At 72.8% G+C, this 56032-nt stretch carries 55 protein-coding genes; 39 read left to right on the top strand and 16 right to left on the bottom strand.

The window, feature by feature from the left end:
• Window positions 1–82: 82 nt before the first annotated feature.
• The gene (gene rpsT / locus ABTY20_RS15775) at window positions 83–349 is read right to left on the bottom strand and encodes a 30S ribosomal protein S20 (RefSeq protein WP_073931938.1); all 267 of its coding nucleotides are present in this window, start codon (window positions 347–349) and stop codon (window positions 83–85) included.
• Window positions 350–602: 253 nt separating this feature from the next.
• Here rpsT and lepA point away from each other — a divergent pair, with 253 nt between their 5' ends.
• From lepA to hemW, 4 genes are all read left to right on the top strand, one after another.
• Window positions 603–2471, top strand: coding sequence for a translation elongation factor 4 (lepA, locus tag ABTY20_RS15770; RefSeq protein ID WP_351997572.1), 1869 nt, complete (start codon window positions 603–605; stop codon window positions 2469–2471).
• A 245-nt stretch (window positions 2472–2716) separates the two neighbouring features.
• Window positions 2717–4591 carry an AMP-dependent synthetase/ligase gene (locus ABTY20_RS15765; RefSeq protein WP_351997571.1) on the top strand — a complete coding sequence of 625 codons (1875 nt, stop codon included), beginning with the start codon at window positions 2717–2719 and terminating at the stop codon, window positions 4589–4591.
• A gap of 492 nt (window positions 4592–5083) precedes the next feature.
• The gene (locus ABTY20_RS15760) at window positions 5084–7162 is read left to right on the top strand and encodes a SpoIIE family protein phosphatase (RefSeq protein WP_351997570.1); all 2079 of its coding nucleotides are present in this window, start codon (window positions 5084–5086) and stop codon (window positions 7160–7162) included.
• A 27-nt stretch (window positions 7163–7189) separates the two neighbouring features.
• Window positions 7190–8422, top strand: a complete 1233-nt coding sequence (gene hemW, locus ABTY20_RS15755; RefSeq protein WP_351997569.1) for a radical SAM family heme chaperone HemW — start codon at window positions 7190–7192, stop codon at window positions 8420–8422.
• A 134-nt stretch (window positions 8423–8556) separates the two neighbouring features.
• On the opposite strand, the gene ABTY20_RS15750 is transcribed toward hemW, so the two are convergent.
• The gene (locus ABTY20_RS15750; RefSeq protein WP_351997568.1) at window positions 8557–9357 is read right to left on the bottom strand and encodes a DUF3097 domain-containing protein; all 801 of its coding nucleotides are present in this window, start codon (window positions 9355–9357) and stop codon (window positions 8557–8559) included.
• 34 nt (window positions 9358–9391) lie between these two features.
• Window positions 9392–10120: an MBL fold metallo-hydrolase gene (locus ABTY20_RS15745; RefSeq protein ID WP_351997567.1), complete on the bottom strand. Its 729-nt coding sequence runs from the start codon at window positions 10118–10120 to the stop codon at window positions 9392–9394.
• Between the two features lie 159 nt (window positions 10121–10279).
• Between ABTY20_RS15745 and hrcA the strand changes: the two genes are divergently transcribed.
• The 9 genes from hrcA to ABTY20_RS15700 all read left to right on the top strand — a co-directional run bounded on the left by hrcA (window position 10280) and on the right by ABTY20_RS15700 (window position 20973).
• Window positions 10280–11296 carry a heat-inducible transcriptional repressor HrcA gene (hrcA, locus tag ABTY20_RS15740; RefSeq protein WP_351997566.1) on the top strand — a complete coding sequence of 339 codons (1017 nt, stop codon included), beginning with the start codon at window positions 10280–10282 and terminating at the stop codon, window positions 11294–11296.
• The gene (gene dnaJ, locus ABTY20_RS15735) at window positions 11296–12432 is read left to right on the top strand and encodes a molecular chaperone DnaJ (RefSeq protein WP_351997565.1); all 1137 of its coding nucleotides are present in this window, start codon (window positions 11296–11298) and stop codon (window positions 12430–12432) included. Before hrcA ends, dnaJ begins: the two co-directional genes overlap by 1 nt.
• Before the next feature lie 353 nt (window positions 12433–12785).
• Window positions 12786–13859, top strand: coding sequence for a nitronate monooxygenase (locus ABTY20_RS15730; RefSeq protein ID WP_351997564.1), 1074 nt, complete (start codon window positions 12786–12788; stop codon window positions 13857–13859).
• Window positions 13856–14596 (top strand): 16S rRNA (uracil(1498)-N(3))-methyltransferase, encoded by a 741-nt coding sequence (locus ABTY20_RS15725; RefSeq protein ID WP_351997563.1) that lies wholly within the window; start codon window positions 13856–13858, stop codon window positions 14594–14596. Before ABTY20_RS15730 ends, ABTY20_RS15725 begins: the two co-directional genes overlap by 4 nt.
• A 145-nt stretch (window positions 14597–14741) precedes the next feature.
• Window positions 14742–15296, top strand: a complete 555-nt coding sequence (locus tag ABTY20_RS15720) for a hypothetical protein (protein ID WP_351997562.1) — start codon at window positions 14742–14744, stop codon at window positions 15294–15296.
• Between the two features lie 46 nt (window positions 15297–15342).
• Window positions 15343–18549: a S41 family peptidase gene (locus ABTY20_RS15715; RefSeq protein WP_351997561.1), complete on the top strand. Its 3207-nt coding sequence runs from the start codon at window positions 15343–15345 to the stop codon at window positions 18547–18549.
• 145 nt (window positions 18550–18694) lie between these two features.
• Window positions 18695–19048, top strand: a complete 354-nt coding sequence (locus ABTY20_RS15710) for a histidine triad nucleotide-binding protein (RefSeq protein WP_351997560.1) — start codon at window positions 18695–18697, stop codon at window positions 19046–19048.
• Window positions 19049–19054: 6 nt separating this feature from the next.
• Window positions 19055–19960: a ribonuclease Z gene (locus ABTY20_RS15705; RefSeq protein ID WP_351997559.1), complete on the top strand. Its 906-nt coding sequence runs from the start codon at window positions 19055–19057 to the stop codon at window positions 19958–19960.
• Between the two features lie 20 nt (window positions 19961–19980).
• A complete protein-coding gene (locus tag ABTY20_RS15700) occupies window positions 19981–20973 on the top strand; it encodes an adenosine deaminase (RefSeq protein ID WP_351997558.1) in 993 nt (330 codons plus the stop codon).
• 18 nt (window positions 20974–20991) lie between these two features.
• Here ABTY20_RS15700 and ABTY20_RS15695 read toward each other — a convergent pair whose 3' ends face one another.
• Window positions 20992–22320 carry an MFS transporter gene (locus tag ABTY20_RS15695; RefSeq protein ID WP_351997557.1) on the bottom strand — a complete coding sequence of 443 codons (1329 nt, stop codon included), beginning with the start codon at window positions 22318–22320 and terminating at the stop codon, window positions 20992–20994.
• A gap of 186 nt (window positions 22321–22506) precedes the next feature.
• On the bottom strand, window positions 22507–23289 hold the full coding sequence (locus ABTY20_RS15690) for an IclR family transcriptional regulator (RefSeq protein ID WP_351997556.1): 783 nt from the start codon (window positions 23287–23289) through the stop codon (window positions 22507–22509).
• 110 nt (window positions 23290–23399) lie between these two features.
• Between ABTY20_RS15690 and ABTY20_RS15685 the strand changes: the two genes are divergently transcribed.
• The 9 genes from ABTY20_RS15685 (at window position 23400) to era (ending at window position 31902) form a co-directional block, all read left to right on the top strand.
• Window positions 23400–24362 (top strand): 5-dehydro-4-deoxyglucarate dehydratase, encoded by a 963-nt coding sequence (locus ABTY20_RS15685; protein ID WP_502991819.1) that lies wholly within the window; start codon window positions 23400–23402, stop codon window positions 24360–24362.
• Window positions 24359–25717, top strand: a complete 1359-nt coding sequence (locus tag ABTY20_RS15680) for a glucarate dehydratase family protein (RefSeq protein ID WP_351997555.1) — start codon at window positions 24359–24361, stop codon at window positions 25715–25717. Before ABTY20_RS15685 ends, ABTY20_RS15680 begins: the two co-directional genes overlap by 4 nt.
• A 92-nt stretch (window positions 25718–25809) precedes the next feature.
• On the top strand, window positions 25810–27000 hold the full coding sequence (locus tag ABTY20_RS15675; RefSeq protein WP_502991818.1) for a carbohydrate kinase family protein: 1191 nt from the start codon (window positions 25810–25812) through the stop codon (window positions 26998–27000).
• 155 nt (window positions 27001–27155) lie between these two features.
• Entirely contained in the window at window positions 27156–28226 is a 1071-nt protein-coding gene (locus ABTY20_RS15670; RefSeq protein ID WP_351997554.1) for a PhoH family protein, read from the top strand.
• Window positions 28227–28238: 12 nt separating this feature from the next.
• Entirely contained in the window at window positions 28239–28736 is a 498-nt protein-coding gene (ybeY, locus tag ABTY20_RS15665; protein WP_351997553.1) for an rRNA maturation RNase YbeY, read from the top strand.
• Window positions 28733–30043 (top strand): hemolysin family protein, encoded by a 1311-nt coding sequence (locus ABTY20_RS15660; RefSeq protein WP_351997552.1) that lies wholly within the window; start codon window positions 28733–28735, stop codon window positions 30041–30043. The genes ybeY and ABTY20_RS15660 overlap by 4 nt, the downstream gene beginning before the upstream one ends.
• Window positions 30040–30399, top strand: a complete 360-nt coding sequence (locus ABTY20_RS15655; protein WP_351997551.1) for an MmcQ/YjbR family DNA-binding protein — start codon at window positions 30040–30042, stop codon at window positions 30397–30399. Before ABTY20_RS15660 ends, ABTY20_RS15655 begins: the two co-directional genes overlap by 4 nt.
• 32 nt (window positions 30400–30431) lie before the next feature.
• A complete protein-coding gene (locus ABTY20_RS15650) occupies window positions 30432–30785 on the top strand; it encodes a cytidine deaminase-like protein (RefSeq protein ID WP_351997550.1) in 354 nt (117 codons plus the stop codon).
• Window positions 30786–30948: 163 nt separating this feature from the next.
• A complete protein-coding gene (gene era, locus ABTY20_RS15645) occupies window positions 30949–31902 on the top strand; it encodes a GTPase Era (protein WP_351997549.1) in 954 nt (317 codons plus the stop codon).
• A 150-nt stretch (window positions 31903–32052) separates the two neighbouring features.
• Here the strand turns inward: era and ABTY20_RS15640 are convergent, their stop codons facing one another.
• The 3 genes from ABTY20_RS15640 to ABTY20_RS15630 are packed head-to-tail and all read right to left on the bottom strand — an operon-like array spanning window position 32053 to window position 34780.
• Complete coding sequence (locus ABTY20_RS15640) at window positions 32053–33375, bottom strand: GH1 family beta-glucosidase (RefSeq protein WP_502991817.1); 1323 nt, start codon at window positions 33373–33375, stop codon at window positions 32053–32055.
• 46 nt (window positions 33376–33421) lie between these two features.
• Complete coding sequence (locus tag ABTY20_RS15635; protein WP_351997547.1) at window positions 33422–33688, bottom strand: protealysin inhibitor emfourin; 267 nt, start codon at window positions 33686–33688, stop codon at window positions 33422–33424.
• Window positions 33689–33709: 21 nt separating this feature from the next.
• A complete protein-coding gene (locus ABTY20_RS15630; protein ID WP_351997546.1) occupies window positions 33710–34780 on the bottom strand; it encodes a M4 family metallopeptidase in 1071 nt (356 codons plus the stop codon).
• Between the two features lie 348 nt (window positions 34781–35128).
• Here ABTY20_RS15630 and leuA point away from each other — a divergent pair, with 348 nt between their 5' ends.
• Together leuA and ABTY20_RS15620 are read left to right on the top strand one after the other, a co-directional pair.
• Window positions 35129–36850, top strand: a complete 1722-nt coding sequence (leuA, locus tag ABTY20_RS15625) for a 2-isopropylmalate synthase (RefSeq protein ID WP_351997545.1) — start codon at window positions 35129–35131, stop codon at window positions 36848–36850.
• Between the two features lie 186 nt (window positions 36851–37036).
• Complete coding sequence (locus ABTY20_RS15620) at window positions 37037–37741, top strand: TerB family tellurite resistance protein (protein ID WP_351997544.1); 705 nt, start codon at window positions 37037–37039, stop codon at window positions 37739–37741.
• 41 nt (window positions 37742–37782) lie between these two features.
• On the opposite strand, the gene ABTY20_RS15615 is transcribed toward ABTY20_RS15620, so the two are convergent.
• Window positions 37783–38328, bottom strand: a complete 546-nt coding sequence (locus tag ABTY20_RS15615; RefSeq protein WP_351997543.1) for a GNAT family N-acetyltransferase — start codon at window positions 38326–38328, stop codon at window positions 37783–37785.
• Window positions 38329–38651: 323 nt separating this feature from the next.
• On the opposite strand from ABTY20_RS15615, the gene ABTY20_RS15610 reads away from it, so the two are divergent.
• The 6 genes from ABTY20_RS15610 (at window position 38652) to ABTY20_RS15585 (ending at window position 45489) form a co-directional block, all read left to right on the top strand.
• The gene (locus tag ABTY20_RS15610; protein ID WP_351997542.1) at window positions 38652–39404 is read left to right on the top strand and encodes an SCO2525 family SAM-dependent methyltransferase; all 753 of its coding nucleotides are present in this window, start codon (window positions 38652–38654) and stop codon (window positions 39402–39404) included.
• Window positions 39405–39477: 73 nt separating this feature from the next.
• Window positions 39478–41319, top strand: coding sequence for an SCO2524 family protein (locus ABTY20_RS15605; RefSeq protein ID WP_351997541.1), 1842 nt, complete (start codon window positions 39478–39480; stop codon window positions 41317–41319).
• A gap of 3 nt (window positions 41320–41322) precedes the next feature.
• Window positions 41323–42240 (top strand): SCO2523 family variant P-loop protein, encoded by a 918-nt coding sequence (locus tag ABTY20_RS15600; RefSeq protein ID WP_351997540.1) that lies wholly within the window; start codon window positions 41323–41325, stop codon window positions 42238–42240.
• Complete coding sequence (locus tag ABTY20_RS15595; protein ID WP_351997539.1) at window positions 42237–43202, top strand: SCO2522 family protein; 966 nt, start codon at window positions 42237–42239, stop codon at window positions 43200–43202. The genes ABTY20_RS15600 and ABTY20_RS15595 overlap by 4 nt, the downstream gene beginning before the upstream one ends.
• 1 nt (window position 43203) lies before the next feature.
• Window positions 43204–44223, top strand: a complete 1020-nt coding sequence (locus ABTY20_RS15590; RefSeq protein ID WP_351997538.1) for an SCO2521 family protein — start codon at window positions 43204–43206, stop codon at window positions 44221–44223.
• A gap of 81 nt (window positions 44224–44304) precedes the next feature.
• A complete protein-coding gene (locus ABTY20_RS15585; RefSeq protein WP_351997537.1) occupies window positions 44305–45489 on the top strand; it encodes a hypothetical protein in 1185 nt (394 codons plus the stop codon).
• Window positions 45490–45639: 150 nt separating this feature from the next.
• Here ABTY20_RS15585 and ABTY20_RS15580 read toward each other — a convergent pair whose 3' ends face one another.
• Window positions 45640–45876, bottom strand: a complete 237-nt coding sequence (locus ABTY20_RS15580; RefSeq protein ID WP_351997536.1) for a hypothetical protein — start codon at window positions 45874–45876, stop codon at window positions 45640–45642.
• Window positions 45877–46055: 179 nt separating this feature from the next.
• On the opposite strand from ABTY20_RS15580, the gene ABTY20_RS15575 reads away from it, so the two are divergent.
• Window positions 46056–46649: an ArsR/SmtB family transcription factor gene (locus ABTY20_RS15575; RefSeq protein WP_351997535.1), complete on the top strand. Its 594-nt coding sequence runs from the start codon at window positions 46056–46058 to the stop codon at window positions 46647–46649.
• 11 nt (window positions 46650–46660) lie between these two features.
• Window positions 46661–46846, top strand: a complete 186-nt coding sequence (locus tag ABTY20_RS15570; protein WP_351997534.1) for a hypothetical protein — start codon at window positions 46661–46663, stop codon at window positions 46844–46846.
• Here ABTY20_RS15570 and ABTY20_RS15565 read toward each other — a convergent pair.
• Window positions 46843–47103 carry a DUF397 domain-containing protein gene (locus ABTY20_RS15565; RefSeq protein WP_351997533.1) on the bottom strand — a complete coding sequence of 87 codons (261 nt, stop codon included), beginning with the start codon at window positions 47101–47103 and terminating at the stop codon, window positions 46843–46845. The genes ABTY20_RS15570 and ABTY20_RS15565 overlap by 4 nt on opposite strands.
• Window positions 47085–47918 carry a helix-turn-helix domain-containing protein gene (locus tag ABTY20_RS15560; RefSeq protein WP_351997579.1) on the bottom strand — a complete coding sequence of 278 codons (834 nt, stop codon included), beginning with the start codon at window positions 47916–47918 and terminating at the stop codon, window positions 47085–47087. The genes ABTY20_RS15565 and ABTY20_RS15560 overlap by 19 nt, the downstream gene beginning before the upstream one ends.
• A gap of 115 nt (window positions 47919–48033) precedes the next feature.
• On the opposite strand from ABTY20_RS15560, the gene ABTY20_RS15555 reads away from it, so the two are divergent.
• The 6 genes from ABTY20_RS15555 to ABTY20_RS15530 are packed head-to-tail and all read left to right on the top strand — an operon-like array spanning window position 48034 to window position 51100.
• Window positions 48034–48243 carry a hypothetical protein gene (locus ABTY20_RS15555; RefSeq protein ID WP_351997532.1) on the top strand — a complete coding sequence of 70 codons (210 nt, stop codon included), beginning with the start codon at window positions 48034–48036 and terminating at the stop codon, window positions 48241–48243.
• Complete coding sequence (locus tag ABTY20_RS15550; protein ID WP_351997531.1) at window positions 48240–48455, top strand: hypothetical protein; 216 nt, start codon at window positions 48240–48242, stop codon at window positions 48453–48455. The genes ABTY20_RS15555 and ABTY20_RS15550 overlap by 4 nt, the downstream gene beginning before the upstream one ends.
• An 18-nt stretch (window positions 48456–48473) precedes the next feature.
• Window positions 48474–48962 carry an SDR family oxidoreductase gene (locus ABTY20_RS15545; protein WP_502991816.1) on the top strand — a complete coding sequence of 163 codons (489 nt, stop codon included), beginning with the start codon at window positions 48474–48476 and terminating at the stop codon, window positions 48960–48962.
• On the top strand, window positions 48910–49656 hold the full coding sequence (gene recO, locus ABTY20_RS15540; protein ID WP_351997530.1) for a DNA repair protein RecO: 747 nt from the start codon (window positions 48910–48912) through the stop codon (window positions 49654–49656). The genes ABTY20_RS15545 and recO overlap by 53 nt, the downstream gene beginning before the upstream one ends.
• Before the next feature lie 21 nt (window positions 49657–49677).
• Window positions 49678–50511, top strand: coding sequence for an isoprenyl transferase (locus tag ABTY20_RS15535; RefSeq protein WP_351997529.1), 834 nt, complete (start codon window positions 49678–49680; stop codon window positions 50509–50511).
• Between the two features lie 46 nt (window positions 50512–50557).
• Entirely contained in the window at window positions 50558–51100 is a 543-nt protein-coding gene (locus ABTY20_RS15530) for a hypothetical protein (RefSeq protein WP_351997528.1), read from the top strand.
• A gap of 106 nt (window positions 51101–51206) precedes the next feature.
• On the opposite strand, the gene ABTY20_RS15525 is transcribed toward ABTY20_RS15530, so the two are convergent.
• The 4 genes from ABTY20_RS15525 to ABTY20_RS15510 all read right to left on the bottom strand — a co-directional run bounded on the left by ABTY20_RS15525 (window position 51207) and on the right by ABTY20_RS15510 (window position 54379).
• Window positions 51207–51617: a Fur family transcriptional regulator gene (locus tag ABTY20_RS15525; protein WP_351997527.1), complete on the bottom strand. Its 411-nt coding sequence runs from the start codon at window positions 51615–51617 to the stop codon at window positions 51207–51209.
• Between the two features lie 64 nt (window positions 51618–51681).
• Window positions 51682–52584 carry a metal ABC transporter permease gene (locus ABTY20_RS15520; protein WP_351997526.1) on the bottom strand — a complete coding sequence of 301 codons (903 nt, stop codon included), beginning with the start codon at window positions 52582–52584 and terminating at the stop codon, window positions 51682–51684.
• Window positions 52584–53354: a metal ABC transporter ATP-binding protein gene (locus ABTY20_RS15515; protein ID WP_351997525.1), complete on the bottom strand. Its 771-nt coding sequence runs from the start codon at window positions 53352–53354 to the stop codon at window positions 52584–52586. Before ABTY20_RS15515 ends, ABTY20_RS15520 begins: the two co-directional genes overlap by 1 nt.
• Window positions 53355–53377: 23 nt before the next feature.
• The gene (locus tag ABTY20_RS15510; RefSeq protein ID WP_351997524.1) at window positions 53378–54379 is read right to left on the bottom strand and encodes a metal ABC transporter substrate-binding protein; all 1002 of its coding nucleotides are present in this window, start codon (window positions 54377–54379) and stop codon (window positions 53378–53380) included.
• A gap of 161 nt (window positions 54380–54540) precedes the next feature.
• Here ABTY20_RS15510 and ABTY20_RS15505 point away from each other — a divergent pair, with 161 nt between their 5' ends.
• Window positions 54541–55923: a glycine--tRNA ligase gene (locus ABTY20_RS15505; protein WP_351997523.1), complete on the top strand. Its 1383-nt coding sequence runs from the start codon at window positions 54541–54543 to the stop codon at window positions 55921–55923.
• Window positions 55924–56032 lie beyond the last annotated feature (109 nt).

Genomic DNA, 56032 nt, shown 5'->3' with positions numbered 1-56032 from the left:
CGTACGGGCTCGGGGTGCCGGCCGGGGGCGGATGAGAGAGGGCCCGCCCGGGGTCCCGCCGGCGGTCAGATCACCGGGTGGTTCAGCCCTTGACGGCCGCGACCTTCTGCGCCAGCGCCGACTTCTTGTTGGCGGCCTGGTTCTTGTGGATGACGCCCTTGGAGACGGCCTTGTCGAGCTGACGCGCGGCGACGCGCTGGTACTCGGTGGCCTTCTCGACGTCACCCGCGGCGGCGGCCTCGCGGGCCTTGCGGATCGCGGTCTTCAGAGAGGACTTGACGGCCTTGTTGCGCAGCCGGGCCTTCTCGTTGGTCTTGTTCCGCTTGATCTGGGACTTGATGTTCGCCACGAATGAGCCTCTACAGGTTCTGGCCCGGGGCCGTACGATGCCGCACGGATCCCGCGCCGGGTGATTTCTTGGGGTGTGCCTCGCGCTGAGAGGGCATGAGACACAGCCCCCCACACTACCAGCGGCCCATTCGGTGGCCCAAACCCGTCCCCGGTCGCCGCCCGTGGGACCATGGAGGCTACGTATCGATCCGACCCGAGACCGCAGACGCACAAGCACACGTATGCGGACGCCTCAAGAATCAGGACCCTGCGTGCCCGCGATCCCCAGCCATGTGCCCGAGCCGAGCCGTACCGACCCGGCGCTGATCCGCAATTTCTGCATCATCGCGCACATCGACCACGGCAAGTCCACGCTCGCCGACCGGATGCTCCAGCTGACCGGAGTGGTCGAGCAGCGGCAGATGCGCGCTCAGTACCTCGACCGCATGGACATCGAGCGCGAGCGCGGCATCACGATCAAGTCCCAGGCGGTGCGGTTGCCGTGGGCCCCGACCCACGACAAGGGCAACACGCACATCCTCAACATGATCGACACGCCGGGGCACGTCGACTTCACGTACGAGGTCTCCCGCTCCCTCGCCGCCTGCGAGGGCACGATCCTGCTGGTCGACGCCGCCCAGGGCATCGAGGCCCAGACCCTCGCCAACCTGTACCTGGCGATGGAGAACGACCTCACGATCATCCCGGTGCTCAACAAGATCGACCTGCCGGCCGCGCAGCCGGAGAAGTTCGCCGAGGAGCTGGCGAACCTGGTCGGCTGCGACCCCGACGACGTGCTGAAGGTCTCCGCGAAGACCGGCCTGGGCGTCGAGGCGCTGCTGGACAAGGTGGTCGCCGAGATCCCCGCCCCGGTCGGCGTCGAGGACGCCCCCGCCCGGGCGATGATCTTCGACTCGGTCTACGACTCCTACCGCGGCGTGGTGACGTACGTCCGTGTCATCGACGGCCAGCTCAACAAGCGCGAGCGGATCCGGATGATGTCCACCGGCGCCACCCACGAGCTGCTGGAGATCGGCACCAACTCCCCGGAGATGCTGCCCGCCGACGGCCTCGGCGTCGGCGAGGTGGGCTACCTCATCACCGGTGTGAAGGACGTCCGCCAGTCCAAGGTCGGTGACACCGTCACCAGCCAGCACAAGGGCGCCGAGGAGGCGCTCGGCGGCTACAAGGACCCCAAGCCGATGGTGTTCTCGGGCCTCTACCCCCTGGACGGCTCCGACTACCCGGAGCTGCGCGAGGCCCTGGACAAGCTCCAGCTCAACGACGCCGCCCTGGTCTACGAGCCGGAGACCTCCGCCGCCCTCGGCTTCGGCTTCCGCGTCGGCTTCCTCGGCCTGCTGCACCTCGACGTGATCCGCGAGCGCCTCGAGCGCGAGTTCGGGCTCGACCTGATCGCCACCGCGCCGAACGTGGTCTACCGGGTGGTCATGGAGGACGGCAGCGAGCACATCGTCACCAACCCGAGCGAGTTCCCCGAGGGGAAGATCGGCGAGGTGTACGAGCCGGTCGTGCGGGCCACCATCCTGGCGCCCAGCGAGTTCATCGGCTCGATCATGGAGCTGTGCCAGACCCGGCGCGGCGTCCTGCTCGGCATGGACTACCTCTCCGAGGACCGGGTGGAGATCCGCTACACCCTGCCGCTCGCGGAGATCGTCTTCGACTTCTTCGACCAGCTGAAGTCCAAGACCCGCGGCTACGCCTCCCTCGACTACGAGCCCACCGGCGAGCAGACCTCCAGCCTGGTGAAGGTCGACATCCTGCTGCACGGCGACAAGGTGGACGCGTTCTCCGCGATCACCCACAAGGACCAGGCGTACGCGTACGGCGTGCGGCTCGTCGCCAAGCTCAAGGAGCTGATCCCGCGGCAGGCCTTCGAGGTGCCGGTGCAGGCCGCCATCGGCTCGCGGGTCATCGCCCGCGAGACCATCCGCGCCATCCGCAAGGACGTCCTCGCCAAGTGCTACGGCGGTGACATCTCCCGCAAGCGGAAGCTGCTGGAGAAGCAGAAGGAAGGCAAGAAGCGGATGAAGATGGTGGGTTCCGTGGAGGTTCCGCAGGAGGCCTTCATCGCCGTCCTCTCCAGCGACGACAGCGCGGGATCGGGCAAGGGCAAGAAGTAACCGGGGTTACCGCGGGTCACTCCGCGAACCGGGCGTAACGGGGGCCCGTCGCACGCGAGTGCGGCGGGCCCCGCGCGTCAGCGGGGTAGCTGTCTGTGTGAAGTCGCAGGCCGTGACCCCTTACGCCGTGGCCGGTCGCGCCTTACTCTGTCCGTGCTCGATAGTTACTCGCGAGTTAAACAACGGCGCGAGGAAGTCCCAGCCGCACTGAGCCAGCCGCACCGTCGCGGGCCCCGGAGGATGTCGTGAGCGACACACAGACACTGATCGAGAACCGTCCGCCGAGCGTGGCGACCCTCTTCCTGGAGCGTGTGGCGGCCACACCGGACGCCGAGGCCTACCGCTACCCCGTCCCGCCGGCCTCCGGCGAGGGCCCGGACGACTGGAAGTCCCTCACCTGGGCGGGCACCGCCGAGCGGGTCCACGCCATCGCGGCCGGTCTGATCGAGCTGGGCGTCGAGCCGGAGCAGCGGGTCGCGCTGGCCTCCTCGACCCGTGTCGAGTGGATCCTCGCCGACCTCGGCATCCTCTGCGCGGGCGCCGCCACCACCACGGTCTACCCGCAGACCAACGCCGACGAGTCCGCCTACATCCTGTCCGACTCCCAGAGCCGGGTGCTCATCGCGGAGAACGCCGAGCAGGCGGCCAAGGCGGTCGAGAAGCGCGCCGAGCTGCCCGAGCTCACCCGCGTCGTGGTCGTCGACCCGGCCGGCGCCGACACCGACGACTTCGTGATCACCCTCGCCGACCTGGAGAAGCGCGGCGCCGCCCGGCTCCAGCAGGAGCCGGAGCTGATCAAGGAGCGGGTCGCGGCGATCACCAGGGACCAGCTCGCCACCCTCATCTACACCTCCGGCACCACCGGCCGCCCCAAGGGCGTGCGCCTGCCGCACGACTGCTGGTCGTACATGGCCAAGGCCATCCCCGCCACCGGCCTGATCGGCGCCGACGACGTGCAGTACCTGTGGCTGCCCCTCGCCCACGTCTTCGGCAAGGTGCTCACCTCCGGCCAGATCGAGGCCGGCCACGTCACCGCCGTCGACGGCCGCGTCGACAAGATCATCGAGAACCTGCCGGTGGTCCGGCCGACCTACATGGCGGCCGTGCCCCGCATCTTCGAGAAGGTCTACAACGGCGTCGCCGCCAAGGCGAAGGCCGGCGGCGGCGCCAAGTACAAGATCTTCCAGTGGGCCGCCGGGGTCGCCCGCGAGTACGCCAAGGTCACCCAGGACAACTTCCGCCGCACCGGCACCGCGAGCGCCCCCGCCGGCCTGCGCACCAGGCACGCCGTCGCCGACAAGCTCGTCTACGCCAAGATCCGTGAGGCCTTCGGCGGCAACCTGCGCGCCTGCGTCTCCGGTTCCGCGGCCCTCGCCCCCGAGATCGGCTACTTCTTCTCCGGCGCCGGCATCCACATCCTGGAGGGTTACGGCCTCACCGAGTCCTCCGCCGCCTCCTTCGTCAACCCCGGCGAGGCCTACCGCACCGGAACCGTCGGCAAGCCGCTCCCCGGCACCGAGGTCCGCATCGCCGAGGACGGCGAGATCCTGCTGCGCGGCCCCGGCATCATGCAGGGCTACCACAACCTGCCCGAGAAGACCGCCGAGGTCCTGGAGGAGGACGGCTGGTTCCACACCGGCGACATCGGCGAACTCTCCGCCGACGGCTACCTCCGCATCACCGACCGCAAGAAGGACCTGATCAAGACCTCCGGCGGCAAGTACATCGCGCCGGCCGAGGTCGAGGGCCGGTTCAAGGCGGTCTGCCCCTACGTCTCCAACATCCTGGTGCACGGCGCCGACCGCAACTACTGCACCGCCCTCATCGCCCTCGACGAGATCGCCCTCACCGCCTGGGCGGCCGAGAACGGCATGGCGGGCAAGCCGTACGCGGAGATCGTCGCCGCGCCCGCCACGGTCGAGATGGTCGACGGCTACGTCAAGCAGCTCAACGAGGGCCTGCAGCGCTGGCAGACCATCAAGAAGTTCCGCCTCCTCCCGCGCGACCTCGACGTCGAGCACGGCGAGATCACCCCGAGCCTGAAGCTGAAGCGCCCGGTGGTGGAGCGCGCGTACAAGCACCTCATCGAGGAGATGTACGAGGGCGCCCGCGAGGCGTGACGGTCACGGCCGCTCCGTGACGGGCGGGCGGGACGGGGTGGCCCCGCCCCGCCCGCCCGGTGCGCGTCCGCGGAGGCGGGGACGCGGGCGCCTTCCGCGGCGAGGGCCACGGGGGACGGGGACCGGAAGGGGGCGTCGGCGACCGTGCCGGCCCCCGGCCCCGCCGGGCCCGGTGCCCGGCGCCGGCGAGCCCGGTGTTCCGGTCCGGCCCCGCGTCCCCGGCAAGCGGGGATGCGGCCCCGCTTGCCGGGAACCCCGGAGCGCAGGACGATGCCACGGGCGGCGTCCGGGCCCGACGAGGCGCGGCCCCCGGCCCCCATTCCGCCGCTGTCCGGAAGGGGCCGGGTTTCTGTTCGTTCCTGAACACGCACGGAGCACTGTTTTCACCCTTGACGGTCTACTTCGGTGACTCGGCGCTTATGAGCGGGGCCGTTCTGTCACCCTGTCGGCAGCGATCGAGTTTTCTTCGTACGAACTGCCCGGGAGCTGCCCATGAGGGCCATTCCGACCCAACGGGAGACCGCCTCGTGCGCCTCCGGCGCGCGGGAGTGCGTGTGGGTGGGCGCGACCCTGCCCGGGAGCCCCCTCGCGCCGGGCGCCGCACGCGCCGTGCTGCGCAAGGCGCTCACCGAGTGGGCGGAGCTCGCCCTGCCCGGCACCGACCACCTCACCGGCCGCGTCGGCGACGACGCCACGCTCGTCGCCAGCGAACTCGTCACCAACGCCGTCGTGCACGCCGGTACCGAGGTCCGCCTGAAGTGCAGGCTGGAGGAGGCGACCGGGGCGCTCGTCGTCGAGGTCGCCGACCGGCACCCCTCCCGCGCGCCGCGCGGCGACGAACCGGAGGCGCCGGCGTACGAGACCCCGGATTACGGCCGCGGCCTGCGTCTCGTCGCCTCGCTCTCCGAGGCCTGGGGGATCACCTACCGTCCGGGCACCAAGACGGTGTGGGCGCGACTGGCCGCCGGGGGCGGTGCGGAGGGCGACCGGATCGAGGCGTACGCGGAGGAGCGCACGCCGACGCGCGACCTGAGGGTGGCGGAGATCCTCGCGGCGGAGCCGCCCCGCCAGGGAGAGGACGCCCTCGACCCGCTGGACGCCCCCGGCCCGCTGGACGCCCTCGACCCGCTGGACGCCCTCGACCCGCTGGTCCCCCGGCGTCCGCGAAGCCCCCGGGAAGCACCCGGTCCCGCCCGTGGCACCTGGCGCGGCGGCTCGTACGGCGACGACTGGCTGGCCCGCCGGACGGGGCGGGACGGGACCTGGCTGGGACGCGGCGCCCTCTCCTTCCTCGCGGAGGCCTCCGACCTGCTCGCCGGGCAGCTCGACGAGGACCTGGTCACCTCCCTCACCGGACAGCTGATCGTGCCGCGGCTGGCCGACTGGTGCGCGGTGTGGCTGGAGGACGAGACCGCCGGCCGCGGCGGCTGGAGCGGGGAGAGCCGGGCCGTCGGCCCCCGCCTCGCCCGCGTCTGGCACGCGAGTGAGAACCGCATCGAGGAGCTGAGCCGTTCCCTGGAGCGGAACCCGCCGCCCGGATACGACCCGCCGCAGGCCGGTCCCGCCCGCTACCCGTGGCCGGACGGGGCGCCCGACACCCCGGGCGCCCCCGGCGCCGCCCTCGCCTACCGGCTCGTCGCCGGCGGGCGTCCGCTCGGCACGCTGGCGATCGGCCGGGGCGGCATCGACCGGTTCCCCGACGAGATCACCGGCCTGGTCGAGGACCTCGGCCGGCGCGTCGCGCTCGCCATCGGGGCCGCCCGGCAGTACGCCCGCCAGGCCACCATCAGCGCCGTCCTGCAGCGCGGGCTGCTGCCCGGCGCCGTCGCCGAGATCCCCGGCGTGCGCAGCGCCCTCGTCTACGAACCCTGCGACAAGGGCGGCCCGAGCGGCGACTTCTACGACCTCTTCCCGGCCGGCCGGGGCCGCTGGTGCTTCGCCGTCGGCGACGTCCAGGGCAAGGGTCCCGAGGCCGCCGTCGTCATCGGCCTGGTCCGGCCCTGGCTGCGGCTGCTCGCCCGCGAGGGCTACCGCGTCGCCGACGTCCTGGACCGCCTCAACCAGCTCCTCCTCGACGACGCCACCGAGGCCGCCGACGCCGCCGCCCGCGCGCTGGTGGCCGCGGGCGCCCGCCCCACCGCCCCCGGCGACGGCCCCCAGACCCGCTTCCTCTCCCTCCTCCACGGCGAACTCGTCCCCTTCGACGGCGGCGTCCGCTGCACCCTCGCCTCCGCCGGACACCCACTGCCCCTGCTGCTCGCCCCCGACGGCTCGGTCCGCGCCGTCGCCCAGCCGCAGACCCTGCTCGGGGTCGTCGAGGACGCCGCCTACACCAGCGAGACCTTCGAGATGTACTCCGGCGACACCCTGCTCTGCGTCACCGACGGGGTCACCGAGCGGCGCTCCGGCTCCCGCCAGTTCGACGACGGCGACGGACTCGCCACGGCCCTGTCGGGGTGCGCGGGGATGGGCGCGGAGCTGATAGCGGAACGGATCACCCAGCTCGTGCACGCGTTCGGGGCCCGTCCGCCGGCCGACGATCTCGCCCTGCTGGTGCTCCAGGCGGAATGACACGGCCGGTGCGGGACAATGGAGCACATGCCTTCCGCACTCCCCGACGGCGAGCCCGTCCCCGCCGACGGCGCGCTGCCCGCGTCCGCGCTCGCCGGGGCCGCCGACCGCCCCCTCGGGTTCTACCTGCACGTCCCGTACTGCGCGACCCGCTGCGGCTACTGCGACTTCAACACCTACACCGCGACCGAGCTGCGCGGCAGCGGCGGCGTGCTGGCCTCCCGCGACAACTACGCCGGGACCCTCGTCGACGAGGTCCGCCTGGCGCGGAAGGTGCTGGGGGACGACCCGCGCGAGGTCCGCACGGTGTTCGTCGGCGGCGGTACGCCGACGCTGCTGGCCGCCGACGACCTCGTACGGATGCTGGGGGCGATCCGCGAGGAGTTCGGTCTGGCCCCGGACGCCGAGGTCACCACGGAGGCGAACCCGGAGTCGGTCGACCCGGCCTACCTGGCGGCCCTCCGCGCGGGCGGCTTCAACCGGATCTCCTTCGGCATGCAGAGCGCCCGGCGGCACGTGCTGAAGGTCCTGGACCGCACCCACACCCCCGGCCGCCCCGAGGCGTGCGTCGCCGAGGCCCGCGCGGCCGGCTTCGAGCACGTCAACCTCGACCTGATCTACGGCACGCCGGGGGAGTCCGACGACGACTGGCGGGCGTCCCTGGACGCGGCGATCGGCGCCGGCCCCGACCACGTCTCGGCGTACGCGCTGATCGTCGAGGAGGGCACGCAGCTCGCCCGCCGCATCCGGCGCGGCGAGGTCCCCATGACCGACGACGACGTCCACGCCGACCGGTACCTGATCGCCGAGGAGAGGCTGTCGGCGGCGGGCTTCGACTGGTACGAGGTCTCCAACTGGGCCACCTCCGAGGCGGGCCGCTGCCTGCACAACGAGCTGTACTGGCGGGGCGCCGACTGGTGGGGCGCGGGACCCGGCGCCCACTCGCACGTGGGCGGGGTGCGCTGGTGGAACGTCAAGCACCCGGGCGCGTACGCGGCGGCGCTGGCGGAGGGGCGGTCGCCGGGGGCGGGCCGTGAGCTGCTGTCGGACGAGGACCGGCGGGTGGAGCGGATCCTGCTGGAGCTGCGGCTCGAGGAGGGGGTTCCTCTCTCGCTCCTCCGTGAGGAGGGGCTTGCGGCCGCTCGCCGGGCCCTGACGGACGGGCTGCTCCGGCGCGGCCCGTACGAGGATGGCCGCGCGGCCCTCACCCTGCGGGGGCGGCTGTTGGCGGACGCCGTAGTGCGGGACCTGGTGGACTGAGGGGCACCCCCGCTTCGGCGGGGAGGATCAACTGCTCGGCCGCGTGGACGAGCTGATCGACGGAACACCTCCGCAGCGGCGGAGAGCGGCCCACCAGGCCCACCAGGCCCACCCCTTCAACGACCGGCCGGTGCTCAGGGCACGGTCACGTGATCGATGAGCCGTTCCACGCTGCCCAGGAGCTGGGGCTCGAGGTCCTTGTAGGACCGCACCCGGGACAGGATGTGCTGCCAGGCCGCTCCCGTGTTCTCGGGCCACCCCAGCGCCCGGCACACCCCCGTCTTCCAGTCCTGCCCGCGCGGCACCCGGGGCCACGCCTCGATGCCCACCGACGCCGGCTTCACCGCCTCCCAGACGTCGATGTACGGGTGACCCACCACCAGCGCGTGCTCGCTCGTCACCGCCTCCGCGATCCGCCACTCCTTCGAGCCGGGCACCAGGTGGTCCACCAGGACCCCCAGCCGCGCGTCCGGACCCGGCGCGAAGGACTCGACGATCGACGGCAGGTCGTCCACGCCCTCCAGGTACTCCACCACCACGCCCTCGATGCGCAGGTCGTCCCCCCACACCTTCTCCACCAGCTCCGCGTCGTGCCGCCCCTCCACGTAGATGCGCCCGGCGCGGGCCACCCGCGCGCGTGCGCCGGGGACGGCGACGGACCCGGACGCCGTACGGGCGGGACGCGCCGGGCCGGCGGCCGGCCGCACCAGCGTCACCACACGGCCCTCCAGCAGGAAGCCCCGCGGCTCCAGCGGGAACACCCGGTGCTTGCCGAAGCGGTCCTCCAGCGTCACCGTGCCCGCCTCGCAGCGGATCACCGCGCCGCAGAAGCCGGTGCCGGGCTCCTCCACCACCAGGCCGGGCTCGGCCGCGACCTCGGGGACGGGCTGCGGTTTCTTCCACGGAGGGGTCAGGTCGGCGGAGTACTGGCGCATTCCGATGACGATACGAGGATCCCGCCCGGCGCGATCAGTCCGACACGCCGAAACGCGCCGCCAGGGCGTCCCGTTGGGCCCGGACGAACGCCGCGTCGACCACCGCGCCGTGACCGGGGACGTACCGCGCGTCGTCGCCGCCCAGCTCCAGCAGCCGGTCCAGCGCGGCCGGCCAGCGGGACGGCACGGCGTCGGGGCCGGCCTGCGGTTCGCCCGACTCCTCGACCAGGTCGCCGCAGAAGACCACCCCGGGGTCGCCGGGGACCAGCACCGCGAGGTCGTGGGCGGTGTGCCCGGGGCCCACGTTCGCCAGCAGCGCCCGACGGCCGCCGCCCAGCTCCAGCGTCCACTCGCCGGACACCGCGTGCCGGGGCGGGACCAGCGCGTCCACGGCCTCCTCCGCCACCCGCGCGTCCAGCCCGTGGCGCACCGCGTCCGCGCGCAGCTCCGCGCGCCCCCGCGCCGTCAGCGCCGTCTCCATGCCCGCCGCCCCGAACACCTCCGCGCCCGCGAACGCCGACGCCCCGAGGAGGTGGTCGAAGTGGGGGTGGGTGAGCGCGAGATGCGTCACACGGCGGCCGGTGAGCGCCCGCGCCCGGTCCCGCAACCGCGCGCCCTCCCGCGGCCCGGAACCCGCGTCGACGAGCAGCACGCCGTCCGCGCCCACCACGAGCCCCGCCGTGCAGTCCCACACCGGAAGCCGGCACCGCCCCACCCCGGCGGCGACCCGCTCCCATCCCGACTCTTCCCAAGTCACGGTCATACCGGGACGCTATCGGGGGAGGGCGCCCGGCACGACGGCGCGGGACCGGCCTTGCCCGGGGTGTACCCCCCGGCCGTACACTGGGCCGGGGAAGTCTGGCACTCGCGTGCGAAGAGTGCCAGGGACGTTACCGCGCGGAGGCTACTGGAGGTGTGCGCGATGCTCAGTGAACGCAGGCTCCAGGTGCTGCGCGCCATCGTCCAGGACTACGTGGGCACCGAGGAGCCCGTCGGTTCCAAGGCCCTCACCGAGCGGCACAAGCTCGGCGTCTCCCCGGCCACCGTGCGCAACGACATGGCGGCCCTGGAGGACGAGGGCTTCATCGCCCAGCCGCACACCAGCGCCGGGCGCATCCCCACCGACAAGGGCTACCGGCTCTTCGTCGACAAGCTCGCCGGTGTGAAGCCGATGACCGCGCCCGAGCGGCGCGCCATCCAGAACTTCCTCGAGGGCGCCGTCGACCTCGACGACGTGGTCGCCCGGACCGTACGGCTGCTCGCGCAGCTCACCCGGCAGGTCGCCGTCGTGCAGTACCCGTCGCTGACCCGCTCGACGGTGCGGCACGTGGAGCTGCTGTCGCTGGCCCCCGCGCGGCTGATGCTGGTGCTGATCACGGACACCGGCCGGGTCGAGCAGCGCATGGTCGACTGCCCGGCGCCGTTCGGCGAGTCCTCCCTGGCGGACCTGCGGGCCCGTCTGAACAGCCGGGTCGCCGGCCGCCGGTTCGCCGATGTGCCGAGCCTGGTGGAGGACCTCCCCGAGGCCTTCGAGGCCGACGACCGCGGTACGGTCTCCACGGTGCTCTCCACCCTCCTGGAGACACTCGTCGAGGAGAACGAGGAGCGGCTGATGATCGGCGGCACCGCCAATCTCACCCGCTTCGGACATGACTTCCCCCTCACGATCCGGCCCGTCCTGGAGGCTCTCGAGGAGCAGGTCGTGCTCCTCAAGCTGCTCGGCGAGGCGAAGGATCCGGGCGTGACCGTCCGTATCGGTCATGAGAACGCCCACGAGGGACTCAACTCCACGTCCGTCGTGTCGGTCGGCTACGGTTCGGGCGGCGAGGCGGTTGCCAAGCTCGGCGTGGTCGGACCGACCCGCATGGACTACCCCGGAACGATGGGAGCGGTACGCGCAGTGGCACGGTACGTCGGACAGATCCTGGCGGAGTCGTAGTGGCCACGGACTACTACGCCGTACTCGGCGTGCGCCGCGACGCGTCGCAGGAGGAGATCAAGAAGGCCTTCCGGCGGCTCGCCCGCGAGCTGCATCCGGACGTCAACCCCGATCCGAAGACGCAGGAGCGGTTCAAGGAGATCAACGCCGCCTACGAGGTGCTGTCGGACCCGCAGAAGAAGCAGGTCTACGACCTCGGCGGCGACCCGCTCTCGCAGGCCGGCGGCGGTGGTGCGGGCGGCTTCGGGGCCGGCGGCTTCGGGAACTTCTCCGACATCATGGACGCGTTCTTCGGCACGGCGTCGCAGCGCGGGCCGCGCTCGCGCACCCGCCGGGGCCAGGACGCGATGATCCGCATCGACGTCGAGCTGGACGAGGCCGCGTTCGGCACGACCAAGGACATCCAGGTCGACACGGCCGTCGTCTGCACCACGTGCAGCGGTGAGGGCGCCGCTCCGGGCACCAGCGCGCAGACCTGTGACATGTGCCGGGGCCGCGGTGAGGTCTCGCAGGTCACGCGGTCCTTCCTGGGCCAGGTCATGACGTCCCGCCCCTGCCCGCAGTGCCAGGGCTTCGGCACCGTCGTCCCCACTCCGTGCCCGGAGTGCGCGGGCGACGGCCGGATCCGCTCCCGGCGCACCCTCACGGTCAAGATCCCGGCCGGTGTCGACAACGGCACCCGGATCCAGCTGGCCGGCGAGGGCGAGGTCGGGCCCGGTGGCGGTCCCGCCGGTGACCTGTACGTGGAGATCCACGAGCTCCCGCACACGCAGTTCCAGCGGCGCGGCGACGACCTGCACTGCACGGTCACCCTCCCGATGACCGCGGCGGCCCTCGGCACCAAGGTGCCGCTGGAGACGCTGGACGGCATGGAGGAGGTCGACATCCGGCCCGGCACCCAGTCCGGCCAGTCGATCCCGCTGCACGGCCGGGGCGTCACCCACCTGCGCGGCGGCGGCCGGGGCGACCTCATCGTCCACGTCGAGGTCCAGACCCCGACCAAGCTCGACCCCGAGCAGGAACGCCTCCTGCGGGAACTGGCCAAGCTCCGCGGCGAGGAACGCCCCACGGGACAGTTCCAGCCGGGGCAGCAGGGGTTGTTCTCGCGGCTGAAGGACGCCTTCAACGGGCGGTGACCGGTCGGTGCCGGGTGGGTGGTGTTCTGCTGCCGGGGGTCCGGGGGTCGTCCCCCGGGTGGGCCCGGTCGGCCGGGGTTGTTCTCGCGGCTGAGGGACGCCTTCGACGGGCGGTGACCGGTCGGTGCCGGGTGGGTGGTGTTCTGCTGCCGGGGGTCCGGGGGTCGTCCCCCGGGTGGGCGCGGTCGGCCGGGGCGGCAGGGGTTGTTCTCGCGGCTGAGGGACGCCCTCGACGGGCGGTGACGGGCGTGTTCGGCGGGCGCCGGGACCCGTCCGCCGACCCGCCGGAAACGGCTCGTGCCAAGGGGAAGGGCGGATTCGGAGTTGTCCGGAGGACGTGACAACATGCCGTCATGTCCTCCGTGCTGACCGATGTCTGCCCGCACCCGATCGTGCAGGCCCCGATGGCGGGCGGTGTCGCCGTGCCGCAGCTCGCCGCCGCCGTGTCCGAGGCGGGCGGACTCGGTTTCCTCGCCGCCGGTTACAAGACCGCGGACGGGATGTACCAGGAGATCAAGCGACTGCGGGGACTGACCTCCCGGCCCTTCGGCGTCAACCTCTTCCTGCCGCAGCCGGAGACGGCCGACCCCGCCGCCGTCGACGTCTACGCCCACCAGCTGGCCGGCGAGGCCTCCTGGTACGAGACCGCGCTCGGCGACCCGGACAGCGGCCGCGACGACGGCTACGACGCCAAGCTCGCCGTCCTGCTGGACGACCCGGTGCCGGTGGTGTCGTTCCACTTCGGCGTGCCGTCCCGCGAGGTGCTGGACTCCCTGCGCCGTGTCGGCACGTTCACGCTGGTCACCGCCACGACCGCGGAGGAGGCCCGGGCGGTGGAGCGGGCCGGCGCGGACGCGGTGATCGCGCAGGGCGTGGAGGCCGGCGGTCACCGGGGCACCCACCGCGACGACCCGGAGACGGACGGCTCCGGCGTCGGACTGCTCTCCCTCGTCGCCCAGGTGCGGGAGGCCGTCGGCATCCCGGTCGTCGCCGCCGGCGGACTCATGCGCGGCGGCCAGATCGCCGCCGTCCTCGCGGCCGGCGCCGCCGCGGCCCAGCTCGGCACGGCCTTCGTCGCCACCCACGAGTCCGGTGCGCACGCCCTGCACAAGCGGGCCCTCACCGACCCCCTGTACGTCCGCACCGAGCTGACCCGCGCCTTCTCCGGCCGCCCGGCCCGGGCCCTGGCCAACCGCTTCCTGCGCGAGCACGGCCCGTACGCGCCCGCCGCCTACCCGGACGTGCACCACCTCACCGCGCCCCTGCGCAAGGCCGCCGCCGGGGCCGGGGACCCGCAGGGAATGGCGCTGTGGGCGGGGCAGGGCCACCGGATGGCCCGCGAGCTGCCCGCCGGGCAGCTGGTGGAGGTGCTGGTCGCGGAACTGGCGGCCGCCCGGACGGCGCTGTCGACGGGAGGTGCCCGATGACCGCGCCGGTGTTCGTCGTCGACCGCTTCGACGCGGGCGGCGGAGGCCGTTACGTGCTCGACGGCCCCGAGGGACGGCACGCCGTCTCCGTGAAGCGGCTGCGGGCCGGTGAGGACGTCGTCCTCACCGACGGCGCGGGCCGCTGGGCGGACGGCGTGGTGCTCGGCGCCGAGGGCAAGGACCGCCTGATCGTCCAGCTGGACCCGGTGACCGAGGAGCCCCCGCAGGAGCCCCGGATCACCGTCGTCCAGGCGCTGCCCAAGGGCGACCGGGGCGAGGTGGCCGTGGAGACGATGACCGAGGTCGGTGTCGACGCGATCGTGCCGTGGGCGGCGTCCCGCTGCGTCACGCAGTGGAAGGGCGAACGCGGGCTGAAGTCCCTCGGCAAGTGGCGGGCGACGGCCCGCGAGGCCGGCAAGCAGTCCCGTCGGGTGCGCTTCCCGGAGGTCGCGGACGCGGCGACGACCCGGCAGGTTGCCTCACTTCTGGCCGACGCCGACTTCGCCGCCGTCCTCCACGAGAGCGGCACCGAACCCCTCGCGACCACCGAACTCCCCGCCTCCGGCGACATCGTGCTGGTGGTCGGGCCCGAAGGGGGCGTCTCCCCCGAGGAGTTGGAGATCTTCGCGCAGGCCGGCGCCAGGCCCTACCGCCTGGGCCGCAGCGTCCTGCGCACCTCCACCGCCGGCACCGCGGCGACGGCCGTGCTCCTGGCCCGCACGGGCCGCTGGTCCTGACGGTCCCGGCCGGCCGGTGAGGGCCCCGGCCGGCCGTCCACCGCGAGCCTTCCGAACCGGCGTCCGCTGCGCGTCGGGCCGGGGTGGTGCGGAGTGGCCGTATGCGCCCTACCGCACCGGCGGCGGCGGTGGCAGGCTGCCGTCCATGGGGGTGCGGGTGAAGAGGGTTCTGCGCGGGACGCGGTGGCGGCGGTCGGTGGCGGCCGCCGGACTCACCGTGATCGCCGTGGGCGGGGTCGTGGCGTGCGAGGGCGGCGGACTCGGCTCCGCGGCCGTCGCGTTCACGACCGACGAGGCCGTGACCGAGGAGCTCAACCGGCGGAAGGCCGAGGTGCGCTGGCTCAGCTGCACCGCGTCCTTCGGGGACGAGAAGAGGAAGAGCGGCTCCCCGCGCACCGCGGGCGAGGACACCGTCGCCTCCGTCGACTGCCAGGGCGAGACCCAGGACGGCAAGGAGATCACCGTCACCGGACGGATCACCCACGCCGTCAACGGCGCCTGCGTGCGCGGGCACATCACCGCGAAGGTCGGCGGGAAGCAGGTGTTCCGGGTCGACGGCCTGGGCGACTGCGACTCCAAGAGCCCGCCGCGCGTGGGCGAACCCACGCGGCGCGGCCCGGACCCCACGGTCACGGTGACCGTCACGACGACCGTGTGGTGCGAGCAGTACCCCTCCTGTCGCCCCGTCGAGGGCAAGTGATCCAAACCCCTGTCCAGGCCGCCCCCCACGTGCGTAGGGTGATCGGGTGACACAGCCCGCATCGGTTGCATCCGCCGCTTATCTCCGGTTCCCGCATCTGCACGGCGAGTTGGTCGCCTTCACCGCCGAGGACGACGTGTGGCTCGCCCCGCTCGACGGCGGCCGGGCCTGGCGGGTCAGCGCCGACAACGTGCCCGTGACCAGTCCCCGCATCTCGCCCGACGGCGCCACCGTCGCCTGGACCTCCACCCGCGACGGCGCCCCCGAGGTGCACGTCGCGCCCGTCGACGGCGGCCCCGCCAGACGCCTGACCCACTGGGGCAGCGCCACCACCCGGACGCGGGGGTGGACGGCGGACGGGCGGGTCCTGGTCACCAGCTCCCAGGGCCAGGCCAGTTTCCGCCGCACCTGGGCCCGCGCCGTCCCCCTGGACGGCGGCCCCGCCACCACCCTGCCCTACGGCCCCGTCGGCGACGTCGTCCAGGGACCCCACACCGTGCTGCTGTCCGCGCCGATGAGCCGCGAGGCCGCCTGGTGGAAGCGGTACCGGGGCGGCACGGCGGGCAAGCTGTGGATCGACCGCGAGGGCGACGGCGGGTTCGTGCGGCTGCACGAGGACCTCGACGGGAACATCGAGTGCCCGCTGTGGGTGGGGGAGAGGATCGCGTTCCTCTCCGACCACGAGGGCACCGGAGCCCTCTACTCCTCCCTCGCCGACGGCTCCGACCTGCGCCGGCACACCCCGCTCGACGGTTTCTACGCCCGGCACGCCGCCGGCGACGGCACGCGCGTCGTCTACTCCAGCGCGGGTGAGCTGTGGGTCCTCGACGACCTCGACGGGGACGGGCCGCGCCGCCTCGACGTCCGGCTCGGCGGACAGCGCGTCGACCTCCAGCCGTTCCCGGTGAACGCCGCCCGCTGGTTCGGCTCCGCCTCCCCCGACCACACCGCGCGCGGCAGCGCCGTCTGCGTGCGCGGCGCCGTCCACTGGGTGACCCACCGGGCCGGCCCCGCCCGCGCGCTCGCCGCCACCCCGGGGGTACGGGCCCGGCGGCCCCGCACCTTCCGCGCGGACGGCGAGGAGTGGGTGGTGTGGGTGACGGACGCCGAGGGCGACGACGCCCTGGAGTTCGCCCCCGCCACCGGACTCGCCCCCGGCGCCACCCCGCGCCGGATCGCCGCCGGGCGGCTGGGCCGGGTCGTGGGGCTCGCCATGGCCCCCGACGGCAGCCGGGCCGCGGTCGCCTCCCACGACGGCCGGGTCCTGCTCGTCGAGCGGGAGACCGGCGAGGTCCGCGAGGTCGACCGCAGCGAGGACGGCGACGTCTCCGGACTGGTCTTCTCGCCCGACTCCACCTGGCTCGCCTGGTCCCACCCCGGCCCGCGCCCGCTCAGCCAGCTCAAGCTCGCCCACACCACCGACCTGTCGGTCACCGAGGCGACCCCGCTGCGCTTCCGGGACTACGCGCCCGCCTTCACCCTCGACGGCAGGCACCTCGCGTTCCTGTCGACCCGCTCCTTCGACCCGGTCTACGACGAGCACGTCTTCGACCTGGCCTTCGTCGAGGGCGTACGCCCGTACCTGATCACCCTCGCGGCGACCACACCGTCCCCGTTCGGCCCGCAGCGGCACGGCCGTCCCTTCGAGACGCCGGACCGTGACGAGACCCCCGACAGCGAGGGCACCCCCGCCACCCGCGTCGACCTCGACGGGCTCGCCGACCGCATCGTGCCGTTCCCGGTGGAGGCGGCCCGCTACACCAACCTGCGGGCCGCCAAGGACGGCGTGCTGTGGCTGCGGCACCCGGTGCGCGGTGTGCTCGGCGCGTCCAGGGCCAGGCCCGACGACCCGGACCCCAAGACCGAGCTGGAGCGCTACGACCTCGACCGGCAGCGCGTCGAGCACCTCGCCGTGGACGCCGACCACTTCGAGGTCAGCGGCGACGGCAAGCGGGTGCTGCTGTGGACCGACGGGCGGCTGAAGGTCGTGCCCAGCGACCGGCGCGCCTCCGGCGACGACGACAGCGACACCAACATCACCGTCGACCTGGACCGGGTCCGCCAGTTCGTCGACCCGGCCGTCGAGTGGCGGCAGATGTTCGACGAGAACGGCCGCATCATGCGGGACAACTTCTGGCGCCCCGACATGAGCGGCGTCGACTGGGACGGGATCCTGGACCGGTACCGGCCCGTGCTCGACCGGCTCGCCACCCACGACGACCTGGTGGACCTGCTGTGGGAGGTGCACGGCGAGCTCGGCACCTCGCACGCCTACGTCGTCCCGCGCGGCGGCTACGGCGACGGTGCGCGGCAGGGGCTGCTCGGGGCGGACGTCTCCCGTCACGAGGACGGCAGCTGGCGGGTGGACCGGATCCTGCCCGCGGAGACCTCCGACCCGGACGCGCGCTCCCCGCTCGCCGCGCCGGGGGTCGCCGTCCGGCCCGGGGACGCGATCGTCGCCGTCGCCGGGCAGGCGGTCGATCCCGTGACCGGGCCCGCGCCGCTGCTGGTGGGGACGGCGGGGAAGCCGGTGGAGCTGACCGTGTCGCCCGCGGGGGGCGGCGAGCCGCGGCACGCGGTGGTCGTGCCGCTCGCCGACGAGGAGCCGCTGCGGTACCACGCGTGGGTCGCGGACCGGCGGGCGTACGTGCTGGAGAAGTCCGGCGGGCGGCTGGGGTACCTCCACGTCCCCGACATGCAGGCGCCCGGGTGGGCGCAGATCCACCGCGACCTGAGGGTGGAGGTGCTGCGGGAGGGACTGATCGTGGACGTGCGGGAGAACCGGGGCGGGCACACCTCGCAGCTCGTGGTGGAGAAGCTGGCCCGGCGGGTCGTGGGCTGGGACCTGCCCCGGGGGATGCGGGCGGAGAGCTATCCGCGGGACGCGCCCCGGGGGCCCGTGGTGGCGGTCGCCAACGAGTTCTCCGGCTCCGACGGGGACATCGTGAACGCGGCGATCCGCGCGCTCGGGATCGGGCCGGTGGTCGGTACCCGCACGTGGGGCGGCGTGATCGGCATCGACAGCCGGTACCGCCTGGTCGACGGGACCCTGGTGACCCAGCCCAAGTACGCCTTCTGGCTGGAGGGCTACGGGTGGGACGTGGAGAACCACGGGGTCGACCCGGACGTGGAGGTCGTGCAGCGGCCGCAGGACCACGCGGCGGGACGGGACGTGCAGCTGGACGAGGCGGTGCGGCTGGCGTTGGAGGCGCTGGAGTCGACGCCGGCGAAGGTGCCGCCGCCGTTGCCGTAGCCGGGGACCCGCGGGCGGGAGGCGCCCCGTCGTCGGCACCTGTGCCGTCCCGGGGGGCGCCTCCCGGGTCTTCGGAGCACCGGGGAGGCGCGACCGCCCGCGGGTACGATGACCCGTACGTGATCAGCTGGCTCGAGGAGGGTTCATGGCTGGGGAGCCTCAGGACGACTGTCTGTTCTGCAGGATCGTCGCGGGGAGCATTCCGGCGACGGTGGTGCGGGAGACGGAGACCACCCTCGCGTTCAGGGACATAAACCCCCAGGCGCCCACCCACGTCCTGGTGATCCCGAAGGCGCACCACCGGGACGCCGCCGCCCTCGCCGCCGCCGCGCCCGAGCTCGCCGCGGACGTGCTGCGGGAGACGCAGGCCGTCGCCGACGAGGAAAAGCTGGAGAGCTACCGGATCATCTTCAACACCGGCAGCGGCGCCGGACAGACCGTCTGGCACGCGCACGCCCACGTCCTGGGCGGCCGCGGCCTCGAGTGGCCCCCCGGATAAGCCGCCTTGTCCGTACGTGAACTGGTGGTCCTCGGCACCGCCAGCCAGGTCCCCACCCGGCACCGCAACCACAACGGCTACCTGCTGCGCTGGGACGGCGAGGGCATCCTGTTCGACCCCGGCGAGGGCACCCAGCGCCAGATGCTGCGCGCCGGGGTCGCCGCCCACGACCTGAACCGGATCTGCGTCACCCACTTCCACGGTGACCACTCCCTCGGCCTCGCCGGGGTGATCCAGCGCGTCAACCTCGACAAGGTGCCGCACGAGATCACCGCCCACTACCCGCGCTCCGGACAGCGCTTCTTCGACCGCCTGCGCTACGCCACCGCCTACCGCGAGACCGTCGCCCTCACCGAGGCCCCGGTCGACACGGACGGCCCCCTCGTCCGCGCCCCCGGCTACACGCTGGAGGCGCGGAAGCTGTCCCACCCCGTCGAGGCGTACGGCTACCGGCTGGTCGAACCCGACGGCCGGCGCATGCTGCCCGACCGGCTCGCCGCGCACGGCATCAAGGGTCCGGACGTCGGCCGCATCCAGCGCGAGGGCGTCCTGGACGGGGTCCCGCTGGAGGAGGTCAGCACGGTGCGGCGCGGGCAGCGGTTCGCGTTCGTCATGGACACCCGGCTGTGCGACGGGGTGTACGCGCTCGCCGAGGACTGCGACCTGCTGGTCATCGAGTCCACGTTCCTCGACGAGGACGAGGGACTCGCCGTCGACTTCGGCCACCTGACCGCCGGACAGGCGGCCCGGGTGGCGCGCGAGGCGGGCGTACGGCACCTCGTCCTCACCCACTTCAGCCAGCGCTACCCCGACCCGGAGGAGTTCGAGCGGCAGGCGCGGGCGGCCGGGTACCAGGGCGAGCTGACCGTGGCGCGCGATCTGCAACGGGTGGCGCTTCCGAAGCGTCGGTGAAACCGCCGTACGATATTTCGATGCCCGTACCAAAAGCCGAACTGCACCTTCACATCGAAGGCACCCTGGAGCCCGAGCTGGCCTTCGCGCTCGCCGCGCGCAACGGCGTCGAGCTGCCCTACGCCGACACCGACGCGCTCCGTGCGGCGTACCGCTTCGAGGACCTGCAGTCCTTCCTGGACCTGTACTACGCACTCATGGCCGTCCTGCGCACCGAGCGGGACTTCGAGGACCTCGCCGACGCCTACCTCGCCCGTGCCGCCGCGCAGGGCGTGCGGCACGCGGAGATCTTCTTCGATCCGCAGGCGCACCTCGCGCGGGGCGTCGGCATGGGCACCGTCGTCGAGGGGCTGTGGCGGGCGCTGGGCCGCAGCGTGGAGACGCACGGGGTCTCCACCCGGCTGATCCTGTGCTTCCTGCGGGACGAGTCCGCCGAGTCGGCCCTGGCCACCCTGGACGCCGCGAAGCCGTACCTGGACCGGATCACCGGCGTCGGACTGGACTCGGCGGAGGCCGGGCACCCGCCGGTGAAGTTCCGCGAGGTGTACGAGGCCGCCGCCGCGCTGGGGCTGCGACGGGTCGCTCACGCGGGGGAGGAGGGGCCGCCGGAGTACATCACCGAGGCGCTGGACGTCCTCGGCGTGGAGCGGGTCGACCACGGGCTGCGCTGCGTGGAGGACCCGGCGCTGGTGGAGCGGCTGGTGCGGGAGCGCGTGCCGCTGACGCTGTGCCCGCTGTCCAACGTGCGGCTGCGGACGGTCGACGTCCTCGCCGACCATCCGCTGCCGGCGATGCTCGAGGCGGGGCTGGTGTGCACGGTCAACTCCGACGACCCGGCGTACTTCGGCGGCTACGCCGGGGACAACTTCGACGCGGTGCGCGAGGCGCTGGGCCTCGGCCCGGAGCGGCTGCGCGAGCTGGCGCGGAACTCCTTCCTCGCCGCCTTCCTGGACGACGACGAGGAGCGGCGGGCGCGGTACCTCGCCGAGGTGGAGGCGTACGACTTCGGCTGACCGCGGCGGCGCTGGGCCTCAGCGGGCGCCCGGCGCCCGGGTCGCGGCTGCCGTGTCGTAGGTGTGCCGGGCCGGGGCCGGGGTGCCGTCGAGGGGGATCTCCACCACCGGCTGCTCCGGGGCGCCGACCTCGGGGACCGGGCCCGCCGGGGTGCCGGTGGCCGCGGCGACCACGGCCGCCGGGTGGCCGCCGCGGCGGCGGACCGCGCCCGGCAGCAGCGGGCGTCCGCCGGTGTGCAGGGCGACCGCGGTCATCGGCAGCGCGACCAGCAGCAGACCGGTGCCGAGGACCGCGCCCATCACCGGGAACCCGGCCTGCGCGGAGAGCACGCTGCCGGTCAGCGGCCCCGCGGCGGTCCCCAGGGACGACGCCGAGCCGACCAGCACGGCCCAGCGCCCCCGCGGGTCCAGCGAGGCCGCCAGGCCGATCAGGTACGACAGCACGACCGGGTAGATCGTGTTCCAGGCGATCTCACCGGCGGCGAAGCTGCCCAGACCGGTCGCGGAGGCGCTGAGCGCGATGCAGCCGGCGATGACGACCGTGCCGCCGCCGATGGGCAGCGCCCGCCCCAGCCGCGACCCCAGCGCGCCCGCGCCCAGGACGCCCAGCAGCCCGGCGCCCAGCGCCACCGCGAAGACGACGCCCACGGTCGGCTCGGACAGGTGTGCCTGGTCGACCCCGATGCGCCCGCTCACGCCCCACAGCGCGTTCTGGGCGAGCGACCACAGCAGCATCGCGCCGGCGAGGACCGCGCCCGACCGCCGGTGCGGCAGACGGGCGGTGCCGTCCGGACCGGTGCGGCGCGGACCGGGCGTGCCGGCCGGCAGCCGGGACGTCAGCGGCCACACGGCCAGCGCGGTGAGGGCGACGGCGGCCAGGGTGAGTCCGTGTCCCGGCAGGCGCGGCACCGTCAGGTACACCACCCCCGCGAGCGCGGACACGCTGAGCAGCCCGAGGGCGGAGGCCCGGTGCGGGTCCCGTTCCGCGGCGATCCGGGTGGCGGCCACCGTGGTGGCCGTGCCCGAGCCGAACCCGCCGATCATCGCGCCGGCGACGACGGCCGGGACGGCGGTGGTGAGGGCGGCCCCGCCGTAGCCGACGGCGGCCAGCAGCAGGCCCAGCCGGGCCAGGGTCCGGGCCCCGACCCGCTCCACGCGCGAGGCCAGCAGGAACCCCGCGGTCGCGGAACTCAGCAGCAGCGCGCTGCCGGCGGCTCCGGCCTGGGTGGCGGAGAGGTCGAGTCCGCGTTCCAGCCGGCCGACGGTGGTCGGCAGCAGGTACGGGGCGAGGTACCCGGCCGTGAAGAGGGCGACGAGGGGCCAGGGGGCGGTGCGGGGGGCGAACACGGGCGTTCCCGGGGCGTGCGAAAGGGACGGTGCGAGGACCGTGGGGAAGGAGGGGGCGCCGACCGTCGACGGACAGGGGCGCGCGGGCAATTTGTATCAAGCGGGGGGAGAGCAACGGGAGCGCGCGAGGTGTGATCTGGAACACTCTTGTGTTTGAGGTTCCGGAAAGGCGGGCAGAAGCCTCCGCTATCGCCAGTGAACGCTGCCGCCACCTGCGGGAATCGCCGTCTCCACCTTCGTCCGGATCTCCCGCATCACGGCGATGATCCGCTCCTCCCGCTCCGGCGTCAGCCGGGCCACCGGCACCGAGCAGCTGATCGCGTCCCGGGCGGGGGAGTCGTACCGCAGGGCGAACCCGAAGCCGACGATCCCGGGCACGCCCTCCTCGCGGTCCACGGAGTGGCCGCGTTCCCGCACCCCGGCCAGGTCGGCGGCCAGCGACTCCCGCGTGGTGTGCGTGTTCGGCGTGGCCGCCTCGTACGGCCCCTCGGGCAGTTCCCCGTCCGGCCGCTCCGCCAGCAGCGCCTTGCCGAGCGCGCCCACGTGCGCCGGCAGCCGCCGCCCCACCCTGCTGATGGTCCGCAGGTACTCGTGCGACTCGCGCGTCGCCAGGTACGCCACGTCGCGGCCGTCCAGCCGCCCCATGTGGATCGTCTCGCCCAGCGCGTCCGACGCCTCGTCCAGGTACGGGCGCACGGCCTGCACGCGCGGGTCGGAGTCGAGGTAGCCGGTGCCGGTGAGCAGGGCCCGGATGCCGATGCCGTAGAGCGAGCCGGTGACGTCGGTGCGGACCCAGCCGCGCGCGATCAGCGTCTGCAGCAGCGCGTACATCGAGCTGCGCGGCACCTCCAGGGTCTCCGCCAGCTCCTGCAGGCGCGCCGGACGGTCGCCGCGCGCGGCGAGCAGTTCCAGCACCTCCGTCGTGCGCGCGGCGGACTTCACCTCGCGCACGCCCCCTGTCTCCGGCATGCGCCGATCGTAGTCCGGCGGGAGGAGGCCCGGACCGGGCCATTGACGGCTCTCGTTCGCCTACTTAACCTTCATTTTCATACATGGATGACGTCTACATGGGGAGATGAGTGCGGGTGAGTCCCGACACGGACCCGAGCGGTACGGCCGCGGTGGCGCGGCGCCTGGCGGACGGGATGGCGCACGGGGTGCTGTCCTTCCCGCTCACCGCCTTCCACGAGGACGGCTCCCTCGACCCGGACGGCTTCCGCGCCTACGTCGCCGAGCGGATCGCCACCGCCCCCGGCGCCGTCTTCCCCGCCTGCGGCACCGGGGAGTTCTTCTCCCTGGACGAGGACGAGTACCGGCAGGTCGTCACGATCACCGTCGAGGAGAGCGCCGGCCGGACGCCGGTCGTCGCCGGCACCGGCTACGGCTGGGCGCAGGCCGCCCGCTTCGCGCGCATCGCCGAGGAGGCCGGCGCCGACGCCCTCCTCGTCCTGCCGCACTACCTCGTCGCCGCCCCGCAGGACGGCCTCGTCGCCCAGCTCGAAGCCGTGGCCGCCCGCACCCGGCTGCCGCTGATCACCTACCAGCGCGGCCAGGTCGCCTACACCGCCGACTCGCTCAGGCGGATCGCCGCCCTGCCGAACGTCATCGGCCTCAAGGACGGCCACGGCGACCTCGACCGGCTGCAGCGCCTCACCCTCGCCGCCCCCGAGGGCTTCCTCTTCTTCAACGGCGCCGCCACCGCCGAGGTCCAGGCCCGCGCCTACGCCGCCGTCGGCGTCCGCGCCTACTCCTCCGCCGTCCACGCCTTCGCCCCCGAGATCGCCGGCGCCTGCTTCACCGCCCTGCGCGACGGCGACCACGGCACCGTCGACAAGCTGCTGCGCGACTTCTACGTGCCGTTCGTCGAACTGCGCGACCGCGTCCCCGGGTACGCGGTGTCGCTGGTGAAGGCGGCGGCCCGGCTGCGCGGACGCCCCGTGGGCCCCGTGCGCGCCCCCCTCACCGACCCCACGCCCGGCGACCTCGCCGACCTGCGGGCCCTGCTCGCCACCGGACTCGACCTCGTAGGAGCCGCCCTGTGACCTCGCCGACCTCCCGCGACCTGACCGTGACCGAGGTCCGCCTCACGCCGATCCTGGTCGCCGACCCGCCCCTGCTCAACACCCAGGGCGTGCACCAGCCGTACACCCCCCGCCTGATCGTCGAGGTGGTCACCGCCGACGGCACCACCGGCCTCGGCGAGACCTACGGCGACACCGCGTACCTGGACCTGGCGCGGCCCCTCGCGGACCGGCTCGTCGGCCGTCAGGCGGGCGACCTGAACCGGCTGTTCACCGAGGCCGACGAGGTGGCCGTCGACGCCGCCCGGGTCTCCGGGCAGGTCGACGTCGGCGGACTGCGCGGCGTGCAGACCGCCGACAAACTGCGCCTGTCCGTGCTCTCCGCCTTCGAGGTCGCCTGTCTCGACGCCCTCGGCAGGAGCCTCGGCCTGCCCGTGCACGCCCTGCTCGGCGGCAAGGTGCGCGACACCGTCGCGTACAGCGCGTACCTCTTCTACAAGTGGGCCGGGCACCCCGAGGGCGTGGCGGCCGAGAAGGACGACTGGGGCGCCGCCGTCGACCCGGCCGGCATCGTCGAACAGGCCAGGACCTTCAAGGAGCGCCACGGCTTCACCTCCTTCAAGCTCAAGGGCGGCGTCTTCCCGCCCGACGAGGAGATCGCGGCCGTCCGCGCCCTCGCCGCCGCATTCCCCGGACACCCCCTGCGCCTGGACCCCAACGGCGCCTGGTCCGTGGAGACCTCGCTCAGGGTGGCCGCCGAACTCGGGGACGTCCTCGAGTACCTGGAGGACCCGACCCTCGGCACCCCCGCCATGGCCGAGGTGGCCGCCCGCATGCAGGGGGCGGCGCGAAGCGCCTCGGACAAGGGCGGCGGCGGGCGGCGGGTGGGCGTGCCGCTCGCCACCAACATGTGCGTGACGACGTTCGCCGAGATCAAGGAGGCCTTCGTCCGGAACGCCGTCCAGGTCGTCCTCTCCGACCACCACTACTGGGGCGGACTGCGCAACACCCAGCGGCTCGCCGCGGTCTGCCGCGCCTTCGGCGTCGGCGTCTCCATGCACTCCAACACCCACCTGGGCATCAGCCTCGCCGCGATGACCCACGTGGCGGCCACCGTGCCCGACCTGCACCACGCCTGCGACTCCCACTACCCCTGGCAGTCGGAGGACGTCCTCACCGAACGCCTCGTCTTCGAGGACGGCGCCGTGCGGGTCCCCGACGCGCCCGGCCTCGGCGTCGAACTCGACCGCGACCGGCTGGCGGCCCTCCACCGGCGGTGGCTCGACGACGACGGCTCGCTGCGGGACCGCGACGACGCGGCCGCCATGCGCGTCGCCGACCCGGACTGGACCACGCCCGCCGTACCGCGCTGGTGATCCCCCCGCGGACCCGCCCGGAGCGACGGTCGTCGCACCGTCGGTGGCGTGGTGCACACTGGCTGGAACCGCACCACGTCAGGGAGCGCACCGTGAAGGCGACCACCGGGAAGGCGACCACCGGGAAGGCACACACCGGGGAACCGCCCCGCCCGCCCCGGGCCGATCCCCTCGCCGCCCTGCGCACACCGGACGACCCGCCCTGGGACGTCTACCTCACCGGCACCGTCTTCCTCGACATCGTCTTCACCGGGCTCGACTCCGCCCCGGTGCGCGGGACCGAGTCCTGGGCGCGCGGGATGGGGTCGAGCCCCGGCGGCGTCGCCAACATGGCCACCGCCCTGGCCCGGCTCGGCCTGCGCACCTGCCTCGCGGCGGCCTTCGGCGACGACCACTACGGCGAGTACTGCTGGGACACGCTGGAGCAGGGCGAGGGCATCGACCTCTCCCCGTCGCGCACGGTGCCCGGCTGGCACTCACCGGTCACCGTCTCCATGGCCTACGACGGCGAGCGCACGATGGTCTCCCACGGCCACGAGCCTCCCCCCGAGGAACCCGCCCACCCGTCGCCCGCCACCGCCCTCAAACGACGCCCCCCGGGCGCGGACCTGCCGCCGTGCCCTCCCCGTGCGCGCGCCGCCGTCGCCTCCCTCACCCCCGGCCGCGGCGCCCCCTGGATCGCGCGGGCCGCGCGCGGGGGGACCCGGATCTTCGGCGACGTCGGCTGGGACGACACCGGGGCGTGGGACCTGGCGGCGCTGCCCGACCTGCGGCACTGCGAGGCGTTCCTGCCGAACGCGGAGGAGGCCATGCGGTACACCCGCACCGACTGCCCCCGCGCGGCGGCGCACGCCCTCACCGAGCACGTGCCCGTCGCCGTGGTCACCCTCGGGGCGGAGGGCGCGTACGCGGTGGACCGGCGCACGGGGGAGAACGCTTCGGTGCCGGCGATCGACGTCGAGGCGCTCGACCCGACCGGGGCGGGGGACGTGTTCGTGGCCGGGTTCGTCACCGGCAGCCTGGCCGGCTGGCCGCTGGCCGACCGGCTCGCCTTCGCGGGGCTCACGGCGGCGCTGTCCGTCCAGGAGTTCGGGGGATCGCTGTCGGCGCCGGGGTGGACGGAGATCGGGGCGTGGTGGCGGAAGGTGCGGTCGGTCGAGGGGCAGGACCCCGCGGCGCTGCGGCGGTACGAGTTCCTGGCGGAGCTGGTCCCGCAGGAGCCGGCGCGGCCGTGGCCGCTGCGGCGGGCGGTGCCGACGATCGGCTTCCGCCGGTCCGCCTGAGACGGGCCCGCCGCGCGGGCCCGGGACGCGGGCCCGCACGGTCGGTGAAAAGCCCTACGGGCTTGTCACTCGTCCGTCGTACCCTGGGAACCGCGAGGCCGCCCTCCGGTGCGCGGCCGTGACGAGGAGGATCCGCAGGCCTTCAGAGCCGGCCCATGACTCAGACACCCACAGCTCACACCCCCGCGCAGGGACAGGCGAGAGTGCAGTTCACCGTCCCCGCACAGCACCCCATGGTGACCGTGCTGGGCTCCGGGGACTCCCTCCTGCGCGTGATCGAGAAGGCCTTCCCGGGGGCAGACATCCACGTCCGGGGCAATGAGATCAGCGCGGTCGGCGACGCCACGGAGGTCGCCCTGGTATCCCGCGTGTTCGACGAGATGATGCTGGTGCTCCGCACCGGGCAGCCGATGACGGAGGACGCAGTGGAACGCTCGATCGCCATGCTCAAGGCGAGCGAGAACGGGGAGAGCGACGGCCAGGAGACCCCGGCCCAGGTGCTCACGCAGAACATCCTGTCCTCGCGCGGCCGCACGATCCGCCCCAAGACGCTCAACCAGAAGCGCTACGTGGACGCGATCGACAAGCACACCATCGTCTTCGGCATCGGCCCGGCCGGTACCGGCAAGACGTACCTCGCCATGGCCAAGGCGGTGCAGGCCCTGCAGTCCAAGCAGGTCAACCGCATCATCCTGACCCGTCCGGCGGTCGAGGCCGGAGAGCGGCTCGGCTTCCTGCCGGGCACGCTCTACGAGAAGATCGACCCGTACCTGCGCCCGCTGTACGACGCGCTGCACGACATGCTCGACCCCGACTCGATCCCGCGCCTGATGGCGGCGGGCACGATCGAGGTCGCGCCGCTGGCGTACATGCGCGGCCGCACGCTCAACGACGCCTTCATCATCCTCGACGAGGCCCAGAACACCAGCCCCGAGCAGATGAAGATGTTCCTCACCCGCCTCGGCTTCGACTCGAAGATAGTGATCACGGGTGACGTCACGCAGGTCGACCTGCCCGACGGCACCAAGTCCGGACTGCGGCAGGTGCAGGACATCCTGGAGGGCCTGGACGACGTCCACTTCTCCCGGCTGTCGTCCCAGGATGTCGTCCGGCACAAGCTGGTGGGCCGTATCGTCGACGCGTACGAGCAGTACGACAGCCGGCACGGCACCCAGAACGGCACCCACAAGGGCGGCCGGAGCAAGGCCGGGCACAAGGGGAAGTAGACCGAGCACCAGATGTCGATCGACGTCAACAACGAGTCCGGAACCGAGGTCGACGAGCAGGCGATCCTCGACATCGCCCGCTACGCGCTCGCGCGGATGCGCATCCACCCGCTCTCCGAACTCTCGGTGATCGTCGTGGACGCCGACGCCATGGAGCAGCTGCACATCCAGTGGATGGACCTGCCCGGGCCGACGGACGTCATGTCGTTCCCGATGGACGAACTGCGCCCCCCGTCCAAGGACGACGACGAGCCCCCGCAGGGGCTGCTGGGCGACATCGTGCTCTGCCCCGAGGTCGCCGCCAAGCAGGGTGAGGAGGCGCCGACGCGGCACACCATGGACGAGGAGCTCCAGCTGCTCACCGTCCACGGTGTGCTGCACCTGCTGGGCTACGACCACGAGGAGCCGGACGAGAAGGCCGAGATGTTCGGCCTGCAGGCCGCCATCGTGGACGGCTGGCGCGCGGAGAAGGGCCTCACCGGCCCGTCCCCGGCCCCGACCGTGTCATGAGCCCGACCCTCGTCCTCGGCGCGATCGCCCTGGTCGTCGTCGCCTGGCTGGCCGCCTGCGCGGAGGCGGGCATCGCCCGCGTCTCCAGCTTCCGGGCCGAGGAGGCCGTGCGCTCCGGTCGCCGGGGCGGCGCCAGGCTCGCGCAGCTCGCCGCCGACCCCACCCGCTACCTCAACGTCGCGCTGCTGGTCCGCGTCGCCTGCGAGATGGCCGCCGCCGCCCTGATCACCCACGGCTGTCTGCGCGCGTTCGACGGGACCGCCGAGGCCCTGCTGATCGCCATCGCGATCATGGTCCTGGTCTCGTACGTCGCCGTCGGGGTCTCCCCGCGCACCATCGGCCGCCAGCACCCGCTGAACACCGCCACGGCCGCCGCGTACGTCCTGGTCCCGCTCGCGCGGGTGATGGGCCCGGTCCCGTCGCTCCTCATCCTCATCGGCAACGCCCTCACCCCCGGCAAGGGCTTCCGGCGCGGACCCTTCGCCTCCGAGGCGGAGCTGCGCGCGATGGTCGACCTCGCGGAGAAGGAGTCGCTGATCGAGGACGAGGAGCGCCGCATGGTGCACTCGGTCTTCGAGCTCGGCGACACCCTCGTGCGCGAGGTGATGGTGCCGCGCACCGACCTGGTGGTGATCGAGCGGTACAAGACCATCCGCCAGGCCCTCACCCTCGCCCTGCGCTCCGGCTTCTCCCGCATACCGGTGACCGGCGAGAACGAGGACGACATCGTCGGGATCGTCTACCTCAAGGACCTGGCCCGCAAGACGCACATCAGCCGGGACGCCGAGAGCGAACTGGTCTCCACGACGATGCGCCCGGCGTTCTTCGTACCCGACACCAAGAACGCCGGCGACCTGCTGCGCGAGATGCAGAAGCAGCGCAACCACGTCGCCGTCGCCGTCGACGAGTACGGCGGCACGGCCGGCATCGTCACCATCGAGGACATCCTCGAGGAGATCGTCGGCGAGATCACCGACGAGTACGACCGTGAGCTGCCTCCGGTGGAGGAGCTGGGCGGGGACCGCTACCGGGTCACCGCCCGCCTCGACATCACCGACCTGGGCGAGCTGTACGGGCTGGAGGAGTACGACGACGAGGACGTGGAGACCGTCGGCGGACTGCTCGCCAAGCAGCTCGGCCGGGTGCCGATCGCGGGCGCCTCGTCCGTGGTGGAACTCCCCGACGCCCGCGAGCTGCGGCTCACCGCCGAGGCGTCGGCCGGACGCCGGAACAAGATCGTGACGGTGCTGGTGGAGCCGGTGACCCCCGCGGACCCGCCCGCCGGCGAGGAGGAGGAGCCGGAGTGACCCCGCGGGAGCTGCGCGCCCTGTGCCTGTCCTTCAACGCGGCGGTGGAGGAGTTCCCCTTCAACCCGGAGACCTCGGTCTTCAAGGTCGGGGGCAGGCTCTTCGCGCTGACCGCACTGGACGCACGGCCCCTGAAGGTCAACCTCAAGTGCGACCCCGAGGACGCGATCCGGCTCCGCGCCGGGCACCCGGACCTGATCGTCCCCGGCTGGCACATGAACAAACGCCACTGGAACACGGTGACGGTCGACGGCACCCTCCCGGACCGCCTGGTCCGGGAGCTGGTCGAGGACTCGTACGACCTGGTCGTGGCCGGCCTGCCCCGAGCGGACCGCCTGCGCCTCGACCGCCCCTGAGACCGGAGACGCAACCCCCTTATGCTCGGATCATGACCGACACCACCGCCCTCGACCCCGAGGACCGCAAGATCGTCACCCTGGCCCGTTCCGCGCGGGCCCGCAACGGCGTGCCCGAGGGGGCCGCCGTGCGCGACGAGACCGGGCGGACGTACGTCGCCGGGACCGTGGCCCTGGACTCCCTGAAGCTCAGCGCCCTGCAGACGGCGGTGGCGATGGCCGTGGCGTCCGGCGCGAAGTCGCTGGAGGCGGCGGCCGTGGTGACCGAGGCGGCGTCGGCGTCGCCCGAGGACCGGGCGGCCGTGCGGGACCTCGGCGGCCCCGCGACCCCGGTCCTGGTGGCCGGTACCGACGGCACGGTCCGGGAGACGGTCACCGCGGGCTGAGACCGCGAAGAGCGCGTCCCCGCCTCCGCGGCCGCCGGGCCCGTCCGGGCCACGGCGGATCCACCCCGGCGGACGGCCGGACCGGGCCCTCGCGGGCGCCGGGTCCGGCCCCGTTCCGGACGGTGGTGCGGCGCGGCCTCCCGCATCAGGGAGAATGGGCGCCATGAGTGTTCGTACCCAGTCATCCGAGCAGCCCGCCGACGCCGTCCACCGGGCCGGCTTCGCCTGCTTCGTGGGCCGCCCCAACGCGGGCAAGTCCACCCTCACGAACGCTCTGGTCGGGCAGAAGGTGGCGATCACCTCGAACCGGCCGCAGACCACCCGGCACACCGTGCGCGGGATCGTGCACCGCGAGGACGCGCAGCTGATCCTGGTGGACACCCCCGGACTGCACAAGCCGCGCACCCTGCTCGGCGAGCGGCTGAACGACGTGGTCCGCACCACCTGGGCCGAGGTCGACGCGATCGGCTTCTGCATCCCCGCCGACCAGAAGATCGGCCCCGGCGACCGCTTCATCGCCAAGGAACTGGCCGGGATCAAGAAGACCCCGAAGATCGCGATCGTCACCAAGACCGACCTGGTGGACGGCAAGGCGCTGGCCGAGCAGCTGATCGCCGTCGACCAGCTGGGCCGGGAGCTGGGCATCACCTGGGCCGAGATCATCCCGGTGTCGGCGACCGCGAACAAGCAGGTCGACCTGCTCGCCGACCTGCTGATCCCGCTGATGCCGGAGGGCCCCGCCCTCTACCCCGAGGGCGACCTCACCGACGAACCCGAGCAGGTCATGGTCGCGGAGCTGATCCGCGAGGCCGCCCTGGAGGGCGTCCGCGACGAGCTCCCGCACTCCATCGCCGTGGTCGTCGAGGAGATGCTCCCGCGCGAGGACCGCCCCGCCGACAAGCCCCTCCTCGACATCCACGCCAACCTCTTCATCGAGCGCCCCAGCCAGAAGGGCATCGTCATCGGCCCCAAGGGCAAGCGCCTGAAGGACGTCGGCATCAAGTCCCGCAAGCAGATCGAGGCACTCCTCGGAACACCTGTGTTCCTGGACCTGCACGTGAAGGTCGCCAAGGACTGGCAGCGGGATCCGAAGCAGTTGCGGCGTCTGGGTTTTTGACGGGGTGGGCGTCGGTGTCGGGTCTTGCGGGTGGGTCGGGGTGCCTGCCGCGCGGCGGTAGCCGCATGTCGGTACAGCCTGGACCTGCACGTGAAGGTCGCCAAGGACTGGCAGCGGGATCCGAAGCAGTTGCGACGTCCGGGTTTTTGATCACGCGCGCTGCTCGCGCAGCAGCTCCCGGAACCAGCCGTACGACGCCTTGGGGGTCCGCTCCAGCGTGTCAAAGTCGACGTGGACCAGACCGAAGCGGCGGGTGTGGCCCTCCGCCCACTCGAAGTTGTCCATCAGCGACCACACGAAGTAGCCGCGTACGTCCACGCCCGCCTCGACCGCCCGGTGCAGCGCGCGGATGTGGCCGTCGAGGTAGGCGATGCGGTCCCGGTCGTCCAGCCCGTCGTACGCGCAGCCGTTCTCGGTGACGACCACCGGCGGGAGCCGGTCGCCGTACCGGGCGCGGAAGGCGGTGAGGAGTTCCGTGAGCGCCTCCGGGACCACCGGCCAGCCGAAGTCCGTCACCGGACGGCCCTCGATCTCCCGCACGGAGAAGGGGAGTCCGGCCGGCATCCGGACACCGCCGAAGTCGGTCTCCGTGTCCTGCGGGGCGCCCACGCCCGTCGGCGCGTAGTAGTTGATCCCGTACCAGTCCAGCGGCTCCGCGATGACCTTCAGGTCCGCCTCGACGTCGCCCGGCATCAGCTCGCCGATGCCGTCCGGGTAGCGGCCGAGGAGCAGCGGGTCGGCGAACATCCCGTTCAGCAGGGCGTCGTAGAAGCCGGCCGCCGCCACGTCCGCCTCGTCCCCGGAGGCCGGCCAGGTCGGCGCGTGCGAGTTCGCCACGCCGATGTCGTCCGCCCCCGCAGCCCGCAGCGCCCGTACCGCCAGGCCGTGTGCGAGGAGTTGGTGATGGGCCACCGGGAGCGCGTCGAAGAGCAGTGTCCGGCCGGGGGCGTGCACGCCCAGCCCGTGGCCCAGCAGGGTGTGCTCGGCGGGCTCGTTGAGGGTGATCCACTTCGTCACCCGGTCGCCGAGCCGCCCGGCGACCTCCGCCACGTACTCCGCGAACCGCTGCGCGGTGTCCCGGTCCAGCCAGTCGAGATCCGCCGGCAGGTCCCAGTGGAACAGCGTCGGCACCGGCCGTACGCCCGCCGCGCACAGCTCGTCGACCAGCCGGTCGTAGAAGTCCAGGCCGCCCCGCGCGCGCACCCTCGGCCAGGAGACGGAGAAGCGGTACGCGTCCACGCCCAGGCCGGCCAGCAGCGCCACGTCCTCGCGGTACCGGTGGACGTGATCGCAGGCCACCGCCGCCGTCGAGCCGTCCCGCACCCGCCCCGGCTCGTCCGTGAACACGTCCCACACGGACCGCTCGCGGGTGTCCGCCGCCCCCTCGATCTGGTGTGCCGAGGTCGACACGCCCCACAGGAAACCGGCCGGGAAACGGGGGATCGGGTTGGTCGTCGCCATGGCCCGGATCATCCGCACCGTCGGCGGTCGGAGTCAACGCCCTTGCGCGCCAAGCCGGTTACGCACCCTCCTTCAGTACTCTCCTGATCAGCTCCCGCTGTTCCTCCGTCAGCCGGGGGTCCGCGCAGTACACCGACCTGCCGTCCACGGTGATCCGGTAGCCGAAGCCGTCCGGCACCCCGGCCGGCGGTGTGCCCCGGCCGGCGGCCAGCACCCGCTCGGCCAGGGCGTGCCACTCGTGGGCGTCGGCGCGGCCCGAGGTGTCCACCTCGGCCTGCCGCTCGATCCCCGCGAACCCGCCCGTGCGCCGCACCTGAATACGCATGGGTCCCTGTCTAGTACGGAACTACAGCGTCCGCACTCCCACCCGCTCCCAGGCCTTCGACACCGCCCGCAGCTCCTCGCCCTCCCCGTACCGGGCGCGCGCCGCCTTCACCGTCAGCGTCGCGAAGTCCGTGAACCGCGCGTCCTGCTCCAGCTCCCCGCCGGTCAGCACGTCGTACCAGACCTGCCCCGCCCGCTCCCAGGCGTGTCCGCCGAGCGCGGTGGCCGCCAGGTAGAAGGCGTGGTTCGGGATGCCCGAGTTGATGTGCACGCCGCCGTTGTCGCGGCCGGTGCGGACGTAGTCGTCCATCGTCGCGGGCTGCGGGTCCTTGCCGAGGACGTCGTCGTCGTACGCGGTGCCCGGCGCCTTCATGGAGCGCAGCGCCTCGCCCGTGACGCGCGGGGCGAGCAGCCCGGCCCCGATCAGCCAGTCGGCCTCCCCGGCGGTCTGGCCGAGCGTGTACTGCTTGATGAGCGAGCCGAAGACGTCCGACACCGACTCGTTGAGCGCGCCGGACTGGCCGAAGTAGTCCAGGTTCGCGGTGTACTGCGTGACGCCGTGGGCTAGTTCGTGGCCGATGACGTCGATGGGGATGGTGAAGTCGAGGAAGATCTCCCCGTCCCCGTCGCCGAACACCATCTGCTCGCCGTTCCAGAAGGCGTTGTTGTAGTCCTCGTCGTAGTGCACGGTCGCGTCCATCGGCAGCCCGTCGCCGTCGATCGAGTCGCGGGAGTACGCCTTCAGGAACAGCTCGAACGTGGCGCCCAGACCGGCGTAGGCGCGGTTGACGGTGGCGTCCTGGCCGGGCGCCTCCCCCTCGCCGCGGACCTTCCTCCCCGGCAGGTCGGTGCGGTGCCGGGCGTCGTACACGGTGCGGTGCGGCTTCCCCGGCTCGGCCTCGGCGAGCGTGGCGACGGCCGGCGCGCCGACGACCGTGGTCAGCCGGCGCTGGGTGCGCTCGTAGGCGTCGCGCCGCAGGGTGCGGCGGGCGGGGCCGTGGAGCGCGGGGTCCTCGGCCTGTGCGAGCCGGTCGAGGACGTGCGGCGGGACGATGGTGCAGAAGACGGGCTGGAAGCCCCCGTTCTCGGTCATGTCCGGCACCATTGCACCGCGTTGGCGCTCTGTCACGGGGAGCGACGTGGATCGGGTGAAATGTCGGCAACCGTCCGTCATGGTGGTCGCGGTGTGTTATCCGTACGGGTGGTATGTGACCCATTGCGCAGTCGTCCGCGCCCCCCTGCCGACGCCCCGGTCCCGCATACTGATACACGCGGCCCGCGTCCGGAAAAGCTCGGCTAGCATGCTCCGCATCATGCATTTCGGGCTGCTTCTCCTTAGCTGCCGCGGTGAGGGTCTGCAGTAGAGGCCGACCCCCTCCCCGCGGAGTTTGGCGCTGCGCCGTCGGCCGTCCACCAGGACACACCGAGGAGCCCCCGCATCATGGCGAACCGCCAGCAGCCCAGCCCCATGCCGATCCACAAGTACGGCCGCTACGAGCAGGTCGACATCCCCGACCGCACCTGGCCGGACAAGCGGATCACCACCGCTCCCCGCTGGCTCTCCACCGACCTGCGCGACGGCAACCAGGCCCTGATCGACCCCATGTCGCCCGCCCGCAAGCGCGCCATGTTCGACCTGCTGGTCAGGATGGGCTACAAGGAGATCGAGGTCGGCTTCCCGGCCTCCGGCCAGACCGACTTCGACTTCGTGCGATCGATCATCGAGGACCCGGACGCCATCCCGGACGACGTCACCATCTCCGTGCTGACCCAGGCCCGCGAGGACCTGATCGAGCGGACGGTGGAGTCCCTGAAGGGCGCCAGGCGCGCCACCGTCCACCTGTACAACGCCACCGCACCGGTCTTCCGCCGCGTGGTCTTCCGCGGCTCCAAGGACGACATCAAGCAGATCGCCGTCGACGGCACCCGGCTGGTGACGGAGTACGCCGAGAAGCTGCTGGGCCCCGAGACGGAGTTCGGCTACCAGTACAGTCCGGAGATCTTCACCGACACCGAGCTGGACTTCGCCCTGGAGGTCTGCGAGGCGGTGATGGACGTCTACCAGCCCGGCCCGGGCCGCGAGATCATCCTCAACCTGCCGGCGACCGTCGAGCGCTCCACCCCCTCCACCCACGCCGACCGCTTCGAGTGGATGCACCGCAACCTCTCCCGCCGCGAGTACGTCTGCCTGTCGGTCCACCCGCACAACGACCGCGGCACGGCCGTCGCCGCCGCCGAGCTGGCGCTGATGGCCGGCGCCGACCGCGTCGAGGGCTGCCTGTTCGGGCAGGGCGAGCGCACCGGCAACGTCGACCTGGTCACCCTGGGCATGAACCTGTTCTCCCAGGGCGTCGACCCGCAGATCGACTTCTCCGGCATCGACGAGATCCGCCGTACGTGGGAGTACTGCAACCAGATGGAGGTCCACCCGCGCCACCCGTACGTGGGCGACCTGGTCTACACGTCCTTCTCCGGCTCCCACCAGGACGCCATCAAGAAGGGCTTCGACGCCATGGAGGCCGACGCGCGGGCCAGGGGCGTCACCGTCGACGACATCGAGTGGGCGGTCCCGTACCTGCCGATCGACCCCAAGGACGTCGGCCGCTCCTACGAGGCCGTCATCCGCGTCAACTCGCAGTCCGGCAAGGGCGGCATCGCGTACGTCCTGAAGAACGACCACAAGCTGGACCTGCCGCGCCGGATGCAGATCGAGTTCTCGAAGATCATCCAGGCGAAGACGGACGCCGAGGGCGGCGAGATCACCCCGGCCGACATCTGGGCGGTCTTCCAGGACGAGTACCTGCCCAACCCGGAGAACCCCTGGGGCCGCATCCAGGTCGCCAACGGCCAGTCCACCACCGACCGCGACGGCGTGGACACCCTCACCGTCGAGGCCACGGTCGACGGCACGGAGACCACCCTGGTCGGCAGCGGCAACGGCCCGATCTCGGCGTTCTTCCACGCGCTGCAGGGCATCGGCGTCGACGTACGGCTGCTGGACTACCAGGAGCACACGATGAGCGAGGGCGCCTCCGCGCAGGCCGCCTCCTACATCGAGTGCGCGATCGGCGACAAGGTGCTGTGGGGCATCGGAATCGACGCGAACACCACGCGGGCCTCACTGAAGGCGGTCGTCTCCGCCGTCAACCGCGCAACGCGCTGACCAGCCGCATCGGCGGTACGACGCCCCGCCCGCCGGAAAACGGCGGGCGGGGCGCCGTCACATACCGGCCATCTCCTCGCGCGGGTCACGGAAAGGTCTCGTCCAGGGTGCTGACTCCACCTCGCGGATGTGGCTAACATCACGCAAGCGGCGGCGATGATGCCGTGGCGTTGACGGAGGTGCGACGTGCTGCCAGGACGGGGACCCAACGGCCGTGCCGCGGCCGTCAGACTGTCGCGCCTGCTGGGCACCCGCACCGCGTGGACGGCCGTCGGCGACGGGGAGTTCTTCTGCCCCGGCTGCGGGGGCGACCGCAACTACCAGCGGCTGACCGGACAGCGCCGCTTCGCCCTGCTCGGCGTGCCCGTGCTGCCGCGCGGCGAGACCGGGCCGGTGGTGGAGTGCGCGGCCTGCCGCCGCCGCTTCGGCACCGACGTCCTGGACCACCCCACCACCACCCGCTTCTCGGCGATGCTCCGCGACGCCGTCCACACCGTCGCCCTCGCGGTACTGGCCGCCGGCGGCACCTGCTCGCGCGCCTCCCTGGAGACGGCCGCCGTCGGGGTGCGCGCCGCCGGCTTCGAGGACTGCACCGAGGACCAGCTGGCCGCGCTCGTCGAGGCGCTGGAGGCGGACACCGGCCGCTTCACCGGCGAGCCCTGCACGGCGGGCCTGGCCATCGAACTGCACGAGGCGCTGGACCCGCTGGCCCCGCACCTCGCCGCGCCGGGCCGTGAGTCGATCCTCCTGCAGGGCGCCCGCGTCGCCCTCGCCGACGGCCCCTACACGCCCGCCGAACGCGACGCCCTGGCCACCGTGGGCGCGGCCCTCACCATCCGCCCGGACGACGTGGCCCGCCTGCTGGCGGCGGCGGCGCGGACCCCGTCGTGACCCCGCGGCGGACCGGCCGCCCCCGGGCGGCGCGGCGCGGGTCACAGCACGAGGCACATCACCCTGCGGTCCTCGCCCGGGCCGAAGTAGTCCCGGCGCAGCCCCCCGTCGGGCGGCTCCGGCCGGAAACCCAGGGAGCGGTAGAGCAGGATCGCGGCGTCGTTGGCGGGCTCCACGGTCAGCCGGACCCGTTCGGTCCCGCAGCGGCGCAGCCGCGCCAGGATCTCCGCCATCAGCTCCCGGCCCAGCCCGTGCCGGCGCCGGTCCTCGGCCACGCACAGGCCGAGGATCCAGCTGTCCCGGCTGATCGCCGTGGTGGCCGCCAGGACGTAGCCGCGCAGCCGGCCGTCGCCGTCGTCCAGGACGAGCAGGTGACCGGCGTGACCGGCGTACAGGTCGAAGAGCTGCCGCAGCAGGAACGCCGGGTAGGCGACCTCCTGGAAGACCTCCGCGTCGAGCCGCTGCAGTTCGGGCAGATCGGACTCCCGTGCCGTCCGCAGCAGCGGGGGCCGTGGTTCCGGTAGAGGTGTCGGCCGGGTGAGGCGCTTCTCGTGGTCCAGGGCGCGCTCAAGCGGTTCGGCGGTCATGCCACCCCCAGTCGGGACGTGAGACGTCAACGCGGCAGCCGTGGCCGCCGTTCACACGAAGGAGGGAATGCGGACCCCGGTGGCGACCGGCGGCTGCCTCTGGCTAGAGTGAGCGTCCAACTCGCCCCGTGCAAGGGCGAGTTCGGGTGTGACAGGGCTGTGCTGGCGTGCGCCTGACGTGCGCCGGGTCACGGAGGACTGGCGTGTTCCTGGCTGTCTCCGCGTGCCGACCGGGCTTACCGTGCGAACACCGGAGTCGCTTCTTCGTCCGCCGACGTCCACGAGGACTCGTGCGCTGAGCACACGGTCTTGTCCGACACCGAATGGAACCTGGCAGGGTGATGATGGACCGCAACGCCGACGCGCCGTGGTCGCAGTTCGACCCGGAGGCGTACGTCGACCTCAACTACCGCACCCCGCTCGAGGTCGACCTGCTGATCGTGGGGCTCATGCGCGACTATTTCAGCCGCTGCTACGAGCGGGGTGTCCCGGCCTCGGTCCGGGGCGTCGACGTGGGCGCCGGCGCGAATCTCTATCCGGCGCTGTCCATGCTGCCCTGGTGCGAGAAGATCCTCCTTCTGGAATACGCGGCTCCGAACGTCGAGTACCTGGAGAAGCAGGCGGCCGGCGGCGGGTACGACACGGTGTGGGACCCGTTCTGGGACGTCCTGCGCGAGGCCCCCGCCTACCGGGCCGTCGAGCCCAGGAGCCGGTTCGGCGAGATCGTCCGGGTGGAGCGCGCCAACCTGCTGGACCTCGACGGACAGCGGCGCTGGGACATCGGGACCATGTTCTTCGTCGCCGACTCGATGTCCGAGTGCCCCGACGAGTTCCGGCGGGGCGTGGAGTGCTTCATGGACGCGCTGAACGAGGGGGCCCCCTTCGCCGCGGCGTTCATGAAGGAATCGCTCGGGTACCAGGTCGGCGCACACAGGTACCCCGCCTACCGGGTCGGCGCGGACCGGGTCCGGGAATGCCTGGAGCCCTTCACCGGCGAGCTGGAGATCCACGACCTGGACCACATGGTGCGGCCGGGGCACGAGGGGATGATCCTCGCCCTGGGACGGCGGGATTAGGCGATTGCCGCCCCGTGGGAGCGGGGACCATGTCTGAACACAGGGCAACGAGATCTGTACGAGGGGTGCGGGGATGCAGATCAAGCCGCGGCAGCACATGCTGGACATCTGGCGGGCCATGGCCCGCCATTCGTTCGACGACGGGAAGCTCGTCTGGGAGGACACCGACGGGCTGAGCAGCGTCGCCGACGCCGAGCGGCTGCTCTGCCTGCTCTATCCCGCCACCGAGGTCCCCGCCTTCCGCCTCGACCAGCCCGACACCACCGAACGGGACGTGCTGCGCGCGCTGGAGGGGGTCGGCAGCCGGCTGGAGATCCCGCCCAACCTGATCACCGCGCTCTCCCAGTTCATGCGCAGCCACACCGGCCCCGACGACAGCCCCACCTTCGCCGGCGGACACTACTTCCGGCCCGCCGAGCCCCGGCAGAAGCTCACCCACGAGCAGTACCAGCTGGGCGTGGTCGACTCCTACTCCATGTCCGTCACGCTCTGCCTCGCCACCCTCGGGTTCCTCAAGGTCTACGAGACCAGCACCACCCGCCCCGACGTGCGCAAGGCCCTCGGCGAACTGAGGGAGGCCACGAACACCCGGCTGACCGCGGCGATGATCAGCCTGCTGCGCTCCTTCACCGTCAACGTCTTCGACGCCGAGTCCGAACAGGGCAAGCGGCTCATCCAGGTCATCGGCCAGGACAGGCAGTCCGACCGGGCCGTCCTCCAGCAGTTCTCCCGCCGGTTCCGCCCGCTGCGCGCCACGATCATCGAAAGCCTCAGCCGCGGCATCCAGGTCGACGAGAGCATCCGGGACGAGAGCCAGCTCTTCGAGTGCGGCTGGGCCTGGGGCGTGGTCAAGGACGCGCCGACCATCACCGACCTCGACATCCCGGTCCCCGGCCAGCCCGACGGCATCGCCGACCGGCTGCCGTACGTGTACTTCACCGTGATCGCCCTGGACGGCATCCAGGACCTGTTCTCCGACCGCACCCTCACCCTGGGCCTGCTCGACGCCGACCAGCAGAAGCTCGCCGAGGCGTTGCGCCTGCGCTGGGAGCTCAGCCAGCAGTACTGGTCGGCCATCGCCCGGTTCGGCAGCGAGCGCTGGCCCCTGGAGGACCTGCCCTGGCAGACCACCGGACTGCAGCTGGAGTCGGAGTACTTCTCCCTGACCGTCGCGGCCATCCTCGTCCACGACCTGGTCCGCCGGAAGGCCACCGACGACGACCTCACCCGCACCGTCGCCATCATGGAGCGCCTCGCCGACCGGGGCCGCGTCAGCAGCCGCATGACCAGGAACGACCCGGCCATCGGGCTGCACTACCCGGGCGTCACCATGCCGCTCGCCGGGTCCGAGCGGTCCGGCGGGGTGCTGCAGTGGCGGATGACCGACTTCTCGGCCCAGCTGCTCAAGCGGATCATCCAGCTCGCGGAACTCTCCCGGAACATCGACGCGCAGGACCGCCTGCTCCGCCTGGGCGAGCAGGTGTTCGAGCACCTGTGGAACCGGCGGATCGAGGACGGCGAGGGCACGGGCCTGTGGGACAACGCACGGGCCGTCTACCCGGACACGCGGGTCAACAGGCGCCTCTCCTGGAGCATCACCGAACGCGTCACCGAGTGCCTGGTCGCCGCCCGCAACCTCTACGAACAACAGCCCATCCGCAGTCCCGAACTCGCCCAGCTGGCCCGGGACATGCTCAGCGAGGCCACCCACCTCTTCGGCAAGGAACAGCTGGAGGCCTCCGCCGCCCCCGACGGGAGCCGGGCCCGGGCCATGCGGAGCATCGAGAGCCGGCTCGACCACGCCCGCAGCCTGGTCGACGACCGGCCCGCGACCGCGTTCGCCCTGGCCCTGCCGGTGCTCCAGGAGCTCGACACCCTGGCCCAGGCCCGAGGCGCCGCCGCGCAGGAGGTGTGAGCCGTGCTCGTCTTCGCCGCCTCCGACAAGGGGGGCACCGGCCGCTCGGTGACCAGCGCCAACCTGGCCTACCAGCGCGCCCTCGCCGGTGACCACGTGGCCTACGTCGACTTCGACTTCGGCTCGCCCACCGCCGCCGCCGTCTTCGACGTGCCCGGCGCGATGCGCGGCACCGAGGAGAGCGGCCTGCACTCCTACCTCGAGGGCACGGTCACCGAACCGGCCAGGATCGACGTCTGGCGGCAGACCGAGCACCCCCAGCTGCGCGCCCGGCCCAACCAGGCGGGCCGCCTGGTGCTGCTCCCCGGCGACGCCGGCGGCGGCGAGTTCGCCACCGGCGAGGACGCCCTCGACCGGTGCGTCGACCTCCTGCTGCGGCTGCACGGCGAGTTCGACCTGGTCGTCGTCGACCTCAGCGCCGGCCGCAGCTACGCCGTCGACATGGTCCTCGCCGCGACCGCCCACCCCCGGATGCGCTACGTCGCGTTCCGCTGGCTGGTCTTCCACCGCTGGACCCGGCAGCACGTCATCGCCGCCGCCGGACTCGTCCACAAGGAGCACGGCATCATCAGGGGCGGCGTCGAGCGCGGACACGACGAGGAGGCGCTGCGGGGCGCCGTCCGCTTCGTCCGGGCCGCCGTACCCGACCCGGACTCGCCGCTGTGGTCCCAGGGCTCGCCCGCCCAGGCCGCCTGGATGCAGTCCTGCGACGAGGCGCTGCGCCGGCTCGCCGCGGAACACCGCATCGGCGACAGCGTGGTGCTCGGCGTCGTCCCCCTGGAACCCATCCTGCAGTGGCGCGAACAGCTCATCACCGAAGAGGACGTCCTCTCCACACAGATCGCCAACAAGGAGACACTGGAGGCGCTGGAGGAGATCGCGCGACGGCTCACCGACGACGACCACTGGGGGCGGCCATGACGGAAGCGGTGTTCCGCGAGACGGCCGCCGAACCACGCACCCAGGCGGTGCCCCTGTCCCACCTCTCCCTGGAACTCGGCCACCTCTACATGGAGGACTTCGAGGCCGGCCCCGGGCACCTGCGGCGCCACTTCGAGCGGGTGCGCCCCTGGGCGGAGGCGGCCCGCGCCGGCGCGGCCGCCGCCACCGGCGGCAAACGCCCCCGGATCAGCACCTGCTTCCTGATCGACGACTACTTCACCCGCTTCTCCGCCCCCGCCGACGTCGTCCCCATGCTGCTGGAGGAGGCCGACCGGGCCGGGCTCGTCGTCGACTACCTGGCCCGCGAGTCCGGCTGCGCCGTCGCCGGCAAGGTGCCCGTCGCCGAGGCCGTGGCCGGACGCATCGTCGAGGAACCGCCGCCCGGCAGCTACGGCCTGCGCCCCCCGGCCGCGCAGACCGGCTGGCTGGCCAACGGCGAGCGCAGCCCCGTCGCACGCGCCCCGCAGGCCATGCAGAAGGCCACCGCCTGGCGGCCGCCGAAGGAGACCGCCGCCCGCCGCCACTCCGTCTTCCTCGACGTCGAACTCTGGGACGACGGCCCCGACGGACACCGCACCTGGTCCTGCCCCTTCCTCGCCGCCGTGTGGCAACTCGCCCGTCTCGGACTGCTGCGCAACGAGGGCGAGGCCGTCCTCGAGCCGCAGCCGCACACCGCCGCCGCCTTCCCCGACGACTGGGACGAACTGCCCCCGCTGCTGCGGCTCAACCCCCGCGCGGACCCGTTCGCCGCCTACCGGACCTGCTCGGTGATCCCCAGCCGGTTCTTACCCGTCGAGCACGCCGTCCGCGTGATCCTCGACCAGATCCAGGTCGACCCCGGGGCGCTGGCACAGACCGCCGAGCGTTCCGCCCGCGAGAACACGGCCGTCCCCGACTCGGTGGCCGACCGCATCTCCTACGTCTTCTACGCGGGGCAGTGAGATGACGCCGGGGAACACGACGCCGGGGGAGACGCCGCCCGTCGTGCTCGCCTGCGGCGAGGTCCGCACCTGTCTGCTGCCCGCCCTGCAGGCCCTCGACAGCCGCGCCGCCGCCCAGCTCCTCGGACTGCGCGCCGACGAACGCGTCCTGCTCTCCGAACGCCCCAACCTCTACGGCCGCTCCCCGGACACCCTCACCGGCGTCGACTGCCCCCTGCCCAGCGCCAACGGCGCCAGGATCCGCGCCGTCGGCACCGTCGCCGCCCGGGCCTCGCTCACCGAGGGACGCGTCCTGCAGAGCTCCGCCCACTTCGGCCTCTCCGCCGCCGGACCCGACCACCGGCGCCCCTGGGGCCACTACCTCGTACGGCCCGGAACCCTCGAACCGTTCGGGAGACTGCCGCACGAGGCCGTCGCCCAGGGCCTGCTGAACGGCGGGCGGCACGGCGAACTCGACGTCGGGCTGATCGCCGACGGGCTCCTCACCCGCCTGCTGCGCCACCCCCTGCTCGACCACCGCCCGCCCCTGAAGTCCCGCCCCACCCGGCTGCGCTGGGTGGCCCTGCCCGCCGGACGCGACGAGGTGCCGTCGATCGAGCGGTTCACCCTCGCCGAGGACGAACTGCGCACCGTACGGCTCCGCGTCCCCGCGGGCACGCCCGCCGGTGACGTCGCCGGGCTCTGCGACGACCTCGCCCTGCACGACTGGCTGCTCACCACCGTCGTCCGCATCCTGGACGGCATCCGGCTGGGTGTCGCGGAACCACCCGCCCGGCCGCGGTCCCGGGTCGGCGAGGACCGCCCCGCCGTGGTCACGGCGCTGCGGCCGGCCGTCGACCACCTGCTGCACCTGTGGATGCCGCGGGCCCGCGTCGCGCACGCGCTCGCCCCCCTCTGGGAGGCGCTGGAGGACCGCCCCGGCTTCACCCGCCAGTGGCGCACCCTGGTGCAGCGCATCCGGGACCAGCTCGCCCTGCACGCGATTCCCCCGCCCCACCGGGAGGCCGAGTTGACTCCCTGACCGCGGGCCCGGCCCCGCACCACCCCGACGCACATCCCCGCACCCCGATCCGACGCGCATCCCAACGGGGGGAGAAGCGAGATGAGCACGGCACAGTCACCCCAGCCCGAGAACACGGCGCCCCCGCCCGGCGCGGGACACACGCCGGGCCGCGAGGCCGGTCCGGCGATCCCCGGCCCGGCCCGGCCCCGGCCGTCCGGCGCCCCGGACGGCACGCCCCCGGCACCCTCGGCCGACCGGGCCGAGTGGACGCGCAGACTCCTCGCCGGCCTCACCGTCGGCCTCGTCGTCTGGGGCGTCGCCGCGCTGCTGAGCCCCGGGAGCGGGGCGCTTCGGCAGCTCGCCGCCGCCGGGCTCTGCGCCACCGCCGCGGTGGCCCTCCAGTACCTCCCCGCCCGGGACCGGAAGCCCGACGAACAGGCCCTGCGGGCCCAGAGCGTCCTCGCCGAGACCGCCGCCACCGTGCGGGACGGGCTGCGGCGGCACGAGGACGACCTGCGGACCGGGCTGGCCCGGCACACCGAGGACATCCGGCAGCTCGTCGAGACCCGCCTCACCCCGCAGCCGCCCGGCCCCGACTCCTACCCGCCGCTCGACCGCGTCCGCACGGAGGGCGTACCGGAACTCGCCAAGCGCTTCGCCGAGGCGCTCTCGCCCGGGCCGTCGATCCTCTACACGTTCGTCCGCCTGGAGATGCAGCGGGTGCTCGGACACATGGCGGCCCTCACCAGTATGAGCGTGGAGTGCCACGGCGAGAACCACGACTGGATGCTCACCCTCACCCACGCCGCCGAGCGCTCCGTCGACGCCATCAGCACCTCCGTCGACCGCGAGTTCTGGAACAGCGAACCCGCCAGCCGCTACCTCGACGCCCAGCGGGAGGCGATCGAGGAACACGGGGTGCCCGTACGGCGGCTGTTCCTGCTGGCGAGCGCGCGCGAACTCGACGACCGGCTGCTGCGGCTGTGCGACGAGCAGCAGGCGCTGCACATCGAAGTGCGCGTGGCCGTCCTGCCGGAACTGCCGCCGCACCTCCAGCGCGGCACCACCGACGACTTCATCGTCTACGACGAGGAGGTCTCCTTCGAGATCGAGCAGGACCTGCGCGACGTCAACGTCAGGACCCGGCTCATCGCGCGGCGGGACCACGTCCAGGACCGGATGAAGCGCTTCCGGGAACTCTGGGAGGCGGGCATGAGCATCCGCGAACTGGAGGTGCGGGTCGACGACGAGGAGGACGGCACCTGGATGGTCGACCGGGCGTAGCCCCCGGCATCGCTCCCGGCGCCGCTCCCGGGGGAGCGACGCCGGCCCCGGACGCCCTGCGACCGCGGGCACGAGGTGTTCGCGCCGGTCGTGCGCGGCCCGGACGGCGCCGGGAGCGCGGGTCGCCGGGGAGGCCGTGAGCCGCACGGCTCACAGGGTGTGGTGCAGCCAGCGCTGGATGGTGCTGTTGACGCTGCCGGACAGGGCGCTCAGGCTCTCGATGGCCTCGCGGTCCTCGGGTCGGGGCGGGATGCCGGCGGCGGTCAGGGCGGCGTGCAGCTCCAGCCGGCGGCGGTCGCGCGGATCGAGGGCGGTGCCGAGGCGGTCGGCCGGGCGCGGGGGCGGGAGCAGGTAGTCGCCCTCCGGCGTGAGCGCGGTCGCGGTCATGTCGGTCTCCTCACCAAGGGGTGTCGCTACTGCAGGACAGGAGGCCGATCGCGGGAACCCCGGTTGCGTACGGGGCGAAACGCCACGCCAACGGCGTCATCGGCAGCTCATCGACTTGCAGAGGAAAGGTTGCAAAGAAAGCGTTGCAAGGGATTCTTTGCAACGCTATCTTTGTACCCATGGACGAGCCCCAGGACGCCCGGGACCCGCGGGTCCACCGCCTCGACGCCCGCTCGCTGCGCGGTCTCGCGCACCCCCTGCGCATGCAGCTGCTGAACGTGCTGCGGCGCAACGGACCGGCCACCGCGTCGCAACTGGCCGCGAGGCTGGGGGAGTCCAGCGGATCCACCAGCTACCACCTGCGCCAGCTCGCCGCCCACGGCTTCGTGGAGGACGCGCCGGAGCACGGCAAGGGGCGGGAGCGGTGGTGGAGGGCGGCCCACGAGGGCGTGCGGTTCGACGAGGCCCTGCTCGAGGACCGCACGCCCGAGGTCCGCGGGGCCGTCGAGCTGTTGTTGCACGAGGTCGCCGACCAGCACACCAGGGAGCTCGCGACCTGGCTCGGCACGCGGGGCGACTGGCCCGAGGAGTGGCGCCGCACCTCGGACATGAGCGACTGGACGCTGCGTCTCACGCCGGAACTCGCCGACGAGCTCGTCCACAGGATGCACGACCTCGTGGAGGGCTACCGCGCGCGGTCCCTCGACGGCGACGTCCCGGACGCCGAGCAGGTACGCATCCACACCCACGTCATCCCCACGCGCACGGAATGAGAGGCAGTCCCATGCACCCGGAGACCCATCTCGCCCTGCACCGGGCCCGCGCCACCGAACTCCGCGCGCAGGCCGGTGCGTACCGCCTCGCCGCCCCGGCCGGGCGCACCCGGCGCCTCCGCACCCGCCTCGGCTGGACCCTGGTGGAACTCGGCCTCCGCCTGGTCGCCCCCAGGACGCCGGCCCTGGCCTCCTAGCGGCGGTACGCGCCCCGGGCGGGGTGCCCGGCGCCGGCGCGGCGCCCTTCGAGGGGGCCGGTGGCCCCGACGGTGCGCAGGAACTCCGTCCAGGCCCCCGACCCGACGACGATCACCGGCCCGCCGGTCACCTTGCTGTCCCGGACGGGGACCACACCGGGAAGCCCGGAGGCGACCTCGACGCAGGCTTCGCCGCCGTCGCCGCCGCTGTACGTGCTCCTGCGCCAGCGGGCGTTGCTCAGGTCGAACTCGCGCATCGTCTGTAGTCCTCCGCAGCCGACTCGATCAGGGGCAGGGACGCCTCCGGCGACAGCGCGGCGGCCCTGATGCGATCGTAGGACGCCCGGATTCGCTTCACCAGCGCCGGTTCGTCCAGCAGGCTTCCCGAGAACACGCCCTCTGTATAGACGGTCGGCGGCGCGTCCTCGAACTCCATGAGCCACATCATCTTGCCCATGGCCGGATGCGCTCCCGCGGAGAACGGGAGTACCTGGAGCAGCGCTTTGCGCTGACGCGCCATGGCCGCGATGCGGTCCAGCTGGTGCGCCATGACCGTCGGACCGCCCACGGGGACGCGCAGCACCGTCTCGTGCAGTACCACCCAGTACACGGGCCGGGCAGCGTCCTCGAGGACCCGGGCCCGCTTCATGCGCCCCTTGATCAGTTCTTCGATGTACTCGTCGGCGGCGAACGGATTGCCCGCCAGGAACATCGCCTGCGCGTACTCCCGTGTTTGCAGCAGCCCCGGAACCACAGCGGGCGCGTACTCGCAGATTTCCGTCGCCAGTCGCTCCAGTTCGGCGGCGTGTGCGAAATACTCCGTATAGCTCTGGTCCTTGATGAGCTTGCGCCACATCCGCTCGAAAATACCGTCGGTTTGCAGTGCGTCGTCAATCCGCTGTGCCACGTCCAATTGCGGCTTGCGAATCGCCTGTTCGAACTGGCCGATGTAGCCGCCGGACACGAAAACCCGCGTACCCAGCTCCACCTGCGTGAGCCCCGCGTCCTCGCGCCGCCGCTTCAGTTCCGCGCCGAAGAACTCCCACGCGGCTTGACGTGAACCATTGGCCATAACCAACCCCCTGGTGAAGACCCGCACTTGTAGCGCGCAGCCTCCTGCCGAGTGTAGGTGTGACACGGCATTCTGGAGGTGCGAAGAGTGAAATCGGGAAAGCGAGGGGATCACGGTGGAGGCGCGACACTCGGCGCTCTGGGCCGAAGAAGCGGAGGAAGTGGTGAAGGAATTGCGGGCGGCGCTCGCGAAGGCCGGAATTTCCCTGCCGTCACTGGGGCTGGATCCGGTGAGTCTTGCGCGGGAGGCGCCCTGTCCGCTCGTCGAATTGGGACGGTGTTCCATGGAGACCGCGCGGCGGATCGCGGCGGCGGTGGCGCGGTGAAGCCGCCCGTCGGCGCGCATGTCGTGGACACCCGGACCGAGCGGATCGGCGTGGTCATGGGGCATGAGGGGCCCTACGTCCAGCTGAGGCCGTACGGCGGCGGCCGGGAGTGGGACGCCGACCCCGGTGCCGTGCGCCGCGCGACCCCGGCCGAGCGACTGCGCGCGGCGACCGCCTACGTCAATGCGCGCAGCCGGGGGGAACTCTTCTGACGCGGGGCGGCGGGGTGGGTGCGCACCGGGCCGTTCGTCCGCTCAGGAGGGCGGCCAGTCGCGCGGGGCGGCGCCGGCGACGAGGCGTCCGGCCTGTACGCGGCGAGCAAGGCCGCCGTCCGGTCGTTCTCCCGGACCTGGGCCAACGAGCTCAAGGGACGCGGCATCCGGGCCGACACCGTCACCCCCGGTCCGACCGACACCCCCGGCCCGACGGGACTCGCCCCCGACGCGGAACGGGCCGGGGACCTCAAGCGGGAGACGGCCGCGAAGGCGCCGCTGGGCCGGCTCGGGCGCCCGGAGGAGATCGCCGCCCTCGTGGCCTTCCCCGCCTCCGGGCGGAGCAGCTTCGTGACCGGGTCGAGCCCGTACGTCGACGGAGGCCCGAACCAGATCCGAGTCCCCGGGCGGACGCGCGTCGGGGGGTGCCGTCCGCGTACGGGAGAATGGGGCCATGAGTCTGTTCCGCGACGACGGCATCGTGCTGCGCACCCAGAAGCTGGGTGAGGCGGACCGGATCATCACCCTGCTCACGCGCGGTCACGGGCGGGTACGCGCGGTGGCGAGGGGCGTGCGCCGGACGAAGTCGAAGTTCGGCGCGCGCCTCGAACCGTTCTCGCACGTGGACGTGCAGTTCTTCTCCAAGGGGAGCGAGCTGGTCGGCCGCGGCCTGCCCCTGTGCACGCAGAGCGAGACGATAGCGCCGTACGGGGGCGGGATCGTCACCGACTACGCGCGCTACACCGCGGGCACCGCCATGCTGGAGACCGCCGAGCGGTTCACCGACCACGAGGGCGAGCCGGCGGTGCAGCAGTACCTGCTGCTGGTCGGGGCCCTGCGGACGCTCGCCCGGGGCGAGCACGCGCCGCACCTCGTGCTCGACGCGTTCCTGCTGCGCTCCCTCGCCGTCAACGGGTACGCGCCCAGTTTCACCGACTGCGCGAAGTGCGGGATGCCCGGGCCGAACCGGTTCTTCTCGGTCGCGTCCGGCGGTTCCGTCTGCGCCGACTGCCGGGTGCCCGGCAGCGTCGTACCCTCACCGCAGGCTCTGGGACTCCTCGGCGCGCTGCTTACGGGAGACTGGGAGACCGCGGACGCCTGCGAGGCGCGGTACGTCCGGGAGGGGAGCGGGCTGGTGTCCGCCTACCTGCACTGGCACCTGGAGCGCGGGCTGCGTTCGCTGAGGTACGTCGAGAAGTAGGCACGAGGAGACGAGAGACACATGGCCGTACGCGGGTTCCTGGGGCGTCAGCGCCGGGAGTACAGGACGCCGGAACCGCACCCGTCCGGCGCGCGGCCTCCGAAGCTCCCCGGGGAACTGATCCCGAAGCACGTGGCGATCGTCATGGACGGCAACGGGCGGTGGGCGAAGGAGCGGGGGCTGCCGCGCACCGAGGGGCACAAGGTGGGCGCCGAGCGGGTGCTGGACGTGCTCCAGGGCGGGATCGAGATGGGGGTCGGCGCGATCTCGCTGTACGCCTTCTCCACCGAGAACTGGAAGCGGTCGCCGGAGGAGGTGCGCTTCCTGATGAACTTCAACCGGGACTTCATCCGCAAGTCCCGTGACCAGCTCGACGAGCTGGGGGTCCGGGTGCGCTGGGCCGGGCGGATGCCCAGGCTGTGGAAGTCGGTGGCCAAGGAGCTGCAGGTCGCCCAGGAGCAGACGAAGGACAACGACCGGCTGACGCTCTACTTCTGCATGAACTACGGCGGGCGGGCGGAGATCGCGGACGCCGCACAGGCGTTGGCGGAGGACGTGCGGGCCGGGCGGCTCGACCCGTCGAAGGTCGACGAGAAGACGCTGCAGAAGTACATGTACTACCCGGACATGCCGGACGTGGACCTGTTCCTGCGGCCGAGCGGTGAGCAGCGCACGTCGAACTACCTGCTGTGGCAGAGCGCCTACGCCGAGATGGTCTTCCAGGACGTCCTGTGGCCGGACTTCGACCGGCGTGACCTGTGGCGGGCCTGCCTGGAGTTCGCCTCCCGGGACCGCCGCTTCGGCGGGGCGATCCCCAACGAGGAGCTGCTGGCCATGGAGGGCAGGCAGGAGTAGCCGGCGTTACGATCACGGCTCATCACCGAAGGACCGGGGAGGGGCCGTGGCGGGAGAGACCGTGGCGCTGGACGAGGAGACCGTCGAGCTGGAGCTCATCCAGCTCCGGGAGGACATGTCGGACGCCGTGCGGCTGATGATCCGCAAGCGTGGCGGCGCGGTGCGTCTGCTGAACCACCCCGCCTTCCTCGCCTGCGTCGTCCTGGTGGGGCTCGTCCTCCTCGTCCTGGGGGTCCTGGACGGTGAGTCGGCGCGTGTGGCGTGGGGTGTGGGCCTCACCGTGTGGGCGGTGGCGACGTTCCGGGCGCCGGGCGTCTCGGCCGCTCGCATGCTCGAGGCGAACAGGCACCACGGCCTGCTGCGGATCACCGTCGGCTCCCAGGGCGTGCGGACGGTCAGCGAGCACAGCGATCTGCGCATGGGCTGGGCCAACTTCGGCAGCTACGCGGAGTCCGGGCGGGTCTTCGTGCTGCGCAGTCCTGATCGTGCCGGGAACTGCGCGATGGTGCTGGTGAAGCAGGGGGTGCGGGGGGCGCGGGGCGTGGAGCGGCTGCGGGAGCTGCTCGACCGGCACCTGCCCCGGGTGTGACAGGGGCGGGTCGCGGGGCTCCGACGCCGTCGCGCCCACCCGTGCCGCCCCGGGGACACCTCCCGGGCCTTCACCGCACGGGCGGGCACGACCGCCCGCGGTCGCGTCAGGTCGTCGCGCAGTCCGCGCAGGTGCCGAAGATCTCGACCGTGTGGGCCACGTTGACGTAGCCGTGTTCCGCCGCGATGGCCTCCGCCCACTTCTCCACCGCCGGACCCTCCACCTCCACGGCCTTGCCGCAGTTGCGGCAGACCAGGTGGTGGTGGTGGTCGCCGGTGGAGCAGCGGCGGTAGACGGACTCGCCGTCGGCGGTGCGCAGGACGTCGACCTCGCCGGCGTCGGCGAGGGACTGCAGGGTGCGGTAGACCGTGGTGAGCCCGACCGAGTCGCCCTTGTGCTTGAGCATGTCGTGGAGTTCCTGCGCGCTGCGGAACTCGTCGACCTCCTGCAGACAGGCCGCCACAGCGGCACGCTGCCGGGTGGAGCGGCCCTTCACGGGCGGTCCTGCGGTCGTCACGGGGATGCCTCCTCGGGTCTGGCCGTCTGGCCCGGGCCATTGTGCCAGCCCGGGCCGCGGCGAGTCAGGCGCCGACCTCGTCGGCGGCCCCGCGGCCGGCCGGAATCACGCACTCCGCGGGGTCGCCGCCGGGCTGGGCGGCGGCCAGCGCCCGGGCGCGGCGGCGGGCCAGCGGGGCGGCCAGCGCGGTCAGCGCGATGAACGCGGCGATGGTCAGCAGCACGATCGTCGCGCCGGGCGGCACGTCCTGGTAGTACGAGGTGACCGTGCCGCCGATGGTCACGCTCACGCCGATCGCGACGGCGACGGCGAACGTGGCGGTGAAGCTGCGGGTGAGCTGCTGGGCCGCGGCCACCGGCACCACCATGAGCGCGCTCACCAGCAGCAGGCCGACCACGCGCATCGCGACCGAGACGGTCACCGCGGCCGTGACCGCCGTCAGCAGGTTGAGGAACCGCACCGGCAGGCCCGTCACGCGGGCGAACTCCTCGTCCTGGCTGACCGCGAACAGCTGCCGGCGCAGACCGACGGTGATCAGGACGACGAACGCGGCCAGCAGGCAGATCGCGGTCACGTCGGACGCGGAGACGGTGGACAGCGAGCCGAAGAGGAACGAGGAGAGGTTGGTGGTGGAGCCGCCGGGGGCGAGGTTGATGAACATCACACCGCCGGCCATGCCACCGTAGAAGAGCATCGCGAGGGCGATGTCGCCGCGGGTCCTGGCGTACCAGCGGACCAGTTCCATGAAGACGGCGCCGAGGACGGAGACGAGCGTCGCCATCCACACCGGGGACCAGCTGAGCAGGAAGCCGAGGCCGACGCCGGTCATGGCGACGTGACCGATGCCGTCGCCCATGAGGGCCTGGCGGCGCTGCACCAGGTAGATGCCGACGGCGGGGGCGGTGACGCCCACCAGGACGGCGGCGAGCAGCGCCCGCTGCATGAAGGCGTAGTCGAGGATCTCCATCAGCTCAGCAGTCCCGTACGGATCGGTTCGGCGCCCGCGGGGGCGTGCGGGTGGACGTGGTCGTGGCCGGGCAGCGCGTGCTGGCCGACGGCCTTCGGGGGCGGGCCGTCGTGCAGGACGCAGCCGTCGCGCAGCACGACCGCCCGGTCGATCAGGGGCTCCAGCGGGCCCAGTTCGTGCAGGACGAGGAGGACCGTGGCGCCCCGGGCCACCTGGCCCTTCAGCGTCTCGGCGAGGACCTCCTGGCTGGCCAGGTCGACGCCCGCCATCGGCTCGTCCATGATCAGCAGTTCGGGTGCGGGGGCGAGCGCGCGGGCGATCAGGACCCGCTGGTGCTGGCCGCCGGAGAGGGCGTCGACGGAGTCCTTCGCCCGGTCCGCCAGGCCGACGAGGTCCAGGGCGTGGCGGACGGCGTCGCGGTCGGCCCTGCGGAAGACGCCGAAGCGGGTGCGGGCCAGGCGGCCCGAGGAGACGACCTCGGTGACCGTGGCCGGGACGCCGCCGGCGGCGGTGGTGCGCTGCGGGACGTAGCCCACGCGCGCCCAGTCGCGGAACCGGTGCCTCGGGGTGCCGAACAGATCGATCTCCCCGGCGCTGACCGGCACTTGGCCGATGACGCTGCGCACGGCCGTCGACTTGCCGGAGCCGTTCGCGCCGAGCAGGGCGACGACCTCACCGCGGCGCACGGTGAGGTCGATGCCGCGCAGGACGGGGCGCGCGCCCAGCTCGGCGCGGACGCCGCGCAGGGAAATGACGGGCTCGGTCGTCATGCCGTCCTCCGGTGGTTCGTCGCTCACTTGGCGCCCAGGGCCCTCTGCAGGGCCTTGAGGTTGGCTTCCATGACCTGGAAGTAGTCGTCGCCGCGGGAGGCGTCGGTGATGCCCTCCAGCGGGTCGAGGACGTCCGTCCTCAGGCCGGTGTCGCCGGCGAGGGTCTTGGCGGCCCTGTCGCTGACGAGCGTCTCGTAGAAGACGGTGGTGACGCCGTCGGCCTTCGCCATCCCCTGGAGCTCCTTCACGCGCGCCCCGCTCGGCTCGGACTCGGGGTCCAGGCCGCTGATGGCCTCCTCGGTCAGGCCGTAGCGCTCGGCGAGATGGCCGAAGGCGGCGTGGGTGGTGATGAAGACGCTCTTCTTCCTGTTCGCGAGGCCGGTCTCGAACTTCTCGTCGAGCTCGTTCAGTTCGCCGACCAGGGTCGCGGTGTTCTTCTCGTAGTCGGCGGCGTGGTCCGGGTCGGCCTTCGCGAAGGCCTTGCCGACGCCCTCGGCGACCTCGGCGTACTTGACCGGGTCGAGCCAGACGTGGGGGTCCTCGCCGTCCTTGTGCTCGTGGTCGTGGCCGTGCTCCTCCTCGGCGTGTTCCTCCTCGGCGTGCTCTTCCTCGGCGTGTTCCTCCTCGTGCCCGCCGGCCTCGGCGCCGTGCGCCTCCAGGGAGGTCAGGGTCGCCGCGTCGATCTTCGTCTCCACGGGGGACTGGCCGATGGCCTCGTCGACGGAGGGCTGGAGGCCCTTGAGGTAGAGCGCCGCGTCGGACTCCTCGAGCTGCGCGGTCTGCTTGGCGCTGATCTCCAGGTCGTGCGGCTCCTGGCCGGGCTCGGTGAGACTGGTGACGCTGACGTGCTCGCCGCCGATCCGCTCGGCGAGGAAGGCCATCGGGTAGAACGACGCGACGACGTCGAACGTGCCGCTGTCGCCCGCGGCGGCGCTGTCCGAGGAACAGGCGGTCAGGGTGCCGAGACCGAGGGCGGCGACCGCGGCCAGCGCGGCCGCGGATATGTGAGATCGTCGTACGTTCATGACAGTCATTTTCAACAAATATGGAAACCGTTGTCAACAAAGCACGTGAGGGAGCTGTAAGGGGCACCGAATTGGTCGCGGGGCAGGCCGCGCCGGTAGCCTGAGGGCTTCGCTGGAAGCAATCTCGCTTCGTCGCCCGTCGTCGTAATGAAGAGAGCACCGTGGCCGCCGACAAGATCGACACCATCGTCAGCCTGAGCAAGCGCCGTGGCTTCGTATTCCCCTGCAGTGAGATCTACGGCGGCCAGCGTGCCGCCTGGGACTATGGACCGCTGGGTGTCGAGCTCAAGGAGAACCTGAAGCGCCAGTGGTGGCGCTACATGGTCACCTCGCGCGAGGACGTGGTCGGCATCGACTCGTCCGTGATCCTGGCCCCGGACGTGTGGGTCGCATCCGGCCACGTCGCCACCTTCACGGACCCGCTGACCGAGTGCACCTCCTGCCACAAGCGGTTCCGCGCGGACCACCTGGAGGAGGCGTACGAGGAGAAGAAGGGCCACGCCCCGGAGAACGGCCTCGCCGACCTCAACTGCCCCAACTGCGGCAACAAGGGCACCTTCACCGAGCCCAAGCAGTTCTCGGGCCTGCTCTCCACCCACCTCGGCCCGACGCAGGACTCCGGCTCCATCGCCTACCTGCGCCCCGAGACCGCCCAGGGCATCTTCACCAACTTCGCCCAGGTGCAGGTCGCTTCGCGCAAGAAGCCGCCGTTCGGCATCGCCCAGATGGGCAAGTCCTTCCGCAACGAGATCACGCCCGGCAACTTCATCTTCCGCACCCGCGAGTTCGAGCAGATGGAGATGGAGTTCTTCGTCAAGCCGGGCGAGGACGAGAAGTGGCAGGAGTACTGGATGGAGCAGCGCTGGAACTGGTACACCGGTCTCGGCCTGCGCGAGGAGAACATGCGGTGGTACGAGCACCCGAAGGAGAAGCTCTCCCACTACTCCAAGCGCACCGCTGACATCGAGTACCGCTTCCAGTTCGGCGGCAGCGAGTGGGGCGAGCTGGAGGGTGTCGCCAACCGCACCGACTACGACCTCGGCGCCCACTCCAAGGCCTCCGGCCAGGACCTGGCCTACTACGACCAGGAGGCCGGCGAGCGCTGGACGCCGTACGTCATCGAGCCGGCGGCCGGTGTCGGCCGGGCGATGCTCGCCTTCCTGCTCGACGCCTACGTCGAGGACGAGGCGCCCAACGCCAAGGGCAAGATGGAGAAGCGGACCGTGCTGCGGCTCGACCACCGCCTGGCCCCGGTGAAGGCCGCGGTGCTCCCGCTGTCCCGCAACGCCGAGCTGTCGCCGAAGGCCAAGGGCCTGGCGCAGGCGCTGCGCCAGCACTGGAACATCGAGTTCGACGACGCCGGCGCCATCGGCCGCCGCTACCGCCGCCAGGACGAGATCGGTACGCCGTTCTGCGTCACGGTCGACTTCGACACGCTGGACGACAACGCGGTGACGGTGCGCGAGCGCGACACCATGAAGCAGGAGCGCGTGTCGCTCGACCAGATCGAGGGCTACCTGGCGGCCCGGCTGATCGGCGCCTAGCCGCCGCGCGGGCCGGCCGTACGCGGACCCCCGGTGCCGGGCCACTCAGTGGCCACCCGCCCAACGGGCGGTACATGAGGGCCCACGAGGTCGGCGGCGCGCCCACCCC

The organism is Streptomyces sp. NPDC126497 (assembly GCF_040302425.1).
GTDB lineage: Bacteria > Actinomycetota > Actinomycetes > Streptomycetales > Streptomycetaceae > Streptomyces.
Note: the sequence above shows the minus strand (reverse complement) of the source record. Positions and strands in the feature narration are given on the sequence as shown.

Excerpts from the sequence above, each read along its gene's own strand:
- ybeY (WP_351997553.1), top strand. The coding sequence starts at position 28,239 with ATGTCGATCGACGTCAACAACGAGTCCGGAACCGAGGTCGACGAGCAG.
- ABTY20_RS15650 (WP_351997550.1), top strand. The coding sequence starts at position 30,432 with ATGACCGACACCACCGCCCTCGACCCCGAGGACCGCAAGATCGTCACC.
- ABTY20_RS15720 (WP_351997562.1), top strand. The coding sequence starts at position 14,742 with ATGGGGGTGCGGGTGAAGAGGGTTCTGCGCGGGACGCGGTGGCGGCGG.
- ABTY20_RS15660 (WP_351997552.1), top strand. The coding sequence starts at position 28,733 with ATGAGCCCGACCCTCGTCCTCGGCGCGATCGCCCTGGTCGTCGTCGCC.
- hrcA (WP_351997566.1), top strand. The coding sequence starts at position 10,280 with ATGCTCAGTGAACGCAGGCTCCAGGTGCTGCGCGCCATCGTCCAGGAC.
- recO (WP_351997530.1), top strand. The coding sequence starts at position 48,910 with ATGAGTCTGTTCCGCGACGACGGCATCGTGCTGCGCACCCAGAAGCTG.
- ABTY20_RS15725 (WP_351997563.1), top strand. The coding sequence starts at position 13,856 with ATGACCGCGCCGGTGTTCGTCGTCGACCGCTTCGACGCGGGCGGCGGA.
- leuA (WP_351997545.1), top strand. The coding sequence starts at position 35,129 with ATGGCGAACCGCCAGCAGCCCAGCCCCATGCCGATCCACAAGTACGGC.
- ABTY20_RS15585 (WP_351997537.1), top strand. The coding sequence starts at position 44,305 with ATGAGCACGGCACAGTCACCCCAGCCCGAGAACACGGCGCCCCCGCCC.
- ABTY20_RS15670 (WP_351997554.1), top strand. The coding sequence starts at position 27,156 with ATGACTCAGACACCCACAGCTCACACCCCCGCGCAGGGACAGGCGAGA.
- ABTY20_RS15510 (WP_351997524.1), bottom strand. The coding sequence starts at position 54,379 with ATGAACGTACGACGATCTCACATATCCGCGGCCGCGCTGGCCGCGGTC.
- ABTY20_RS15570 (WP_351997534.1), top strand. The coding sequence starts at position 46,661 with ATGCACCCGGAGACCCATCTCGCCCTGCACCGGGCCCGCGCCACCGAA.
- era (WP_351997549.1), top strand. The coding sequence starts at position 30,949 with ATGAGTGTTCGTACCCAGTCATCCGAGCAGCCCGCCGACGCCGTCCAC.
- ABTY20_RS15520 (WP_351997526.1), bottom strand. The coding sequence starts at position 52,584 with ATGGAGATCCTCGACTACGCCTTCATGCAGCGGGCGCTGCTCGCCGCC.
- ABTY20_RS15750 (WP_351997568.1), bottom strand. The coding sequence starts at position 9,357 with ATGCGCCAGTACTCCGCCGACCTGACCCCTCCGTGGAAGAAACCGCAG.
- ABTY20_RS15595 (WP_351997539.1), top strand. The coding sequence starts at position 42,237 with ATGACGGAAGCGGTGTTCCGCGAGACGGCCGCCGAACCACGCACCCAG.
- ABTY20_RS15730 (WP_351997564.1), top strand. The coding sequence starts at position 12,786 with ATGTCCTCCGTGCTGACCGATGTCTGCCCGCACCCGATCGTGCAGGCC.
- ABTY20_RS15580 (WP_351997536.1), bottom strand. The coding sequence starts at position 45,876 with ATGACCGCGACCGCGCTCACGCCGGAGGGCGACTACCTGCTCCCGCCC.
- ABTY20_RS15710 (WP_351997560.1), top strand. The coding sequence starts at position 18,695 with ATGGCTGGGGAGCCTCAGGACGACTGTCTGTTCTGCAGGATCGTCGCG.
- ABTY20_RS15610 (WP_351997542.1), top strand. The coding sequence starts at position 38,652 with ATGGAACCTGGCAGGGTGATGATGGACCGCAACGCCGACGCGCCGTGG.
- ABTY20_RS15630 (WP_351997546.1), bottom strand. The coding sequence starts at position 34,780 with ATGACCGAGAACGGGGGCTTCCAGCCCGTCTTCTGCACCATCGTCCCG.
- ABTY20_RS15615 (WP_351997543.1), bottom strand. The coding sequence starts at position 38,328 with ATGACCGCCGAACCGCTTGAGCGCGCCCTGGACCACGAGAAGCGCCTC.
- ABTY20_RS15560 (WP_351997579.1), bottom strand. The coding sequence starts at position 47,918 with ATGGCCAATGGTTCACGTCAAGCCGCGTGGGAGTTCTTCGGCGCGGAA.
- ABTY20_RS15700 (WP_351997558.1), top strand. The coding sequence starts at position 19,981 with ATGCCCGTACCAAAAGCCGAACTGCACCTTCACATCGAAGGCACCCTG.
- ABTY20_RS15745 (WP_351997567.1), bottom strand. The coding sequence starts at position 10,120 with ATGACCGTGACTTGGGAAGAGTCGGGATGGGAGCGGGTCGCCGCCGGG.
- ABTY20_RS15605 (WP_351997541.1), top strand. The coding sequence starts at position 39,478 with ATGCAGATCAAGCCGCGGCAGCACATGCTGGACATCTGGCGGGCCATG.
- ABTY20_RS15635 (WP_351997547.1), bottom strand. The coding sequence starts at position 33,688 with ATGCGTATTCAGGTGCGGCGCACGGGCGGGTTCGCGGGGATCGAGCGG.
- ABTY20_RS15565 (WP_351997533.1), bottom strand. The coding sequence starts at position 47,103 with ATGCGCGAGTTCGACCTGAGCAACGCCCGCTGGCGCAGGAGCACGTAC.
- ABTY20_RS15640 (WP_502991817.1), bottom strand. The coding sequence starts at position 33,375 with ATGATCCGGGCCATGGCGACGACCAACCCGATCCCCCGTTTCCCGGCC.
- ABTY20_RS15515 (WP_351997525.1), bottom strand. The coding sequence starts at position 53,354 with ATGACGACCGAGCCCGTCATTTCCCTGCGCGGCGTCCGCGCCGAGCTG.
- ABTY20_RS15590 (WP_351997538.1), top strand. The coding sequence starts at position 43,204 with ATGACGCCGGGGAACACGACGCCGGGGGAGACGCCGCCCGTCGTGCTC.
- ABTY20_RS15690 (WP_351997556.1), bottom strand. The coding sequence starts at position 23,289 with ATGCCGGAGACAGGGGGCGTGCGCGAGGTGAAGTCCGCCGCGCGCACG.
- hemW (WP_351997569.1), top strand. The coding sequence starts at position 7,190 with ATGCCTTCCGCACTCCCCGACGGCGAGCCCGTCCCCGCCGACGGCGCG.
- ABTY20_RS15760 (WP_351997570.1), top strand. The coding sequence starts at position 5,084 with ATGAGGGCCATTCCGACCCAACGGGAGACCGCCTCGTGCGCCTCCGGC.
- ABTY20_RS15575 (WP_351997535.1), top strand. The coding sequence starts at position 46,056 with ATGGACGAGCCCCAGGACGCCCGGGACCCGCGGGTCCACCGCCTCGAC.
- ABTY20_RS15535 (WP_351997529.1), top strand. The coding sequence starts at position 49,678 with ATGGCCGTACGCGGGTTCCTGGGGCGTCAGCGCCGGGAGTACAGGACG.